Genomic DNA, 57671 nt, shown 5'->3' with positions numbered 1-57671 from the left:
CTACGCCGCGTCGCGCTTGGCGGCGCTGTCGGCGAGATGACGTCCGGCAATGTAGCCGAAGGTCAGCGCCGGCCCAAGCGTGATGCCGGCACCCGGATAATTGCCGCCCATGATGCTCGCCATGTCGTTGCCGGCGGCATAGAGACCGGGAATGACCCGTCCCTCCGCGTCGAGCGCGCGCGCGTTCGCGTCGGTGACGATGCCGGCATAGGTGCCGAGATCGCCGATCACCATCTTGATGGCATAAAACGGCCCGTTCTCGATCGGCGCGACGCAAGGGTTGGGGCCATGCAGTGCATCGCCCTGATAGCGATTGTAGGCCTTCGAGCCCTTGCCGAAAGCGGCGTCATGGCCCTGCGGCGCCGTGGCATTGAACTGCCTGACGGTCTCGACCAATGCTCCGGCATCGATGCCGGCCTTCGCCGCCAGCGCCTCCAGCGTATCGCCGCGCATGAGGTACCCGGTATCGAGGTGATGACCGAGCGGCATCGGGAAGGGCGGTACGCAGCCGAGGCCGTATTTGCGCAGCGTCTTGTGATCGCAGACGAGATAGGCGGCGATCTCCTCGCCGGGCTTGGCGGCCTTGATCATGGCCTGGACGAAGTCGTGGTAGGAATTGCCTTCATTGGCAAAGCGCTTGCCGTCGCGCATCACCGCGATCACGCCGGGTTTGGCACGGTCGATGAAATGCGGCATCACGCCCTTCGAGCCGTCCTTGCGCGTGGTCAGCGACACCGGCACCCAGGCCGCCGCGTTCGGCAGGCGATCCTCGATACGGCCGCCGGCGCCCTCCGCAAGCCGCAGGCCGTCGCCGGTGTTGCCCGTTGGGCCGGGCGAATAGTGCTCCTTGCCGGTCGGTGCGTGCGGGAACATCTTCCTGCGCCGCTCGACGTCATGCGGAAAGCCGCCGCAGGCGAGCACGACGCCCTGATGTGCTCGGACACGGACGGAGCGTCCCTCGCGCGAGACGATGGCGCCGGTCACGGTGCCGTTCTCGACCGTCAGCTCGCGCACCGGCGAGGACAGCCAGATCGGAATCTTGAGGTCGAGCGCGGACTTGGCGAGGCGCCCGGCGAGTGCATTGCCGTTCGTGAGCGTCATGCCGCGGCCGTAGCGCAGCACGTCCATGAAATGCCGTGACAGCCGCTTGGCGACATAGACCGCCGAGGTCAGCGACTTCGTCACCCGCATGAAGTGGATGATCTCCTTGCCGCTTCCCAGCATCATGCCGAACACGGTCAGCTCGGGCAGCGGCATGCCGAGTGACTTGATGAGATCGCCGAGCTCGCGGCCGTCGAACGGCCGCGTCACCATGGAGCGGCCGCCCTGCGCGCCGCCGGGGGCCTCGGCGTGATAGTCCGGAAACACCAGCGGCATGTCGAAGCGCAGCGCCGTCTTGGTGGTGAAGAAATCGACTGCCTCGGGGCCGGCCGACAAGAATGCATCGACGCGTGCCGCATCGTAATTGTTGCCGGCCTCGTGCCGCAGGTAGGTGCGGGCCTGGTCCGGCGTCTCCTCGATGCCATAGGCCTTCGCCAGCGAGGTGCCGGGAATCCAGAGCCAGCCGCCGGAGCGCGCGGTGGTGCCGCCGAAGCGCGGTTCCTTCTCGACGATCAGCACGTCGAGGCCGCGATAACGTGCGGTGATCGCGGCCGACATGCCGGAGCAACCCGATCCGGCGACGAGCACGTCGCACTCGTAAGTCTCAATTGCGCTATGCTCGCTGCCGGTCATCGTTCACCTCACTTCTTCAAGAGCGGACATTTGGATTCGGAGACCGGGCGGAAGGCGTCGTCGCCCTTCACGGTCTTGACGATATCCAGATAGTCCCACGGCTCCTTGGACTGCGCGGGCGTCTTCACCTTGGCGAGATACATGTCGCGGATGACGCGGCCGTCCTCGCGCAATTTGCCGCCATGGACGAAGATATCCTCGATCGGCAGCTCGCGCATCTTGGCAATCACCTTGGCGGCATCGTCGGTGCCGGCCGCCTTGATGGCCTTCAGGTAATGCAGCACGGAACCGTAGACGCCGGTCTGGATCATGGTCGGCATCACCTTGGTGCGCTCGTAGAATTTTTTCGACCAGGCGCGCGTCGCCTCGTCCATGTTCCAGTAGGAGGCCGTGGTCATGTAGGTGCCCTGCGCGGCCTTGAGGCCGATGGCGTGCACGTCGGTGTCGAACATCAACAGGCCGACCAGCTTCTGGCCGCCCTGGACCAGGCCGAACTCGCCCGACTGCTTGATGGCATTGTCGGTGTCCTGGCCGGCATTGGCGAAGGCGACGACGTCGGATTTCGAGCTCTGCGCCTGCAGCGCGAAGGAGGAAAAGTCCGCGGTGTTGGTCGGGTGCTTCACGCCGCCCAAGACCTTGCCGCCCATCTCGTTGATGAAGCGCGTGGCGTCCTTCTCGAGCTGCTGGCCGAAAGCGTAGTCGGCCGTGATGAAGTACCAGGACTTACCGCCTTCCTTGATGACGGCGGAGGCCGTCACCTTCGACAGCGCGTAGGTGTCGTAGGTGAAGTGCACGGTGTTGGGGCTGCAGAGCTCGTCGGTCAGCGAGCTTGCGCCGGGGCCGGAGAGCAGGGCGATCTTGTTGCGCTCGCGCACCATGTTGTGCACGGCGATCGCGATGCCGGAATTGGGGATGTCGACAACGGCGTCGACCTTGCCGTTGTCGAACCAGCCGCGCACGATCTGCACGCCGACATCGGTCTTCATCTGGTGGTCGGCGCTGATGATCTCGATCGGCTTGCCGAGCACCGTCGGCCCGAATTCCTCCACCGCCATCTTGGCCGCTTCAACGGAGCCCGGCCCGCTATTGTCCCGGCCCCAGCTCGACAGATCCGTCAGCACGCCGATCCGCACCGCGTCGTCGGAGATCTGTGCGGTGGCCGCCGTGATCATGGCAGACGAAATCATGCCGGCGAGCATGGCGCCGGCCAGAAGCCCTCTCATGGTTGTTTCCTCTCTGTTATTGGCCGCAAGGCGCGGCTGGTCGCTCGGGAGATAAATTAGATATAGGCAAATTGGTTTGTCAATAACGAATGGCGGTATTGCGGGATGACGGAGCTGGGAGCGATTGACGCCACGACGTGGCCTGTCCGCTGCCTATGGCTCCTCAAAATTTTTCCGGACCGGCCCCTTGAAAGCGTTTTCCGATTTTCTAAGTCGTTTCTCGCCGCGAGAGCGGTGTGCCGGATGCCAGATCGGGTTCGGTACGGGCGCCGGGCCGGTCTTCGGGCCCCGTCTGAGACCCAGTCCTGCGCTCCTTCGTATCCATCTTGCTCTCAGGAGGACTTGGTTATGAGGACCAGTTTCGACTTCGCGCCGCTGTGGCGCTCCACCATCGGCTTCGACCATCTGGCCGACCTCGTCGACAGCACGCTACGCCAGGCGACCGAGGACAATTACCCCCCCTACAACATCGAACGCTCCGGCGAGGACCATTACCGGATCAGCCTTGCGGTGGCGGGCTTCGGCGCCAGCGACATCACGGTGACGGCCGAACAGAACGCGCTCACGATCGAGGGCAGGAAACCCGAGACCGCCGCGCGGGAATATCTGTACCAGGGCATCGCCGCGCGACCGTTCCGCCGTGTGTTCAACCTTGCTGACTATGTCCAGGTGAAGCAGGCCTCCTTTCAGGACGGGCTCCTGATCATCGATCTCGTCCGCGAGGTTCCGGAAGCGATGAAGCCGCGCCGGATTCCGATCTCGGGCGCCGCGCCCGTGGCTTCCCAGATCGAGCAGAAGAAAGCGGCCTAAGCGCTCAAGCAAGCGAGATGGCGGAGCGCGGCGCGCCGATGCGGGCCGCGCTTCCCCGATGCATGGAGGAGAGAACCATGGGCTTTCGTGATCTCATTCCCTGGTCAGGGAAACAGGAGCTCGCGCCTACGCGCGCCGATTTCGATCCGTTCCTGACGCTTCATCGCGAGATGAACCGTCTGTTCGACGACGTCTTCCGCGGCTTCGGGCCGGCCAGCCTGTCGCCGCTGATGGAGGGCCGCTTCGGCTGGCCGAAGGTCGAGCTCAGCGAGACCGATAAGACGCTGACCGTCTCGGCCGAGCTTCCGGGCCTCACCGAGAAGGACGTCGAGCTCGAGATTGCCAACGGCGTGCTGACGCTCCGCGGCGAGAAGAAGGCGGAGCGCAACGGCGAAGGCAGGTATTTTACCGAGCGCTATTACGGCGCCTTCGAGCGGCAGATTCCGCTGGATGGCGTCGAGGAGGACAAGGTCGAGGCGTCGTTCAAGAACGGCGTTCTGACCGTGTCGCTGCCGAAATCCGAGAAGGCACGCGAAGGCGTCAAGCGCATCGCGATCAACACGCACTGACGTCAAGCGGGACGGCGGCGATCGCCGCCGCCCCGTTATCATCAAACCCGTCCCTTGGAAAGGAGCATGAGGGGAGGCACCACCAATGACCAACGTGAACACCAATGCCGGCACTCTCAACCCGCTGTTTCACCCCGCTGCCCATTACGATTCCCCCACCGATGTCCTGAATGCTGCGGAACTCTCGACACCGGAGAAGCGCATCATCCTGTCGTCCTGGGCGTCCGACATGTATGCGGTTGAATCCTGTCCTAGCTTACGCGAGATTCCCGGGATGAGCCGCACGGTCCGGCTCGCAGACATCCTGGCCGCGCTGCGCAAGCTCGACGGTGACAACGACAATGACGACCCGCCGCGTGGCGGCGGGGTGCCGATGCGGCTGCGGCGGCCCTGGGCCGCCGCCGAGGGGCGAAGCGCATGATGCTCACGCAGACCGTTCTGGGGCTGGTGCTGCTCGGCCAGGTTTCGGCAGTCTTCGCCGTTCCGGTTCTGGCCATGCAAGGCTGGATCGTCGCGCCGCGCGACGGTGCGTGAAACTACCCGGTTCTCCGATATCCATACGAGGCGGCAGGAAGAAAGATGAACGCTGTGCGTCTGCTCTTGCTGGCGATGCTGGTGCTGGCGCTCGCGGCGTCACGGCCCGCTGCCGGCCAAATCCCCGATCTGAAGACGGGCGGCTCGGTGCCGACCCTGGCGCCGCTGGTGCGCCGGGTAACACCCGCCGTGGTCAACATTTCCGTGCACGGTCGCGTGCGCGAGGACAACCCGCTCTACCGCGACCCGCTGTTCCGCGAGTTCTTCGACGTTCCCCGGCAGATCGAAAAGGAGGTCAACGCGACCGGCTCCGGCGTGATCGTCGATGCCGAGCGCGGTTACGTGCTGACCAACAACCATGTGGTCGAAGGCACCTCCACGGTTCAGATCACGACCAAGGACGGCCGGCAGTTTTCCGCCAAGGTGGTCGGGCGCGATCCGCCGACCGACGTAGCCGTGCTCCAGATCCAAAATCCCGCCGGCCTCAAGGCGCTCCCCTTCGGCGACAGCGATGCGCTCGACGTCGGCGATTTCGTGCTTGCGATCGGCAATCCCTTCGGCCTCGGCCAGACCGTGACCTCAGGCCTGGTCAGTGCGTTGGGGCGGACCGGGCTCGGCAAGCAGGGCTATGAGGATTTCATCCAGACCGATGCTGCGATCAATCCCGGCAATTCCGGCGGCGCGCTGGTGAGCCTGCGCGGCGAGCTGGTCGGCATCAACTCGGCCATCATCTCACCTGCCGGCGGCAATGTGGGCATCGGCTTCGCGATTCCGGTCAACATGGCGCGCAAGGTGATGGAGCAGATCATCGCGAGCGGCCGCGTCGAACGCGGTCGCATCGGCGTTTCGCTGAAGGAGTTGCATCCATCGATCAACAAGGGGCTGACTCAGGGCGCCGTCATCGCGGAGATCGCGGCGAATTCGCCGGCGGAACAGGCAGGGCTCCGCAAGGGCGATATCATCACGCAGGCCGACGACCGCCCGATCCGCACCGCGGCCCAGCTGCGCAACACGATCGGCCTCGCGCGCATCGGCGAGGCGGTGAAGCTCACCTTGCTGCGCAACGGCGCCCCGCTCACGACCGTGGTGAGAGTCGCGCCCGCGCCGGAAGCAAGCAGTGCCGTCGCCGGGGGCAATCGGTTTGTCCGCTAGCCGTTTCGCAGCACGAGGTCATCCCGCTCGTCGCGCTGATCCATGTTGCTGGCACACCGAATATCGATTATCAGCCGGATCGGCGCGCATGACGCTGCCCAAGCAAAGATAAAGGGAGCACCGGAGATGACCTCACCCACGCGACGTGATCTGCTCGCAGCCGCTGCGGCGGCCGGCGCCGTTTCAATGACCGAGGTCGCACCGGCCGCAGCGCAGGCTGGACCCAAACCGCTGTTTCCGGTGCCGATGGTCACGATTCCAATCGTCGGCGAGGCCCAGGTGTTCCAGGTCCGGCGCATCTACTGCATCGGGCGCAACTACGCGGCACACGCAATCGAGCGCGGCTCCGATCCGAACCGCGAGCCGCCGTTCTTTTTCCAGAAGCCGACCGACGCGATCCAGAACGTCGCGATCGGCGAGGTCGCCGAGCATCCCTATCCGTCACTGACCAAGAACTATCATCACGAGGTCGAGCTGGTCGCCGCGCTGAAGTCCGGCGGCACCAATATCCCGGTCGATAAGGCGCTCGACCACGTCTATGGCTACGCGCTCGGCCTCGACATGACGCGGCGCGATCTCCAGAACGGCATGGCCGCGGAGAAGAAGCCCTGGGAGATCGGCAAGAGTTTTGACCATGCCGCGGTGCTCGGCCCGATTCATCCGGCCAGCAAGACCGGCCATTTCGAGAAGGGGACGATCTCGCTGGCGGTCAACGGCACCGTCAAGCAGAACTCGGATCTCAGCAAGATGATCTGGAGCGTGGCCGAGCAGATCGCAAAACTATCGGAGGCGTTCGAGTTGAAGGCCGGCGACATCATTTATTCCGGCACGCCGGAGAATGTCGGTCCGGTGGTGAAGGGCGACGTGTTGCTGTGCAAGCTCGAGGGCCTGCCGGACATGTCGATCAAGATCGTGTAGCTGGCACGCCGCCGCAACCGCCGGTAGGCGTCGGAAGGCTTGCGACAGGAGAGTTCCACCTGCCGATTGCCATTTGTTGGCCGGCAAGCGAACCTCGTGCGGCCATATTTGAGAACGAGTGATTTCCCGTGAGGGAGGCGCTCTGATGACCAAGGCTCTGATAACGGCTGTCGCAATGCTGGCTTGTGTGCCCGTGAGCGCGGTTGCGCAGGAGCGCGCGGGCGATGCAGCGCTCGGCGCGGTATCTGGCGCGGTCGTGCTCGGTCCGGTGGGTGCGGTGGCCGGAGCCTTGATCGGTTACACCGCCGGACCTTCGATCGCCCGCTCGTGGGGCATGAGAGGTTCGCAGTCGGCAACGCACCGGCCGCCGCCGCGCCGCGCGGCCGCGACCAGGAGCCCGACGCGCACGCGCCAGGCCATGTATGCCAACGGCCAGATGAGAGCTGCCGGCAATCCGAGCCCACCGGTTCAAGCCGCGCCTGCCGTGCCGGCGCAGAGCGCGCCGCCGCCTGTTCAGGGCTTTGACTAGAGCATTTTCGGTTCTGATTGAATCAGAACCGAAGCTCTAGATTCTTGTTTTGACGCGTTTTCTTCACGCAAACCGGTGTCCACTTCGCTCGAAAACGCTGTAAGGTCGCGGCGTCACGCCGACGCCTTCGGTCGCAGCCGCTCGACCGTTCGCGCAATCAGCGCCGCGACGTCCGCGACCTTCGGGCCGATGCGGAACTCGGGGCCGGCAACGACGACCGAGAGGCGGCGGTCGCCGATCGGCAAGGGGATCGCAGCGCCGGCAAGGTCGCGGCTGTAGTCGCCAAAGCTCTGGCAATAGCCGCGCGCGATCGAGTTGCGCAGCTCGGTCTCCACCGCCTCGATGCTGATCGGTGTCGACGGGCCGTATTGCTTGAACTCGATCTTGCGATAGACGGAGTCGCGCTCCTCTTGAGAATATTGCAGCAGCAGCGCGCGGCCGCTGGCGGTCGCGTGGATCGGCACGCGGTGGCCGACGGTCGCGAAATAGCGGATCGCGGCCGCGGATTCGACGACGTCGATGAACACGGCCATCACGCCGGCCGGCGCCACGATCGAGGCCGTCTCGCCGGTCTCGGCGGAGAGATCGCTGATCAGCTGATGCGTCCACGACGGCAGCGGCTCGACTTCCGAGATCATCCGCGCCATGGCGAGCCAGCGCGGCGTCGGATAGAAGCCGGCGCGCGGCCGTGGCTCATAGAGATAACCCTTCTCCGACAGCGTCGCGAGCAGGTTGAACGTTGAGGAGCGCGGCCAGCCGAAATGATCGGCGATCTCCGCAAGCGTCGCGGGCTTCCTCGCTTGCGCGAAGAACTCCATGATCTCCAGGACGTTTGCGGCTTGGCGAACGATCATGGCGGGCCTTGCGTCCTGTTTCCTAAAGCTTGATCCGGAAAAGTGCGAAGCGGTTTTCCTGAAAGATCATGCGCAAACAACAAACTAAAGCGCGATGACGATTCATCTAGATCTCATCGCGCTTTAGGGCTGGCCGAGGATCTTCTTCGCGGCGCGAAGGTGCGGCTTTTCGATCATCTGGCCGTCGAGCCGCAGTGTGCCGGAATTGGGATTGCTCGCGAACGCCGCGATCACCTTCTCCGCCCAGCTCCGTTCGGCGTCCGTCGGCTCGAACGCGGCGTTGACGATGTCGACATGCTTGGGATGGATCAGCGCCTTGGCGGAAAAGCCGTCGCGGCGCGCGGCGCGCGTCTCCTGCTCGAGGCCGGCGAGATTGTCGATGTCGGTGTAGACCGTGTCGATCGGGGCGACCTCGGCCGCGGCCGCCGCCATCAGGCAGAGATCGCGCGCGAGGCGGTAGGGGCTGTGGAATACGCCGCCGGACGCCTTTTCGGTGGCGCCGAGCGAGGCGGAGAGATCTTCAGCGCCCCACATCAGGCCGGCAAGGCGAGGGGAGCAGCCTTTGTAGCTGCCGAGGCCGAAGATCGAGTCCGCGGTTTCCGTCGCCACGCAGACGATGCGGGTCGTGCCGATCGCGATGCCGGCCGCGGCTTCCAAGGCTTCGAGCCAGGTCGCGACCTGACGCACGTCGTCGCCACCTCCGGATTTTGGCAGCACGATGCCGTCGGGCTTGCCGGGCAGCACGGCAGCGAGATCGGCCAGCGTCATGCCGGTGTCGAGCGCGTTGACGCGAACATAGAGCTGATGCGGGCCGGGGCGGCTCTTCAGCATCGAGAGCGTGAGCCCGCGCGCCTCCGCCTTCTTCTCGGTGACGACGGAATCCTCGAGGTCGATGATCAGCGCGTCGGCCTTGCCTTCGCTCGCCTTCTCGAATTTGCGCGGGGAATCGCCCGGCACGAACAGCATCGAACGCATCAGACCGGCCTCTTGTGCATCATCGCCATGCGGCGGCATTTGCCGACGATCTCGTCGTTCTGATTCAAGGCATGGTGCTCGAACTCGACGATGCCCGCCCTCGGGCGCGATTTGGATTCCCTCAACGAAAGCACCTTCGTCGTCGCCCGCAAGGTATCGCCATGGAAGACCGGCTTTGGAAATGTGACGTCGGTCATGCCGAGATTGGCGACGGTTGTGCCCAAGGTCGTATCATAGACCGTCATGCCGATCATGATGCCGAGGGTGTAAAGGCTGTTGAAAATGCGCTGGCCGAACTCGGTCTTTTCGGAGAAATGCGCGTCGATGTGCAGCGGCTGCGGATTGAGGGTCAGCAGGCTGAACATGGTGTTGTCCATCTCCGTGACCGTCCGGGTCAGCGGATGCCTGAACTCTTGGCCCACGGAAAAGTCTTCGAAATAAAGTCCGGCCATCGCGGTTTCCTCCCTTTGTCTCGTGCGATTTGACCAGCGCCCGCGCTCAAGGCGGCGCTGCCAGGTGAACTGCCTTCTGCTCTGCGAGCTGGTCGATTTCTTCGGTCGAGAAACCGGCCTCGCGCAGGATGTCGCGGCCATGCTGGCCGAGCGTCGGTGCCGGGCCCGCGGCTTCCGGCTGCGTCACGCTCCAGGTGGAGGGCGCGCGCATCTGGCGGATGCGGCCTTCCACGGGGTGATCCACCATCCTGAAGAAACCGGTCGCATTGAGATGCGGATCGTCCAGGATGGTTTCCAGCGTATGCATCGGCATCACCGGAATGTCGGCGCGCTCGAGGAGCTCGCGCCATTCTGCGCTGGTGCGTGTTGCGAAGATGTGGCCGATCTCCTGGTAGATCTCGTCGATATGCTTGGTGCGCGCGGCGTGGTTGGCGAAACGCGGCTGATCGAGGAATTCCGGCTGCCCGATCGCCTCGAAGAAGCTGCGCCAGTGCTTGTCGTTGTAGATGAGCACGCAGAGATGGCCATCGCTGGTCTTGTAGGGGCGGCGATAGCGCGACAGCAGGCGGGCATAGCCGCCATGGTCGAGCGGCGGGTCATAGGTCAGCCCGCCCAGATGATCGACCAGCACGAACTCCGTCATCGATTCGAACATCGGCACGTCGATGCGCTGGCCGGTGCCGGTGCGCTGCTGGTGCATCAGCCCGCCCAGAATCGCGTTGACCATCATCAACCCGACGATGCGGTCGGCGATGGTGACCGGAACGTAGCGCGGCGTGCCGTCACCGGCGGCGGCGAGCAACGTCGGAATGGTCGCCGCGCCCTGGATCAAATCGTCATAGGCGGGCTTTGCGGCGTAGGGACCGGACTGACCGTAGCCGAACGCGCCGACATAGACGAGCGCGGGATTGATCGCGGCCAGTGTCTCATAGTCGAGGCCGAGCCGCGCCATCGCCTGCGGGCGCACATTGTAGACCAGCGCATTGGCGCGCTTCGCCAGCCGCAGCAGCGCCTCGCGGCCTTCCGTCTTCTTGAGATCGAGCACGATGCTGCGTTTGCCGCGATTGGCATTGAGGAACATCCCGCCCATGCCGGGCGTGCGGCCGGGACCGATCTGCCGGACGATGTCGCCCTCGGGGCTTTCGACCTTGATGACGTTGGCCCCCATGTCCGCCAGCACCTGCGTGCCGTAGGGGCCCATCAGCACGGAGGTCAGGTCGAGAATGGTGAAGCCGGCGAGCGGTCCCATGGGGCCTCTGTGAGGGTTCATATATGTGGAGTTAGAGTTCAGAAATCGGCGGTGTCAATTCGCGGGCACTACCAAACGCGGCATAGGCTCATGCGCAGTTCATATACTTGACATATAAATTCACATATATGTACATCTTCCTCAAGCAAGAAGTGAAGCCGGGCCGGCTGGCAGCAATCGGCTGCGGCCTCGGCGTGAGGGCGCGTCAGGGAGAAGGCGAATGAAGAGAAATTGGGTCCGGGCGGCCGCGGCGTTGGCACTCTCGCTGCCGGTCTCGACGCTGTCGGCGCAGGCGCTGGAGCTGAAGGTTGCCGATAGCTTCCCCGCAGATCACTATCTCGTCCGCCTGATGCTGAAGCCGTGGATGGACGACGTCACCAAGCGCACCAATGGCGGCGTGACCTTCACCCATTATCCGAACCAGCAGATCGGCAAGGCCAGCGACATGCTGCGGCTGACCCAGTCCGGCGTGGTCGACATCGGCTACATCGGGCCGTCCTACGTCTCGGACAAGATGCCGTTGTCCGAGGTCGCACAATTGCCGGGCGCATTCCAGACCAGTTGCCAGGGCACGCTCGCTTACTGGAAGGCGGCGCGGGAAGGCGTCCTCGCCAGCCGCGAATATGCGTCCAACAAGATCAAGCTGCTGATGGCTGTGGTGCTGCCGCCCTACCAGGTGTGGACCGCTAAGCAGAAGGTCGAGACGATCAAGGACATGCAGGGCCTGAAGCTGCGCACCACCGGCGGCGCGCAGGATCTGACGGTGCGCACGCTCGGCGCGGTGCCGGTGCGCATGGCGGCGCCCGACGCCTATGAGTCGCTGTCGCGCGGCACCATGGACGGGCTGCTCTTCCCCATGGACAGCGTCGCCGCCTACGGCCTGGACAAGCTCGTCAAATACGCGACCGAAGGCGTCAGCTTCGGCAGCTTCATCGTTGCCTACTCGATCAATCAATCGGTCTGGGACAAGCTGCCCGACGACGTGAAGAAGGCGATGGACGCGGCGTCGGAAGCGATCACGCCGAAGGCCTGCGCCGACGTCGACAAGGAGCAGGAGGTCACGCAGCAGAAGATGAAGGAGCAGGGCATCAGCTTCACCGCGCTGCCCGAGGCCACGCGCGCCGAAATGAAGGAGAAGCTCAAGGGCGTCGCGCAGGAATGGGCGACGGCGTTGGACGGCCGCGGCAAGCAGGCTTCTGCAGCACTGAAAGAGTTCGAAGGTCTGCTCGCAGCCGCCGGGGCGAAATAGCGGCACGATTGCAGCGAAAGGGGAGGGCCAGGCATGATCAAACGGGCAACGGATGTGCTCGGCGTGCTGGAGCGCGCACTGACGGTGATCGCTGCGGTCGCTCTCTTTGCGATCATGGCGCTGGTGGTGGCCGACGTCTTCATGCGCTACGTCATGAACAGCCCGTTCTCCTTCACCTACGACCTGATCGGCCTCTATCTTCTGGCCGCCGTCTTCTTCCTGACCTTGTCCGATACCTTGCGGGTTCACGCGCATGTCGGCGTGGACATCCTGCTCTCGCGCTTTCCGCCGGCGGGCCGGCGCCTGTCGGAGATCGTCACCGCACTCACCGGCTTGTTCGTCTTCGTCCTGATCTGCAAGGTCGGGTTCGAGCGCGCGCTGGAGAATTACGAGCAGCACGACGTGCTGGCCGGCGCCATTGCGTGGCCGACCTGGATTTCGGCCGCGCTGGTGCCGTTCGGCTGCGGCGTGCTCGTGCTGCGGCTGGCGCTGCAGCTGGTTGGAAACGTGCTCAGCCTCGTCTCCGGACGTGACCTGTTTCCCTTGCCGCCTGTCAATGAGACCGGCGAAGCCCACTCCTTCGAATAACGGCGGCAGCGATGACAGTCATTCTCGTGCTTGGACTGCTTTTTGTCCTGCTGGCGATCGGCACGCCGGTCGGTTTCGCCATGGGATTTGCCGGCTCGGTCGGCCTGCTGATGGTTGGCGGCACCGGCACGCTGTTCGGCATTCTGCAGACGGCGCCGCTCTCCACGGTCTCGTCCTATGAATTGATCACGATCCCGATGTTCCTGCTGATGGCAGATCTCGTGCTGCTGTCCGGCGTCGCCGACGACATGTTCAAGGCAGCATCGGCCTGGGTCGGCCGCATCCCCGGTGGGCTCGGCATGGCGACCGCGCTCGCCGGCGCCGGGTTTGGCGCGATCTGCGGCACCTCGACGGCATCAGCCGCGACGCTGTCGTCGACGAGCCTGCCGGCGATGATCCGCCAGGGCTATGAGCCGAAGATGGCGGCCGGCGTCGTCGCGATCTCGGGGACGCTGGCGATGTTGATCCCGCCCAGCGTGGCGCTGGTGATCTTCGGCCTGCTCGCGGAGGTCAATATCGGGCAGCTCCTGATCGGCGGCATCATTCCAGCCGCGCTGGTGACCGCCACCATCATGGCGACGATCTATTTCCTGGTCTGGCAGGATCCGTCCCGGGCGCCGCGGGTCGAGCCGGTCTCCTGGCGGGAGCGGTTCTCGTTGCTGTGGCAGGGCGGCCCGATGGCACTGCTGTTCTCGCTCGTCACCGGTACCATCTATCTCGGCGTGGCGACGCCGACCGAGGCCTCGGCCCTTGGCGCGGCGGGGGCGCTGGCCCTTGCCATCGCCAAGGGCAGGGTCACGCCCGGCTCGCTCTACAAGGCGCTGCTCAGCGCCTGCCATGGCACCTGCATGATCGTGACGATCCTCGTCGGCGCCTCGATCTTCGGCTACTTCTTCACGCTCACCCATGTCACGCAGGATCTCGTCGCCTGGATCGGCGGCTTGCAGACCTCGCGCTGGGTGATCATCACGCTGATCCTGTTCGGCTATATCGTGCTCGGTTCCTTCATGGACCAGATCGCGATCCTGGTGCTGACCGTGCCGATCGTGCTGCCGCTGATCAAGACGCTTGGCTTCGATCCGATCTGGTTCGGCGTCATCAAGATCGTCACCGCCGAGGTCGGCATGATCACGCCGCCCGTCGGGCTGAATTGCTTCATCGTAGCCCGTTACGCCAAGCGGCCGGTGGCGGAAGTGTTTCACGGCACCTTCCCGCATTTCATTGCGCATCTGATCGCGATCGCGATTTTGGTGGCGTTTCCGTCTATCATTCTCTGGCTGCCCTCGCAGATGGGGCGCTAGGATCGGAGCAGGCGGCTCCCAAGAAGGAGATCAAGAACATGGATTTCGCGCTCACCGATCAACAGGAAGCCATTCGCGACGCCATCGCCAAGATCTGCGAAGGTTTTCCGGATGCCTATTGGCTGAAGAAGGACCACGACGGCGGCTTCCCGCACGACTTTCACAAGGCGCTCGCCGATGCCGGCTGGCTCGGCATCTGTGTGCCGGAGGAATACGGTGGCTCCGGCCTCGGCATCACCGAAGCTGCGATCATGATGCGCACCATCGCGGAATCGGGCGCCGGCATGTCCGGCGCGTCTGCGGTGCACATCAACGTGTTCGGCCTCAACCCAGTCGTCGTGTTCGGCACCGAGGAGCAGCGCAAGCGCATGCTGCCGCCAATGGTCGAGGGCCGCGAGAAGGCCTGCTTCGCCGTCACCGAGCCGAACACCGGCCTCAACACCACGCAGCTCAAGACCCGTGCGGTCGCCAAGAACGACCGTTACATCGTCAATGGGCAGAAAGTGTGGATCTCGACCGCGCAGGTCGCGCACAAGATCCTGCTGTTGGCGCGCACCACGCCGCTGGAGGAGGTGCGCTCGCCGACCCACGGCCTCAGCCTGTTCTACACCGATTTCGACCGCAACAAGATCAAGGTCCACGAGATCGAGAAGATGGGCCGCAAGATCGTCGATTCCAACGAGCTGTTCTTCGAGGATTTCGAAATTCCGATGGAGGATCGGATCGGCGAGGAAGGCAAGGGCTTCCAGTACATTCTCGAAGGCATGAATCCGGAGCGCATTCTGATCGCGGCCGAGGCGGTCGGCCTTGGAAAGCTCGCGCTGTCGCGCGCGACCGAATACGCCAAGACGCGCACCGTGTTCAATCGTCCGATCGGCAAGAACCAGGGCATCCAGCACCCGCTCGCGGTGAACTGGGTCGAGCTCGAGGCGGCCTGGCTGATGGTGATGTCGGCGGCCTGGCAATATGACAGGGGCATGCCGTGCGGCGCCGCGGCCAATGCCGCAAAATACCTCGCGGGCGAGGCCGGCTTCTCGGCCTGCGAGCAGGCTGTGATGACCCATGGCGGCTTCGGCTATGCCAAGGAGTTTCACGTCGAGCGCTACTTGCGCGAGGTGCTGATCCCGCGCATCGCGCCGGTCAGCCCGCAGCTCGCGCTCAGCTTCATTGCCGAAAAGGTGCTTGGCCTCGCCAAATCGTACTAGTCTTCCTGTGCACAGCTCGGCAGGAACGCCATGAATCTCGCTCACCACCTCCTGCGCGCCGCCAAGGCCAATTCATCGGCACCGGCTCTGTTGAAGGGATTGACGCCGGTCGCCGACTACGGCCGGCTCGCCGCGAGCGTGGCCTCGCTGGCTGCGTCGCTGCGGCAGCGCTTGGGTCTCGCCAAAGGTGACCGCGTCGCGCTGCTGATGAAGAACGTGCCCGACTACGTCGCTTGCCTCTACGCCTGCTGGCATGCCGGGCTGGTCGCCGTGCCCATCAACGCAAAGCTGCATCCGCGCGAGGTCGCTTTCATCCTCGACAATTCGAGCGCCGCGCTCGTCTTCGTGACGGAGGACATGGCCAATGTCGCGTCGGAGGCGCTGGCGCTCGGCACCGCCAAGCCACGGATCATCGAAATTGGATCGGCCGACCACCGCGGGCTCGGGAAGGCCGACGGCATCGCCATCGCCGATGTTGCGATCACCGATCCGGCCTGGATCTTCTACACCAGCGGCACCACCGGCAGGCCCAAGGGCGCCGTGCTCAGCCATCGCAATTTGCTGGCGATGTCGCTGAACTACCTCGCCGAAATCAATCCGATCGTGCCCGGCGAAGCGCTGCTGCACGCCGCGCCGATGTCGCACGGCTCCGGCCTCTACATGGTGCCGCATGTGCTCGGCATGGGCGCGCAGATCATTCCGGAGAGCGGACGCTTCGAGCCGGATGAGATTCTTGAGCTGACGGCGAGGCGCGACGGCATCTCCTTCTTCGCCGCGCCGACCATGGTGCGCCGCCTGACCGTCGTCGCCGAAGCCGCGGGCGCCAGGGCGCCGGGGTTGAAGACCATCATCTATGGCGGCGGCCCCATGTATGTCGCCGATTGCAAGGCGGCGCTCGACGCGTTCGGGCCGAAGCTGGTCCAGATCTACGGTCAGGGCGAGACGCCGATGACCATCACCTATCTGCCGAGGTCGATGCATGTCGAGGCCGGGCATCCGCGCTATGAGGAGCGCCTCGCCTCGGTTGGCATCGCCCAAGGCGTCGTGCAGGTGCGCACCGTGGACGAGATGGGATGCGACGTTGCGGCGGGGCAGATCGGCGAGATCGTCGTGCGCGGCGATACCGTGATGTCCGGTTACTGGCAGAACCCGGACGCCACCGCGAACACCTTGCGTGACGGCTGGCTCTATACCGGCGACATGGGCGCCTTTGACGGCGATGGTTTCCTCACGCTGAAGGACCGCTCCAAGGACGTCATCATCTCCGGCGGCACCAACATCTATCCGCGCGAGGTCGAGGAGGTGTTGCTGCGGCATGAGTCCGTCGCCGAAGTCTCGGTGATCGGCCGGCCGCACCCGGAATGGGGCGAGGAGGTCGTGGCCGTCGTGGTTCTCGCTGCCGGCAGGGCAGTCACCCGAAATGAGCTCGATCAGGTCTGCAATGCGTGGATCGCGCGGTTCAAGCGGCCGAAGCACTATTATCTCATGACCGAGCTGCCCAAGAACAGCTACGGCAAGATCGTGAAGACCGAGCTGCGCGCGTTGCTTGGCGAATCCTCCACGCGCCTTTCGCCGATGGATTGACGCGGTCATGTCGGAGGATGCGGCGCCGATCGATTTCTCCGGCCTGATCCGGGAAGCCGATCTCGTGGTGTGCGGGCAGGCGACGGCGGAGCCGGTCACGCTGACGGAAGCGCTGATGGCGCAGGCCGGGCATTTGCCATCGTTCCGCATGATGGTCGGGCCGATCTTCTCGGACACGTTCCCCGCCGCCAGCGCTCCCAACGTGACGATCCAGAGTTATGGCGTGATCGGCAATGCGCGACGGCTCGCCAGGGCCGGGCGGCTGGACGTGATTCCAAGCAATTACAGCGCCTTCTGCGCCGACTTCGCAGCGCGCCGCCACAGGGCCGATGTCGTTCTGGTGCAGCTTGCGCAAGCCGGCGACGGCCGCTTGAGCGAAAGCCTCTCCAATGACTACGTCATCGACGCGGCGCGCGGCGCGCGTCTCGTCATCGCCGAGATCAATCCGGATGCGCCGTTCACGTTTGGCGCGGAATGGCCGGACGAGGTGCCGATCCATGTGCGCGTGACCGCGCGCCGGCCTCCCGTCGAGCTGGCCGCGACGCCGCCCGATGACGTCTCCCGGCGCATTGCTGCACACGCGGCGAGCCTGATCGCCGACGGCAGCACGCTTCAATTCGGTGTCGGGCGGATTCCTGATGCGATTCTCTCATCGCTGTCGCACCTGCGCGATCTCGGCGTCCATTCCGGCCTGATCAACGATGCGGTCGTCGATCTGATCGAGCGCGGCGCGGTGACGAACGCGAAGAAAGGCATCGATGCCGGGATCACCGTCACCAACCAGGTGATCGGGACCCGGCGCCTCTACCGCTTTGTCCACGAGAACAGGACCGTTTCGGTGCGGCCGACCTCCTACACGCACGGCCAGAACGTGCTGGCGCGGATCAATCGTCTGGTCGCGATCAACGCGGCGCTTCAGGCCGGGCTCGACGGCAGCGTCAATTCCGAGACGTTGAATGGCGTTGCGATCGGCGCAATCGGCGGGCAGCTCGATTTCGTGCGTGGGGCCAATGCCTCTCCCGGAGGGCGAGCGATCATCGCCCTGCCGGCGACGGCGTCCGACGGGACCAGCCGGATCGTCGCCCATGTCGAGACGGTGACGACGCCGCGCGCCGATGTCGATGCGATTGTCACCGAATGGGGCATCGCGGAGTTGCGCGGCTGCGGCCTCTCCGAGCGCGCGCGCCGCATGATCGCGATCGCCGCGCCCGAGCATCGTGATGCTCTGTCGGGCCGGCTTCGCGCGATGTAGATTCAGCGCTGAACGAGGTCCGGCTATTCGGAAGCAATCCGCTCCATCGCCATGGCGCGTAGCTTGGCGCGCTGGATCTTCACGCCGTTGGCGCTGTCGGTGACGGGGAACGACTCCACGACATAGATTCGGGCTGGCACCTTGTAACCGGCCAGCCGGTCGCGCAGGCGCGCGATCACCGTCTCCTGTGGTAGCGGCTCCCCGGCCGGAATCACGAAGGCGACGCAGCGTGCCTGGCCCTTCAGATCGACTGCGACCACCTGGGCGTCGGCCACGCCGGGATAGGATTTGAGCTCGTCCTCGATCTCGCCGGGCGCGACCAGGAAACCGCCGAGCCGCATGGCGTCGCCGGCGCGCGTTTCGTAGACGAAGGAGCCGTCGCCGCGCAGCCGGCCGATGTCGCCGGTGCGGAAGAACCCGTCCGCGGTGATCGCGTCGCGCGTCGCCTCCGGATTGTTGAAATAGCCGAGGAAGCGTGACGGCGCGCTGATCTCGATCTCGCCGGAAGCGCCTTCGGCCGCAAGCTCGCCGGCCTCGGTGTCGCGCACGCGCACCTGCGCATCGGGCGACATCGGCCAGCCGCCGCCCTCGATGCGGTCGGAAAAGGCGTCACTGGTGCGGGCGATCGAGAACAGGGCTTGCACCTCGCTCGAGCCGTAGAGGCCGTAGAGCGGCAGGCCACGCGTCTCGGCCTCCGCGGCAAGCTCGCGCCAGCCGGGCTGGAACGCGGCGAAGCCGCAGACCTCCAGATGCGGGAATGGGCGTGGCGCATCCGTGAGGGCGAGGACGCGGCGGAACATCTCGTCGGAGCCGAAGGCGTGCGTGATCCCATGCTCGCCGAGCGTCCTCAGCGCCGGCGCCGCCTCGAAGGCGTCGAGCACGTGGACGGTCGCGCCCGCCGCGACGAAGCCGAGCAGACTCGTCATGCCAAAGGTGCCGCAGAACGGCAGCATGGCCAGCAGAGAATGACGCCGCGGGTCAAGCTGAAGCGCTTGGGCGACGGAGGTGGCGTGCGTGGCCAGAGTCCGCTGCGAATGCGCCACGAGCTTTGCCCCCTTGGTGGTGCCGGATGTCGTGTAGAGCAGGACCGGAAGGTCGACATCATTCTCAGGTGGCGGCGCTGGCGGATAGGGCTTGTCGAAGGCATCGAAGCGCACGCAAGGCCAATGCGCTGGGATCGCGTCGGCTCCGACCACCGCGAGTGTCTGCAACGCGGGGACGTCATCCCTGGCAAGATCGGCGAGGATCGCGGCAAAATCGATCGAGCGGAAGGTGGCCTCGACCACCATCAGCCTGGCGCCGGACAAACGAAGCAGATGCGCCACTTCCGCGCTGCGGTAGCGCGTATTGACGGCGGCGACGATCGCACCACGCCGGGCGGCGGCGAACAGCAGCGCGACCCATTCGATCCGGTTGACCAGCCAGACCGCGATCACGTCGCCCTTGCCGATGCCTTGCGCCGCCAGCCAGGCCGCGGTCTGCTCGATCTTTCCTTCGAATTCAGCGCGCGAGACCGCGGTGCCGTCGCATACGAAGGCGGGATCGGCGGCGGCCTCAGTCCGGATCAGCGATTGCAGCGAAAACGCATTGGCACTCATGGCAAGCGGAGTAACCCGATCGTGCAAACCTGTCTACTTGGTGCCGAACATCCGGTCGCCGGCATCGCCGAGGCCCGGCACGATGTAGCCGTGATCGTTCAGCCGCTCGTCGATCGCGGCGGTCCAGATCGGCACGTCGGGATGCTCGCTCCGGAACTGGGCGATGCCCTCGGGCGCGGCCAGAAGGCACACGAAGCGGATGTCGCGGGCGCCGCGGGCCTTGAGCAAGGAGGCGCCAGCGCAGGCCGAGTTGCCGGTCGCCAGCATCGGGTCCATCAGGATCACGGTGCGATCGGACAGGTCCTGCGGCGCCTTGAAGTAATATTCGACGGCCTGCAGCGTCTCGGGGTCGCGGTAGAGCCCGATATGGGCGATGCGCGCCGAGGGCATCAGCGCCAGCATGCCGTCGAGGAAGCCGACGCCGGCGCGCAGGATCGGCGCCAGCGTGAGCTTCTTGCCGGCGATCTTCGGCGCCTGCATCGTCGCAATCGGCGTCTCGATCTCGACCAGCTCCAGCGGCAGGTCGCGCGTCACCTCGTAGCCGAGCAGCATCCCGATCTCGTTCAGGATCTCGCGAAAGCTCTTGGTCGAGCGATCCTTCTCCCGCATCAGCGAGAGCTTGTGCTGGACCAGGGGGTGGGCGACGACGTTGACATTGCCAGTGCTCATGAAACCGATCTACACGGTTCCCTGGAATTGCGCCAGATCGGCCGGGTCTTTTCCGCGGGACCGTGTCCTTAACCGGGCATCGTCACCGCGCTGCGGGCCCGGCTGCTCGCCGTGTCGGATGCCGGCCGCAAAGCCTATGCGGCGCGATTGGCCATCCTGCATGTCGCCGCTCCAGGGCGCGGTGATTTAGGCTCACGTCGAGCGCAGCGGCCGGCCGATCGAGGTCACCGCGGCGGAATTGGCCCGGCTGATCGAGAGGGAAGCGGGGAGCTAGACCCCGACCCCGCGCGCTACGAGCGTGATCACGATCGTCAGGATGGCGCCCCAGACCATGCTCAGCGTCATGGTCAGGACGGTGGTGGTGACCGCGTGCTCGAGATTTGCCTTGAGTTGCATGCTACTTGTCCGCAGGTGTTGCGCCGAAGCGCATGCCGAGCAGCAATGCACCCATCAACGCAGCCAGGATGGCGATCTTGAGCTCGATCATGTCAGCGGCCTCATGGTCACGCGCGCAAGCCGCCGCCGCGCTGCCTCCGCCAGCCTGATCAGCGGATTGCCGCGGTTCTCGATGTCGAGCTCGAAGGTCTCGGTGGGAAACACCAGCGCGCAACGGTCCGGCGCGCTGTGACGATTGGCGAAGTCGATGGCCGAGCTCTTGAGCAGGAACAGGCCGCCAACGCGGCCGTTTGCCTCGCGTGCGACCCAGAGGCCGGCGCGATTGCGTCCGATGAAGAAGGCTGGAATGGCGGCGCTGAGGACGTCGGGATCGAGCGGTTTGGGTGCCGCCGCCGGCAGCCTCGGCTCGGACCGGCGATGCGCCGCTTGAAGAGCGATTGCGACCATGGCGGCTTCCTCACACATCTGCAAGGTCATGATGGTCTTCCTACCGGTCAGGTGTGGAGGCGCCAGACATAGATCGCGGTCCTGAGCGCAATCAGTGCGGTGAGCACGCTGCCCATCGAGAGCAGGGCAAACGCCTGGAGCGCGATGCGCTTGAGTTGGGCCTTGCGCGCCTCGGAGATGTGCGCCGGACGTTCGGCCTGGAAGGGCTGGTCAAGACCATGTGTCAGGATCGACATTGCGGAAGTCCTTGTCCTCGGCGCGGCAAGACGGCCGCTCCAATCTGCCGTTCATGATGTCCATCGTTGCGTAGGATTGCGAGATGGGCGCCGGGGCGACCGCATAGGAAAGTCATAAGGACGCCGATCCTCGCGCGGGCAGTCCTCTGAACAGATTGGGGTTCCGCTTCGGCCGTCCGGCCTGAGCGGGCGCAGGCTTTGAGCGCGTGAGCCCGACGGCCACGGCAAAGCGCAGCAGCGCCAGCTGCCAGGCCCGGAGCAGCTTGTGAGAATCATCGGTCGACATCGGCATGCGGTATCCGGCTGGCCTCGACGCGTCAGGCCCCGACACCGTCGATCAATTCCTCGTCGGCGATCGCGGCGAAGGCACGTACCACCTCTCTCTGCGCAGCCGGCCTCAGCGGCACGATCGGAAGCCGCGTCGTGGCAGACGTCAGGCCTAGGACGCTCAATGCGAATTTGAGCGCCGCCGGGCTTTCCCTGGACAGGCAGCCGATGAGCGGCATCAGGCGCCTGTGGAGGTAGCGCGCCGATTGCAGGCGGCCCTGCCTGACCTGCGAAAAGATCGTGCGACAGAGATCCGGCGCGATGTTGGCGACCTCAGAAATCGCGCCATCGCCGCCGTCCGCGATGTAGGCGAAGCCCGTGGCGTCGTCGCCGGACAGAAAGCGGAAACCGGCCGGCAGGTGGCGGGCGAGGCGCATAGGACGGGTGACGTCGGCGCTGCCGTCGCGCAGACCCACGAACGAGCGGGACTCCACTAGACGCAAGAGCGTCTCGTCGGCGAGCGGGCGCAGCGTGCGGGACGGGACGTCGTGCAGGATCACGGGCAGTCCGGTCGCCCCTGCGATGGCGCGGAAATGCGCGAGCATCCCCTCCTGCATCGGCTTGTTATAGGCCGGGACCACCGCCATGACGGCGTCGGCGCCGGCGTCCTCCGCGCGCCGCGCCAGTTCGATGGCGTGGCTGGTTGCATTGGACACAGCGCCTGCAATGACCCGCACGCGGCCGCGCACGACATCGACTGCGGTACGGATGACCAGCTCCTGCTCGGCTGGCGAGAGTGTCGACGCCTCGCCGGCCGTCTCGCAAACCACGATGGCGGGAAGGCCTGCCGCGATCTGCCGCTCGCACAGTGCGGCAAATGCCGTGAGGTCGACCGCATCCGCCGCATCGAACGGCGTCGGCAGGTCCGGAATGAAGCCGGTGAACCAGGCGGAAGGAGGGGTGAACATTGTGCTTCACCGTAAGGCGTCGGCTCAGGCGGCGCGTTGCGAGATGTTGGTGCTGGGGCGCTTGGCCATGTCGAGCTCAATTTCGCGCGGTGTTTCGACGATGGTCTCGGGATGCTGCCCGTTCTCGAACAGCGCATATTTGATCGCCTGGGCGCGGCTGACGAACAGGCCGCCATAGAGGCCATTCTGTTCCTGAGCGACCCATTGTCCCCGGCGATTGCGACCGATGAAGACAATGGCGGAAGGCGAGCTGCACGAGGGAGGTTCGACGAGTTTCACGGCTTTATTCCTTCTGAACGGCGCCGGCCTGAGACGCATTCGTTCCTGCCGGCGCGCTCAATATCCGCAGTCGCGAATATGATTTCGAGGGCGGGTGCGCGCCGATCTCATAGGAAGCTCATAAAGCCGGCTGCTCGGAGGTCAGGTCGTTGGCGATGTGGACCAGCGCGAACAGCGCGCCGAAGGCGGCGGCTTCGTCCCAATGATTGAGCGAGGTGCGAAACAGCGGCTCGCGCCTGACGAGGCCGGCGAGGGCGCACAGGATGATCGACATCCAAAGCAGCACCGCAAGGCTTCGGCCGAAACCGACGCTGCCGAACGCGGCGAAGCCGACCAGCAACGCGACGCGGACGGTGAACCGTGCAATCACGCGCGACGCCTTCAGCGTGCGCGGCATGTCCGGAGCTTGCGACACGGCTTCGATCCGTCGGGCCGCTCTAGCCGAAATTGTCGCAGGCAATCGGCTCGTAGAGCGGATCGCGCACGGGCCCTACGGAAGGAACGCTCGGCCGCGGCGCCTCGGCAGTCACAGCCCTGACCTCGACGAGGGCCGACAGAAGGGCGAGTGCGAGGTCGGCGTGGTGGGCCTCGACCGCTTCATCCAGCCAGTCCGGCAGCTCGCGCTCGCGCGACAGGGCGCAATGCCATTCGCCCTCGTCATACGCGATGCGGCGGACCTGCCATAGCGGCAGCTCGAGCTCCAGCAGGCCCAGCGCCGCGTCGGCCCAGGCCTCGGCGTCGATCAGGCGCATGATGCGCGCGGTGCGCTCGCTCTGGCCGAGCGAGGGATAGCGCCGGCAGGCCTGCGCGATGATGTCGAGCATCAACGGCCGCGTCATCGCAGCCGTGTCGCGAAGCTGCTGACTGAGGGAAGGCGGGGCGAGGCGTCGGAGAACGGCGGTCATGTCAGGCCTCCTGGAGTTGGCGTCGGTCAGTCGGCCGGCGTTGCCAAGATGGCCCTCAAAAGCATTTGAAAACGAGAGGGGGATTGGGCGAGAGATATAGGGATTTCATAAGTGTGAGTGGGGGTGGTGGTGCGTCATTCGCCGCTGTCGTCCCTGCGAACGCAGGGACCCATAACTCCAGGAAGAAGTTGCCGTCAAAAGCTCGTCACCACGAGTCTTCGTCAAACCATCCCCTGTGGCTATGGATCCCGGATCGGCGCGCGCTTGAGGCGCGCTTGTCCGGGACGACGGCGGAGGCTTGAGCGAGCATCGCCGCTCGCCTTTATGAGATTCCTATAACATCGCCATAGGCCTCATCTCGAAAACCTATGTCTGCGCTGGCACTTCAGCGCAGTGAGAGATCCCGTCAGAAATGCGGAACGTCTCGCATTTGATTTACCGCAACCGCCTCGGCGGGAAGCGGAACATGATTGCGCCAGGAGATGGTTGCAACAAGGAGGATCCATGATGGACATTCTGATGCTGGCGCTGGGCTTCGGCTTCTTTGCCCTTGCCATCGGCTACACCTATGCCTGCGAACGGCTGTGAGGGGCGCGGACCATGATCTTCGATTATGCACTCGCCGGCGCCGTCTCGTTCGGCCTGCTGTTCTATCTCACCTACGCGCTGCTGCGGCCCGAGCGGTTCTGACCCGTGCTGCTGCTTCTTGAATTGCTGCTGGCCGACGCGGTGCTCGTCGCCGGCCTGCCTGCGCTGCTCCTGCCGCTTTTGCGCCGGACACACTGCCTGAAGGGTTAATGCCATGACTGTGATCGGTTGGCTCCAAATCATACTCTACTGCGCGATCATCGTCGCGCTGACAAAGCCGGTCGGCGGCTACATGACGCGTGTCTTCAACGGCGAGCGCACGTTCCTTTCGCCGGTTCTGCGGCCCATCGAGGCCGGCATCTACTGGATTTCCGGCGTCGACGAGAAGCGCGAGCAGCATTGGCTGACCTATACGGTTGCCATGCTGCTGTTCCATGTCGGCGGCTTTCTCATCATTTACGGGCTGATGCGCCTGCAGTCAGTGCTGCCTTTCAACCCGGCCGGTCAGTCCGCGGTCGCGGAGGATCTGTCCTTCAACACCGCGATCTCCTTCATCACCAACACCAACTGGCAGAACTACGGCGGCGAAAGCACGCTGTCCTACCTGACCCAGATGGTCGGCCTGACGCACCAGAACTTCCTGTCGGCAGCAACCGGCATCGTGCTCGCGGTTGCCCTGATCCGCGGCTTTGCCCGCGCGTCCATGCGCACGGTCGGTAACTTCTGGGTCGATGTGACCCGTTGCACGCTCTATATCCTGCTGCCGATCTGCGTCGTGTTCACGCTGTTCCTGGTCTGGCAGGGGATGCCGCAGACGCTTGGGCCGTATATCGAGGCGACCACGCTCGAGGGCGCCAAGCAGACCATCGCGGTCGGCCCGGTGGCATCCCAGGTCGCGATCAAGATGCTCGGCACCAATGGCGGCGGCTTCTTCAACGCCAATGCGGCGCATCCGTTCGAGAACCCGACCGCGCTCTCGAACTTCGTGCAGATGCTGTCGATCTTCGTGCTCGGCGCGGCGCTGACCAACGTGTTCGGGCGCATGGTCGGTAACCAGCGCCAGGGCTGGGCGATCCTCGCCGTGATGGGCGTGCTGTTCGTCGCCGGCGTGGCCGTCGCCTACTGGGCGGAAGCCCAGGGCACCTCGACGCTGCAGGCGCTGGGGCTGACCGGCGGCAACATGGAAGGCAAGGAAGTCCGCTTCGGCATTGTAGCTTCCTCGCTGTTCGCCGTGATCACCACCGCTGCCTCATGTGGCGCCGTGAACGCCATGCATGACAGCTTCACCGCGCTCGGCGGCATGATCCCGCTGATCAACATGGAGTTGGGAGAGATCATCGTCGGCGGCGTCGGCGCCGGCATGTACGGCATGCTGCTGTTCGTCATCCTCGCGATCTTCGTCGCGGGGCTGATGGTCGGCCGCACGCCGGAATATGTCGGCAAGAAGATCGAGGCACGGGAAGTCAAGATGGCGATGCTCGCAATCCTGATCTTGCCGCTGATGATCCTGGGCTGGGCGGCCATGGCGGTCGTGTTGCCCACGGGCGTTGCCTCGATGGCGAACGCCGGTCCGCATGGCTTCTCGGAGGTGCTCTATGCCTATTCCTCGCAGACGGGAAACAACGGCTCGGCCTTCGCAGGTCTGACCGGGAACACCCTGTTCTATAACCTGACGGGCGCATCCGCGATGTTCGTCGGCCGTTTCCTGATGATCGTCCCGGCGATGGCGATCGCGGGCTCGCTCGCCGCCAAGAAATCGATCCCGCCGTCGATGGGCACGTTCCCGACCACCGGGGGCCTGTTCGTCGGTCTCGTCGTCGGTGTGATCCTGATCATGGGCGGCCTGACATTCTTCCCGGCGCTCGCGCTCGGTCCCATCGTCGAGCAGCTCGCGATGAACGCCGGCCAAGTGTTCTGACTTCTGATTGTTTGGAGTGACCTCCATGGATGCGATGAAACTGCAAAAACGTGCCCCGATGTCGGCGATGCTCGATCCCAAGATCGTGGTCCCCGCAATCCGCGCCTCCTTCTCCAAGCTCGATCCGCGGCTGATGGTGAAGAACCCCGTGATGTTCGTGGTCGAGGTCGTGGCGGCCCTCACCACCGTGATCTTCCTGCGTGACCTCGCCACCGGCGGCGCCAATCTCGGCTTCACCTTCCAGATCATCCTGTGGCTCTGGTTCACGGTGCTGTTTGCCAATTTCGCTGAGGCCGTGGCCGAAGGCCGCGGCAAGGCGCAGGCCGACTCGCTGCGCAAGACTCGCACTGAGAGCCAGGCCAAGCTCCTGACCGGCTCAGACCACACGTTCAAGCTGGTGCCGGGCACGGCTCTGAAAGTCGGCGACATCGTGCTGGTCGAAGCCGGCGACACCATTCCGTCCGACGGCGAAGTGATCGAGGGCGTCGCCTCCGTCAACGAAGCCGCCATCACCGGCGAATCCGCCCCCGTCATCCGCGAATCCGGCGGCGATCGCTCCGCGGTGACCGGCGGCACGCAGGTGCTGTCGGACTGGATCCGCGTGCGCATCACCGCGGCGCAAGGCTCGACCTTCATCGACCGCATGATCAAGCTGGTCGAGGGCGCCGAGCGGCAGAAGACGCCGAACGAGATCGCGCTCAACATCCTGCTTGCCGGCCTTACCATCATCTTCGTGTTCGCGACCGTCACGATTCCGAGCTATGCGGCCTATGCCGGCGGCTCGATCTCGGTGATCGTGCTGGTCGCGCTGTTCGTGACACTGATCCCGACCACCATCGGTGCGCTGCTGTCGGCCATCGGCATCGCCGGCATGGACCGCCTCGTGCGCTTCAACGTGCTGGCGATGTCCGGCCGCGCGGTCGAGGCGGCCGGCGACGTCGACACGCTGCTGCTGGACAAGACCGGCACCATCACGCTCGGCAACCGGCAGGCGACCGCGTTCCGTCCCGTCCGCGGCGTGACCGAGCAGGAACTGGCGGACGCGGCCCAGCTTGCCTCGCTCGCCGACGAGACCCCGGAAGGCCGTTCCATCGTCGTGCTGGCCAAGGAGAAATACGGCCTCCGCGGCCGCGACATGGCCGAGCTCGGCGCCACCTTCATCCCGTTCACGGCGCAGACGCGCATGAGCGGCGTCGACGCCGGCGGCTCGTCGGTGCGCAAGGGTGCAGTCGATGCCATGCTGAACTATATCGGCGGAGGCGCTCCCACCGCCGTCGCGTCCGGCAACACGGTGCGGGCGATGCAGCCTGCCGCATTGTCCGAACTCGGCCGCGAGATCCAGGCCATTGCCGACGAGATATCGAAGGCCGGCGGTACGCCGCTGGCAGTCGCCCGGGACGGCAAGCTGCTCGGCGTCGTCCAGCTCAAGGACATCGTCAAGGGCGGCATCCGCGAGCGCTTCGCGGAGCTGCGCCGCATGGGCATCCGCACCATCATGATCACCGGCGACAACCCGATGACAGCCGCCGCAATTGCGGCCGAAGCCGGCGTCGACGATTTCCTGGCTCAGGCAACGCCCGAGGACAAGCTGAAGCTGATCCGCGACGAGCAGGCCAAGGGCAAGCTGGTGGCTATGTGCGGCGACGGCACCAACGACGCACCGGCGCTCGCGCAGGCCGATGTCGGCGTCGCCATGAACACCGGCACGCAGGCTGCTCGCGAGGCCGGCAACATGGTCGACCTTGATTCCAACCCGACCAAGCTGATCGAGGTGGTCGAGATCGGCAAGCAGCTCTTGATGACGCGCGGCGCGCTGACGACGTTCTCGATCGCCAACGACGTCGCCAAGTATTTCGCGATCATCCCGGCGATGTTCCTGGCGTTCTACCCGCAGCTCAACGTGCTCAACGTCATGAACCTGTCGAGCCCGCAGAGCGCCATCCTGTCGGCGATCATCTTCAACGCGCTGATCATCATCGCGTTGATTCCGCTGGCGCTGAAGGGCGTCGCCTATCGCGCAGTCGGCGCCGGCGCGCTGCTCCGCCGCAACCTCCTGGTCTACGGGCTCGGCGGCATCGTCGTTCCCTTCATTGGCATCAAGGCGATCGACCTCGCCGTCACCGCCTTACACTTGGCCTAATCCCGTCATCGAGAGGAGCGATTTTCACCGTCATTCCGGGGCGCCTCGAAGAGGCGAACCCGGAATCTAGAGGTTCCGGGTTCGATGCTTTGCATCGCCCCGGAACGACAGGAGAGATGCTCCACTCGCAACGACGAAATATCTGGAGACGTAACATGCTCAGAGAAATCCGCCCCGCCATCGTCCTCCTGCTGGCGCTCACCGCCATCACCGGCCTTGCCTATCCGCTGGCGATGACCGCCATCGCCGGCGCGCTGTTTCCCGCGCGCGCCGAAGGCAGCCTGATCGAGAAGGACGGCAAGGTCGTCGGCTCCGCCCTGATTGGACAGGAATTCAAGGACGACAAATACTTCCACGGCCGTCCCTCGGCGACGGTTGCGCCTGACCCGAACGATTCGAGCAAGACGGTGTCGGCGCCCTACAATGCCGCCAATTCGGGCGGCTCCAATCTGGGGCCGACCAGCAAGGCGCTGGCCGACCGGCTGAAGGAAGATGTGGACAAGCTGAAGGCGGAGAACCCGAACGCGGCGGTGCCGGTCGATCTGGTCACCACCTCGGCGAGCGGGCTCGATCCAGATATCTCGCCGGAAGCCGCGCAATTCCAGGTGCCGCGCGTCGCGAAGGCGCGGAATATGCAGGAAGAGCAGGTCAAGCAGCTTGTGACCGCCAACACCGAAGGCCGCCTTCTCGGCGTGCTCGGCGAACCCCGGGTTAACGTTCTGGCGCTGAACCTCGCGCTCGACCGCGCCGCCGCCAGGTAGCGGTCTAGGCTCGCGGCGTGCGGATGATTATATTGGAAACATGGTCCGAGAGCGCCGCGATTCCGAACAACGTCCCTCTCCCGAGGCACTGCTGGAAGCAGCGCGCCGGGAGGAGAGCGCAAGCGGTAGGCTGAAGATCTTCGTCGGCGCCGCTCCCGGCGTCGGCAAGACCTACGAGATGCTGCAAAGCGCCCACGCCAAGCGCAAGGCCGGCGTCGACGTCGTGGTCGGCTTCGTCGAGACCCATGGCCGGGCCGAGACCGAGGCCCTGGTGCGGGGGCTGGAAGTGGTGCCGCGCAAGCGGCTCGATTACCGCGGCCAGATCGTCGAAGAGCTGGATCTCGACGCCGTGATCGCACGCCGGCCGCAGATCGCGCTGGTCGACGAGCTCGCCCATACCAATGCGGTCGGCAGTCGCCATCCCAAGCGCTATCTCGACGTCGAGGAGCTGCTGTCGCACGGCATCGACGTCTACACCGCCGTCAACATCCAGCACATCGAGAGCCTGAACGACGTCGTCGCGCAGATCACCCATGTTCGCGTGCGCGAGACGGTCCCCGACTCCGTGTTCGACCGCGCCGACGCGATCGAGCTGATCGACCTCACGCCCGACGATCTGATCCAGCGTTTGAAGGAGGGCAAGGTCTATGTCCCCAGGCAGGCCGAGCGTGCGCTGGAGCACTATTTCTCGCCGGGCAATCTGACCGCGCTGCGCGAGCTCGCGCTGCGGCGGACGGCCGAGCGGGTCGACGAGCAGCTGCTCAACCACATGCAGGCCAATGCCATTGCCGGCCCGTGGGCCGCGGGCGAGCGCATCCTGGTGTGCGTCAGCGAGGATCCGCGTGCTGCAGGCCTGGTGCGCTATACCAAGCGGCTGGCCGACCGGCTGCATGCGCCCTTCACCGCGATCTCGATCGAGACCCGGCGATCGCTGCAATTGTCCGACGAGGAGCGCGATCGGCTGGCCGATACGCTGCGGCTCGCGGAGTCGCTGGGTGGCGAGGCCCTGACCATTCCCGCCGTCGGCCGCCGCATCGCGGACGACGTCGTCAACTTCGCCCATGGTAACAACGTCACCCAGATCGTGATCGGCAAGTCGACCCGCTCGCGCTGGTTCGAGATGACGCGCGGCTCGGTGGTGCATGATCTGGTGCGCCGCGCGGGCAATATCAGCGTTCACGTCATCCCTGGCGACGAGCTGTCCGGAGGCGTGGCGCCCAAAGCGGCGGTGCAGACCGCGGCACGATCCGAGCCGTTCAATCCGCTGCCCTATCTCAAGGCGCTCGGCATCGTGCTGGTCGGTCTCGGCGCGGCGGAGCTGCTTCAGCCGAGGTTCGGCATCGAGAACGTCGACCTCGTGCTGCTCACGGCCGTGGTCGCGGTCGCGGTGCGGTACGGATTGTGGCCCTCCTTGCTCGCCACCGTCACGGCCTCGCTTTGCTACAATTTCTTCTTCCTGCCGCCGATCTACACCTTCACGATCACCGATCCGACCAACGTTGCCGCTTTCGTCCTGTTCATGGTGGTGGCGATGATCGTGTCCAATGTCGCGGCGCGCGTGCGCACACAGGCGGATGCGGCGATCGGCCGGATCCGGATGAACGAGCAGCTCTACGCCTTCAGCCGCAAGCTGGCCGGCACGGCCACGCTCGACGACGTGCTGTGGGCGACCGCCTATCAGATCGCACTGATGCTCAAGGTTCGCGTGGTGCTGCTGCTGCCGGAGGAAGGCCTGCTCATGGTCAAATCCGGCTATCCGCCGGAGGACGAGCTCGACCAGGCTGACCTCGCCGCGGCCAACTGGGCCTGGAGCAACGACCGCCCCGCAGGCCGCGGCTCCGACACGCTGCCGGGTGCGAAACGGCTGTTCCTGCCGATGCGGACCGGGCGGGGTTCGATCGGTGTGATCGGCATCGACAACGACCGCACCGGGCCGCTGCTGACGCCGGACCAGCGTCGCCTGCTCGACGCGCTGGTCGACCAGGGGGCGCTTGCGATCGAGCGCGTGCTGCTTGTCGAGGACATGGACCGCGTCAAGCGCACCGTCGAATCCGAGCGCTTGCGCGCGGCGCTCCTGACCTCGATCTCGCATGACCTCAAGACGCCGCTCGCCTCGGTGCTGGGCGCGGCCTCGACCATGCGCGATCTCGCCGGAGCCCTCTCCGACACCGAGAAGCGCGACCTGCTCGCCACCGTGATCGACGAATCCGAGCGGCTCAACCGCTTCATCGCCAACCTGCTCGACATGACCAAGCTCGAATCCGGCGCGATCGTGCCCAATACGGCATTGCACGATCTCGGCGAGATCGTCGGCAGCGCGCTCCGCCGCGCGAGCAAGATCCTGACCGCCCACAAGGTCGAGCTGGTGCTGGCGGCCGATCTGCCGATGCTCCAGCTCGATGCCGTCCTGTTCGAGCAGGTGCTGTTCAACCTGCTGGACAATGCGGCGAAATACTCGCCGCCGGACACCACGATTTCGATCAAGAGCAGGCGCGAGCGCGATCAGGTCGTGCTGGAGGTCGCCGACGAAGGCGGCGGCATTCCGCCCGACGAGCTCGAGAGCGTGTTCGACAAGTTCTATCGCGTGCAGAAGGGCGATCACGTCCGGCCCGGCACCGGGCTCGGGCTTGCCATCTCACGCGGCTTCGTCGAGGCGATGCGCGGCACGATCTCGGCCGCCAACCGCAGCGACCGCAGCGGCGCCGTCCTCACCATCCGTCTTCCCGTTCCGGCAGAGACCCACGCATTGGATACCGCCGCATGAGTGCTGCCCCGATCAAGGTGCTGGTCATCGACGACGAGCCGCCGATCCGCAAATTGCTGCGGATGGGGCTCACGACGCAAGGCTACGAAATCCTGGAAGCGTCGAGCGGCAAGACCGCGCTGGAGAAGCTTGAGGAGCATCCGGCGTTGATCATCCTCGATCTCGGTCTGCCCGACATACAGGGCCATGAGCTGCTGCGCACCATCCGTGCCCGCAACGAAGCCGTGCCGATCGTGGTGCTGTCGAGCCGCGGCGACGAGGCCGGCAAGGTCCAGGCACTGGATCTCGGCGCCGATGACTATCTGACGAAGCCGTTCGGCATGGACGAGTTGCTGGCCCGCCTGCGCGCCGCACTGCGCCACCAGCTCCAGGTCAAGGGCGAGCGTCCGGTGTTCCGCACCGGCGATCTCTCGGTCGATCTCGTCCGTCGCATCGTCAAGGTCGGCGAGCGGGACGTGAAGCTGTCGCCGAAGGAATACGATCTCTTGCGCGTGCTGGTGCAGCACGCCGGCAAGGTGCTGACCCACCGCTTCCTGCTCAAGGAGCTCTGGGACGAGCTGACCGATGCGCAATATTTGCGCGTCTATGTCCGCCAGCTCCGCCAGAAGATCGAAGCCGATCCGGAGCGGCCGCAATATGTGCTGACGGAGACCGGGATCGGGTACCGGCTGAAGGCGGGGGAATGATTCCAGCTGTCATTCCGGGGCCCGCGTCAGCGCGAGCCCGGAATCCATTTCTCCGCGCATCGCGCTCGACACGATAGATTCCGGGTTCGCCTCTTCGAGCGCCCGGAATGACGGTGCGGTTGCTAACCCGCCTTCCGATGCCTCGTCGCGGCCCGGTGCGTCTTCCGCGCGGCTTGCCGCCGCCCGGGCGCACGGCGCGCGTGCGACTTTGCCGCCGTCTTCTTGCCGCCGCGGCCCTTCAGGCTCTGCTTCAGCGCATCCATCAGGCTGACGACGTTGCTCGGCCGTTCCTCGCGCTCGGGCAGCTCGATCTTCTTGCCGCTGGCCTTGCGCTTCACCAGCGCCTTCAGCGCATCCTCGTACTCGTCCTTGAACTTGCCCGGATCGAAATGCGAGGCCTTGCTGTGGAGGATGTGGCCGGCGAGCTCGACCATGTCCTTGGTGATCTTCGGGCTCTTGATGTCGCCGAAAAACTGGTCCTCGTCGCGCAGCTCGTAGGGGAAGCGCAGCGTGGTGCCGAGCAGACCCTTGCCGAGCGGCTCGATCGCCATGACGTGCTCGCGGTTCGTGAGCACGATCTTGGCGAGCGCCACGCGCTCCTGGTCCTTCATGGCGTCGCGGATCACCGCGAAGGCGTCGACCGCGGCCTTGCCGTCGGGCGCGATGTAATAGGGATGGCTGAGGTAGCGCTGGTCGATCTCCTCGCTTGGCACGAAGCTTTCGATGTCGATGGTGTGGTTGCTTTCGATCTGGACCGCCTCGAGCTCTTCCGGCTCGATCTCGACATATTTGCCCTTCCGTAACTCGTAGCCGCGGCCCTTCTGGTCGCTCTCGACAACGTCGCCGGTCTCCGAATCGATCATCTGCTGCTTGAGCCGGTTGCCGGTCTCGCGGTTGATCAGGTGAAACCGCGTCTTCTCGGCCGCCGTGGTCGCCGGATACAGCACGACCGGACAGCTGACCAACGACAGCTTCAACGTTCCCTTCCAGTAGGCGCGCGGGGCCATTCCATTCTCCAGCGTTTTCAAGACGTTTTGGAACCCCAACCATCCCACAGGGTTTTGGTTCCGGACGGGACTTTGGCCGTGATAGGCTCAATGCTGAAAGAGAAGCGGGACCGGTCGTGCTGCAGAAACTCTCCACTTACCGACAGAAACGCGACTTCGAGAAGACGCCGGAGCCATCGGGCAAGACAGCAGTCGCGCCATCGAAGCAGCGGCGCTTCGTGATCCAGAAGCACGATGCGAGCCGGTTGCACTACGACCTCCGGCTCGAGTTCGACGGCGTGTTCAAGTCCTGGGCCGTGACGAAAGGGCCTTCGCTCGATCCGCACGACAAGCGCCTGGCGGTCGAGGTGGAGGACCACCCGCTCGACTATGGCGATTTCGAAGGCACGATTCCGGAAGGCCAGTATGGCGGCGGCACGGTGATGCTGTGGGACCGCGGCACCTGGGAGTCGGACGATCCAGAAGCCGGCTTCAAGAAGGGCGATCTGAAGTTCACCCTGCATGGCGACAAGCTGCAGGGGAGCTGGGTGCTGGTGCGCATGCGCAACCGCGGCGGCGAAAAGCGAACCAACTGGCTGCTGATCAAGCATCGCGACGAATATGTCCGCGAGGGCAAGGACAACGACATCCTCGACCAGGACAGGTCGGTCGCCTCCGGCCGCGCCATGGAGCAGATCGCCGAAGGCAAGGGCCGCGCGCCCAAGCCGTTCATGCTGGCGAAGGGTGCCAAGGGCAAGGCCGATGCTGTCTGGCAATCGAACCGCGTGGAGGAAGCGAAAGGGCGCACCGTCAAGCCGGCGCCGCGAACGGCCTTGAAGGCCGTCAAGTCGGCGAGGAAGAAGGCGACGACCGCGACGAATGCCAGGAAGGTGTCGGAGATGCCGGACTTCGTGGCACCGCAGCTCTGTACGCTGGTCGAGCGGCCGCCGGCCGGCGAGGGTTGGTGCCACGAGATCAAGTTCGACGGCTACCGGGTGCAGCTCCGTGTCGAGAACGGCGAGGCGACGCTGAAGACGCGAAAGGGCCTCGACTGGACCGAGAAGTTCGCGGCGATCGCGAAGGAAGCGGCGTCGCTTTCGGACGTCATGATCGACGGCGAGATCGTGGCGCTCGACCATAATGGTGCGCCGAACTTCTCCTCGCTTCAGGCCGCGCTGTCGGACGGCAAGACCAGCGAGCTGATCTTCTTCGCCTTCGACCTGCTGTTCGCCGAAGGACAGGACTACCGCCGGCTGCCGCTTGGCGAACGCAAGGCGCGCCTGAAGAAGCTGCTGGAGGCCCGCAAGCGGAAATCGAGCCAGATCCGCTATGTCGAGCATTTCGAGAGCGGCGGCGATGCCGTACTGCAATCGGCCTGCAAGCTCGAGCTGGAAGGCGTGGTGTCGAAGAAGCTGGATGCGCCGTATCGCTCCGGTCGCACCGAGAGCTGGGTCAAGTCGAAATGCCGCGCTGGCCACGAAGTGGTGATCGGCGGCTACAAGACCACCAATGGAAAATTCCGCTCCCTGATGGCCGGCGTGCAGCGCGGCGATCATCTCGTCTTCGTCGGCATGGTCGGTACCGGCTTCGGCGCTGACAAGGTCAAGCGCATCATGCCGTCGCTGAAGGCGATGGCCGCCAAGGAAAGTCCCTTCGGCGGCAAGAACGCGCCAAAGAAGACCCGCGAGGTGCACTGGCTGAAGCCGGAGCTCGTCGCCGAGATCGAGTTCGCCGGCTTCACCGCCGACGGCAATATCCGCCAGGCCGCGTTCAAGGGCCTGCGGCAGGACAAGCCTGCCGAGGAGGTCCAGGCGGAGACACCCGCCGACACCGAGCTCGCCGAGCCCACGGCTGGCAAGCGCGCCGTGAAGACGGCCAGGCGATCGAAGGACGCCGGCACCGCTGAAGTGATGGGTGTCGTCATCTCCAAGCCGGACAAGGAGCTGTGGCCCGACGACGGCGATGGTGGCGTCATCACCAAGCTGGACCTGGCCCGCTATCTCGAAGCCGTTGGCGAATGGATGATCGTGCACCTCAAGGGCCGGCCATGCTCGCTGATCCGCGCGCCTGACGGCATCAAGGGCGAATGCTTCTTCCAGCGCCATGCCATGCAGGGGACGTCGAACCTTCTGGAGCTCGCGAGGGTCTCCGGCGATCGCAAGCCGTACTTGCAGATCGACCGGATCGAAGGGCTCGCGGCTGTTGCGCAGATCGGCGGCGTCGAGCTGCATCCCTGGAATTGCGCACCCTATGCCTATGACACGCCGGGTCGGCTGGTGTTCGATCTCGATCCCGCGCCCGACGTCGAATTCGCCGACGTGGTCGAAGCCGCCAAGGAGATGCGGCAGCGGCTCCCCGACATCGGCATGGACAGCTTCTGCAAGACCACGGGCGGCAAGGGGCTGCACGTCGTGGTGCCGCTGCGCCACGGCGCGCGCGACAAGGTGAGCTGGAAGGAGGCCAAGGCATTTGCGCAAGGCGTTTGTCAGTGGATGGCCGATGACGATCCGGAACGCTACCTGCTCAACATGTCGAAGAAGCTGCGCAACGGAAAAATCTTCCTCGACTATCTCCGCAACGACCGCATGTCGACGGCGGTGGCGCCGTTGTCGCCGCGGGCGCGCGCCGGTGCCACGGTGTCGATGCCGCTGACCTGGGCGCAGGTGAAGAACGATCTCGATCCGAAGAAATACACGCTGCGGACGGTGCCGGGCCTGTTAGCGCGGTCCAAGGCCTGGGAGGGCTATGACGATGCGGCTACATCGATCAAGGCCGCGATGAAGAAGCTGGCGGGGAAGGTGAAGTAGGTCTCTGCTACAGGGAGAATTGCCGTAGGGTGGGCAAAGCGGAGCGTGCCCACGCTCCTTTTCGTAACGGTGAGCAAGGTGGGCATGGCGCAAGAGCGCCTTTGCCCACCCTGCGAAATCCCTGCTGTGTCGCTAGATCCTACCCATCAACAACAGGATCAGTAGGATGACGATGACAAGCCCGAGGCCGCCGCCGCCGTAATAGCCGGTGCCATAGAACGGGCCGCCGCCAATGCCGCTGAAGCCGCCTAGCAGGGCGATGACCAGAATGATCAGAATGATCGTACCGATTGACATGCGAATCTCCTCCAGCCCTTCGTCGGAAGGGTCGTTTGCACCTGTCCCGTGGTGCGAGGGCAACTTGCCGCAGGTTTTAAAGTTCCGGCGAAGGAAACAGCGGTTGCAGATGAGCTTGCATGGAACATTTGCCGTTTCCGCCGGCATGATTATGTGAGGATCAATCACCACGGGGCAGGGCCATGTCAGCACCGCTTGTCGTTTCAATTCCGCACCGTCTCGGCCGCGAGGAGGCGGTGCGCCGGCTCAAGACAGGACTTGGCCGCGCGGCGGCCAGCATTCCCGTGATGCAGGTCGAGGAGGAGCGCTGGACCGGCGACAGCATGGCCTTTCGCATTCGCGCGCTCGGACAGATCGCGAGCGGCCAGGTCGACGTCGGCGATGATCAAGTCCGGGTCGAGGTGGTGCTGCCCTGGCTGTTGCAGCGCTTTGCCGAGATGGCGCAGGCCACGATCAGGAAGCGCGGGCAGTTGCTGCTGACCAAGGACGCGGGGAAATGAACCATTTCATGCGCGTACGCGCGGCCGCGGGGGTCTGATCGCGCTTGCCATGCGGGCTTCGATGACAAAAGCGGGAAAATCCCGCAACGCCTGCGCGAGCGGCAATTCACCACCGGCAAGGCCGGGCGCGATGTAACCGGTCAGATCGATGGCCGCGTCAAAGCGCTCCGGCGCGGGCCATTCCCGGCCCGCTTGCGTGAACGGCGCGAAGTGACGCCCGACCACGACGATGGCCGCGTTGCGGCCATGGCGACGGGCGAAGGCGATGACATGGTCGGCATGTGGGCCGTGCACCGGAAGCGGCTGGTAGTCGCCTTGCGCGAAGACGTCGGCGAGCTGATTGCGAAGCTTGAGAAGACGCCGGGTCCATGCCAGCTTGATCTGTCCGTCAGGCCAGCTCCTGATCAGGCCGGTCCAATCCGGATCCTCCAGCGCGCTCAGCGCGGTATGACGTGCGGCAAAATCGACCGGGCGGCGGTTGTCGGGGTCGACCAGCGACAGGTCCCAGAACTCGGTGCCCTGGTAGAAGTCCGGCACGCCGGGCAGCGTCGCCTTGAGGGTGAGCTGGCTCAGCGAGTTCAACATGCCGAGCAGTGCGACGCGGTGCGCCAGCGTTTGCAGCGCCTCCCGGAATTCGCCTGACAGTGCGGGGTCGAGGATCTTGTCGACGAAACCCCTGATGCCGTCTTCATACGCCTCGTGCGGATTGAGCCAGCTGGTCTCCTCCTTGCCTTCGCGCGCGGCCTTCAGCGCGTAGGCCTGGATGCGCTCGACGAAGCCGGCATCGATCGTGTCCCCCAGCGGCCAGGCACCGAGCAGCGTCTGGTAGAGCATGTATTCGAATGTCGCCGACGGTGCGCGGAAATTGCCCTGCAGCGCGAGGTGCGGCGCGTTCAACACCTTCCAGCGCGAAACCGCGCTGGTCCATTCGCCGGGAATTTCGCTGAGCGCCGCGATGCGCGCCCGGGCATCCTCGCCGCGTTTGGTGTCATGCGTGGCGGTCGCCGTCATTCCCAGCGGCCATTCCCTGGCGCGGGCCTGCATGGTCTCGTGGAAGGCGGAGATCGCGAGGCCGGCGCTGGCGGGATCGCCGCCGACCTCGTTCAGGGCGAGCAGCCGGTGGAATTGATAGAACGCAGTATCCTCCAGCGACTTCGCCATCATCGGCCCGGTGAATTGCTGCACCTTCAGCGCGAAGCGGCGCACGCGCGGGGCGCTGTGCGGAGGGCGGCCGGGCTTGAGCAGGTCCATGGTCAGGGCGTCGCGCAGGAAATCGAAGATGCCTTCGTCGGCAGCGAACCATTCCGCGCGCGCGCGCGCGATGGTGTCGTCGATCAGCTTGCGGTCGGCGGCCGTCGGTCCGCTGTTGGTCAGATAGGTGCGGTAGACCGGGAAATGCAGCACGTAGAGTTCCAGCGCCTGCCGCAGGCTGTCGGCGGAGAAGTCCCGGGTCGAGTAGTGGCCGTTGGCGATGCGCGCGAGCAGTTGCGTCAGCACGGTGAATTCGCTGGTGAGCAGCGTCTCCAGCACGCGCCTCTTGGCGTCCTTGACGTAAGGTGCAAGCCGCGGCGGCCGGTTGCTGATCTGCCGCCAGGTCTCGTCCAGCGCCTCCAGCCCCTTGGTGTCGACCAGCACCTGCGTCATCACGTTCATCCATTCATAGCCGGTGGTGCCCTGAACGCCGGCGAAGTGCGGCAGGCGCTCGTGCTCGCACAGGATCTTCTCGATCACGGTGTAGAACGGCTTCGTGTTGCCTTGCGCGTCGCGCACCAGGCGGCGCAGCCGCTGGCAATATTGTGCGGGGTCGCGCAGGCCGTCGATGTGATCGAGACGGATGCCTTGCAGCTTGCCGGCGGCGATGAGCTGCTTCACCAGCCGGTGCGTGGCAGCAAAGGTGCTCGCGTCCTCGACGCGCAGGCCCGCGAGGCCGTTGACGTCGAAGAAGCGGCGGTAGTTGATATCACTGGAGGCGAGCCGCCAATGGCCGAGCTTGTAATGCTGCCGCTCGAGCAGATGATGCAGCGCCAGCGTCTGCGCAGGGCGATCCTTGCCAGCGCGATAGGCAGCAAGACCTCGCGCGATGAGGTCGGCTGCGCCGGCGATCTCCCTAAGCTCGGATTTGAAGGCGGGAGCTTCCTTGCGGTTGGGCCGGCGCAATCCGGTGTAGCGCGCCGCAAGTGCGAGCAGGCGTTGGCCGGGCTCCGTTTCCGCCGCGTCCGCCTCCTTGACGATCATCCGCAGCATCTCGCCATAGCGCTCCGGCGCGATCGGAAGCCGATGCTCGAAATACCAGGCGGAAAAACTTCCCTGATCCGGGTCGTAGCGCAGCTCGATCTCGCCGCGCTCGAGCGCCTCGCCATAGGATGCGCCCAGGATCGGCAGCAGCACGCCGCCGCGGGCGCGGTAGGGCAGCAGGTCCCAGTCGATGTCGAAGGAGACCGCGTGCGGCGAGGCCTGGCCCCATTCCAGCACGTCCAGCCACCAGGGATTGTCGGCAAAATGCACGCCGACATGGTTGGGCACGAAATCGATGATCAGGCCGAGGTCGTGCTGCCTGAGAGCCTCGCTCAGGCGGGCGAAGCCGGCTTCGCCGCCGAGCTCGGGATTGAACTGGCCGTGATCGACGGTGTCGTAGCCGTGGGTCGAGCCCTTGCGCGCCTTCATCACCGGCGAGGCGTAGAGATGCGTGATCCCCAGCGCCTTGAGGTAAGGCACGACCGCGGTGGCCTTGTCGAAGTCGAAATCCGCGGTGAGCTGGAGCCGGTAGGTCGCAAGTGGAATGGTGGGAGGCATCCTAACCTCCGAGGCGCCAGACCACCGACCAGGGCGGAAGCCGGTCGCCGGTCTCGCCGCCCCAGATTGGCGTGCCCGCGCTGATATTGGATGTGATCTCGTGGTCCGAGAGATTGGCAACGAGGCGCAGCGCCGTGCCGTCGCCCATCAGCCAATGCGCGGTGAGCAGGCCATCGTCCGCCGCCTCGGCCTCGCCGAAGCGCGCACCTTTCAGCCGCGGCATGATCTCCTTAGCTCGGATCGCCAGCAGCTCCCGGACCAGCGCGAGCCGCGCCTCCTGCTGCGGCGCGCGGCCGGTCCAGTCGAGCACGGCCGATTGCAGCGTGGCCGGATCGAGCGGGTCGGGCACCTCGTCGCCGTATTTCTCGTAGGCCCAGGCATATTCCTGCCTGCGTCCCTTGCGGACGGCGTCGGCGAGTCCGCCCTGGAAATCGCAGAAGAATGGGAAGGGCACCGTCGAGCCCCACTCCTCGCCCTGAAACAGCATCGGCACCATCGGCGCCAGCAGGGTCACCGCGAGCGCCGCCTCGATCTGCTGCGGCGACGCCAGGCTTTCGAGCCGGTCGCCGAGCGGACGGTTGCCGATCTGGTCGTGATTTTGCAGGAAATTGACGAAGGTCGAAGGCGGCAGCTCGCCGCTCGGCTCGCCGCGCGGTTTCTTGCCCCAGAACTCCGAAACCTCGCCCTGATAGACGAAGCCGGAGGCCAGCGCCCGCGCCAGATCGAGGCGCGGCGTTTGATAATCCGCGTAGTAACCGGCGAGCTCGCCGGTCAGCATCACGTGCCAGACGTGGTGATAATCGTCGTTCCACTGTGCACGATATCTGCCGTTCGGCGGCTCCTGCGCGGCGTCGAGCAGGCTGGCGCGATTGTCGCCATTCTCCAGCACGAGATGGATGTGCCGCCCCGTGGCCTTGGCGAGCTCTCCGGCGGCGACGCTGAGGTCCTGGAGCATCGACTGATCGCCGGGGACCGCCATGATGTGATTGGCGGCATCCAGCCGCAGGCCGTCGAAACGGTAGTCGCTGAGCCATGACAGCGCGTTCTCGACCGCGAACGCCCGCACCTGCGGCACGCGATAATCGATCGTGCTGCCCCAGGGCGTATGTGCGTCGGTGAAGAAGCTCGGCGCATAGCGGCCGAGGTAATTTCCCTCCGGCCCGAAATGATTATAGACGACGTCGAGGAACACCATCAGCCCGCGCAGATGGGCCTCGTCGATCAGCGCCTTGAGGTCTTCGGGGCGGCCATAGACGCTGTCGGGCGCATACCAGAGTACGCCGTCATAGCCCCAGCCGCGGTGTCCTGCGAAATCGGCCAGCGGCATCAGCTCCAGCGCGGTGATGCCGGTTGCGGCAAGATGATCGAGCTTGTCGATCATGGCGCGGTAGGTGCCGTTCGAGGTGAAGGTGCCGACATGGGTTTCGATCAGCACCGTCTCTTCCCACGGGCGGCCGCGCCAATCGCGCGCGCGCCACACGAAGGCGTCGTGATCGATCACCTCGCTCGGGCCGAACACGTCGTCGGGCTGGAAAGCCGAGGCCGGATCGGGCACGTCGATCTCGTCGTCGATCCTGAATTTGTAGGGGCTGCCGGCGGTGAGGCCGGCAATCTCGGCCACGTACCAGCCATCCTGCCGGCGCTGCATCGCGTGCCTTCGATCGAGCAGGAGGTCGACACGGCGCGCGGCCGGTGCCCACAGGCGGAACGATACGCCGTCCTTCGTCGGCTTGGCCCCGAAGGATGGCCTCATAGCGCCCCCGCGAAGGCGAGCACGGAGCGCGGCGGCGCCTTGCTGTCGCTTCCGGGCGGGAAGTCGATCGTATTCAGCTTGGCATCGGTCGTGTTCAGGATCTGCTGCCAGCTCTTGTATTCGGTCATCTTGGGCAATTTGAATGCGATCTCTTCGGGGGCCGCGTTCAATACGATAAAGATCGCGGCGCTGCCCGGTTCCATCGGTCCCATCACATAGGACAGGAACCGCCCTTCGGGAAACTTCCAGTCGCTTTCCGTCATCTCGTCGCCGGCGGGCGTCAGCCACAGCGCGCCATAGGAGAGGCCGTCCGCAGGCCGTCCGTCGAGCCAGCGGTGGCTGCGAAGCTGCGAGAACCGGCGGCGGATGTCGGCGAGATGGCCGACGAAATCGACCATGTCGTCGCCGTCCTTGCCCAGCTTGCCCCAGCCGCCCCAGCCGATCTCGTTGTCCTGGCAATAGGCGTTGTTGTTGCCGGATTGCGAGTTGCCGACCTCGTCGCCGGCGAGGATCAGCGGAACGCCCTGCGCCAGCATCAGACAGGCCAGCACGTTCTTGCGAAGCTGGCGACGCAGGCCGATGATCTGGGGATCGTCGGTCGGCCCCTCGACACCGCAATTGTTGCTGTGATTGTCGTTGGAGCCGTCGCGGTTGTCCTCGCCGTTGGCCTCGTTGTGCTTCTCGTTGTAGCTGAAGAGGTCGGCGAGCGTGAAGCCGTCGTGGACGGTGATGTGGTTGATGCTGGCGCGCGGCCGCCGTCCGTCGTGGTTGAACAGGTCGGAGGACGCCGTCATGCGGCTGGAGATGTCGCCGATCAGGCTGCCTTCGCCGCTCCAGTAGCGGCGCATCGCGCTGCGATAGCGATCGTTCCATTCCGACCATTGCGAGGGGAACGCGCCGACCTGATAGCCGCCGAGGCCGAGATCCCAGGGCTCCGCGACGAGCTTGACGGTCGCCAGCACCGGATCCTGCCGGATCGCGGTCAGGAACGAGATGCCGCGATCAAAGCCGTTCGGCCCACGCGCCAGCGTGGTGGCGAGGTCGAAGCGGAAGCCGTCGACGTGGCAGACCTCGACCCAGTAGCGCAGTGAATCCATCACCATCTGCAGCACGCGTGGATGGGTGAGGTTGACGGAGGAGCCGCAGCCGGTGAAGTCGTCGTAATAGCGCGGGTTCTCGCGGTTCAGCCAGTAATAGGAGGCGTTGTCGATGCCGCGATAGCATAGGGTCGGACCGAGATGGTTGCCCTCCGCTGTGTGATTGTAGACGACGTCGAGCATCACCTCGATGCCGGCATCGTGCAGGCGCGCCACCGTGGTGCGGAAGGAGTCGAGCGCATTGTCCTGGGCGTAGCGCGGCTCGGGGGCGAAGAAGGACAGCGTGTTGTAGCCCCAATAATTGACAAGCCTTTTCTCCACCAGGATGCGGTCGTCGACGAAGCTGTGCACCGGCAGCAGCTCGATCGTGGTGACGCCGAGCGTCTTAAGATGCTCGATCATCGCCGGCGAGGAGAGGCCGCCATAGGTGCCGCGCAAGTTCGGCGACACGTCGTCGCGCTTCTGCGTCAGGCCCTTGACGTGGGCTTCGTAGATGATCGTGTCTTCCCAGGGGATGTTGGGACGGATCTCGCGGCGGCCCCAGTTGAAGGTCTCGTCGACCACGACGGCCTTGGGCATGCCGCGCGCATTGTCGCGACGGTCGAAGGACAGATCCTCGCGGGCCGAGCCGGTGCGGTAGGCAAAGTGCGCATCACTCCAGACCAGACGCCCGGCGAGCCGCTTGGCGTAGGGATCGAGCAGCAGCTTGTTGGCATTGAAGCGGTGACCATGCTCGGGCTCGTAAGGGCCGTGGACGCGATAGCCGTACAGCTGGCCGGGCGAGACGTCGTTGAGATAGCCGTGCCAGACGTCCTCGGTCCGCTCGGGCAGCTCGATGCGTTCGAGCTCGCGGCGGCCCTGAGCGTCGAACAGGCAGAGCTCGACCTTCTGTGCGTTGGCGGAGAACAGCGCGAAATTGGTGCCGCGTCCGTCCCAGCTTGCGCCGAGGCGTGCGGGCGATCCAGCAGTCAGGCGCATGTGTCAGCTTTCCGGAACGAGGAAGATCGCGGCGAGCGGCGGAATGGTGAGGCGGAGCTCGGGCGCCTTGCCTTCAACGGCTTGGCCCTCGCCGATGTTCCCGACATTGCTGCCGCCATAATGGCCGGAGTCCGAATTGAACACTTCCTTCCATTTGCCGGCAAAGGGAACGCGGACGCCGTAGTTGCGATAGACGTTGGGAGAGAAGTTGACGATGACGAGACAGCGCGCGTGCTCGTCGAAGCCCTTGCGCAGCCAGGCGAACAGGTTGCGGTTGGCGTCGTCCGTGATCAGCCATTCGAAACCGGCCTGGTCGCAGTCCATCTGGTGCAGCGCCGGCACCGCGCGATAGAGCCGGTTGAGGTCCCGGATCAGCGCCTGGATGCCGGAATGGTGCTTGTATTCGAGCAGGTGCCAGTCGAGCGACTGGTCGTGATTCCACTCGCTGCTCTGCGCGATCTCGGCGCCCATGAACAAGAGCTTCTTGCCGGGGTGACCGAACATGAAGCTGTAATAGGCGCGCAGGTTCGCAAAGCGCTGCCACTCGTCGCCAGGCATGCGGCCGAGGATCGAGCGCTTGCCGTGGACGACTTCGTCGTGAGACAGCGGCAGGATGAAGTTCTCCGAGAACGCGTAGTGCAGGCCGAACAGGATCTCGCCGTGATGGTACTTGCGGTGGATCGGATCCTTGCTGATGTAGTTCAGCGTGTCGTGCATCCAGCCCATGTTCCACTTGTAGCCGAAGCCGAGCCCGCCGAATTCGACCGGCCGCGAGACCTGCGGCCAGGCGGTGGACTCCTCGGCCGCCGTGGTCGCCTGCGGGAAGCGCGCGAAGACCTCGGTGTTGAAGCGGCGCAGGAAGTTGATCGCCTCGATGTTTTCGCGGCCGCCATACTGGTTCGGTATCCACGCGCCGGGTGGCCGGCTGTAGTCGAGATAGAGCATGGACGCGACGGCATCGACGCGCAGCCCGTCGATGGCATAGCGGTCCATCCAGAACAGCGCGTTCGACACCAGGAAGTTCGTCACTTCGGTACGGCCGTAATTGTAGATCAACGTGCCCCAGTCGAGGTGGCGGCCCTGGAGCGGGTTGGCATGTTCATAAAGCGCTGTGCCGTCGAAACTGCCGAGCCCGTGCGGATCGTCGGGGAAGTGACCCGGCACCCAGTCGAGCAGCACGCCGATGCCTTCGCGGTGACAGGCATCGACCAGCGCGGCGAAATCCTCCGGGGTCCCGAAGCGGCTCGTCGGCGCGTAGAGCCCAGTTGGCTGATAGCCCCAGGAGCCGTCGAACGGGTGCTCGCTGACGGGCAGGAATTCGAGATGGGTGAAGCCCATGTCGCGGGCATAGGCCGGCAGCTGCTCGGCGAGCTCGCGATAGGTCAGCCATTCATTGTTGTCCTTGCGCCGCCACGAGCCCAGATGGACCTCGTAGATCGACATCGGCGCCGACAGGGCGTTGATGCCGTCGGGCGCCGGGCGCGGACGCGGCAGCTGCGCTTCGTCGAACACGATGGAGGCCGTCTTCGGTCGGACCTCGCTCGCAAACGCCAGCGGATCGGATTTCAGCGGCAGCAGATGGCCGTGGGGGCCGATGATCTCGAACTTGTAGTGATCGCCGGACTTTGCATGCGGAATGAACAATTCCCAATACCCGGCGCCGCGCACCCGCATCGGATGGCGCCGTCCGTCCCAGAAATTGAAATCGCCGACCACCGAAACGCGGCGTGCATTCGGCGCCAGCACCACGAAGCCGATGCCGTCGATGCCCTCGAGCCGCATCGGATGGGCGCCGAGCTTGTCGTAGAGGCGCTGGTGGGTGCCCTCGCCGAGCAGATACAGGTCGAAATCCGTCAGGATCGGCGGAAAGCGGTAGGCGTCCTCGAACTCGACGACGCTGTTGCCGAATTTTGCGCGTAGCTGGTAGTGCCTGGAGCCGTTGGGCAGCGCGCCGATGAACAGTCCGGCGTCGTGCACCCGGTCGAGCGATGCGACCTCGCCATGTTCGCCGACCGCCTCGACATTGGAGGCCTCGGGCAGGAACGCGCGCACCACGCTTCTGCCGCCCTCGGCATGGAGTCCGAGATAGTGGAAGGGGTCCGAATGGCGGCCTTCGATGATCGCATAGGCCTCGGCAGGCAGTTTAGGCATGGGCTTCGCTCTCGGTACTGGACAGAATGCGAAGCAGTCCGGTCAGCGGCGCATGGAGCCCCTCAGGCCGGTGGGACAGCTCGTACTCCAACTCATCGAAGGCCTGATCAAGCATGAAAAACCTTAACAGGCCTTCCGCGGATTGCCGGTGCTCCGGCCACAGCCGCCGATCGGTCATGGCTTCGCGATAGGTGGACAGGAAGACGGTGGTGGCTCGCTCGCGCCATTCGTCGAGCGCGGCCGCGATCCGGCCCTGCTCGTCGGAAGCGCCCGTGACCGCGCGGCTCAGTGCCGCGGTGACCGAAGCATCGATCGAGCGGATCAGGCCGGCGACGTCGCGCGCGGCGGGCGCCTTGCGCCGCCTGTCGGCCAGGGGCCGGCGCGGGTCGCCGTCGAAATCGATGATGAAGATGTCGTCCTTCACGATCAGAGTTTGCCCAAGGCGGAAGTCGCCATGATGACGGATGTTCACCCCCCCGATCCCGGAAGGCAATAGCGCATTCAGGCAGTCGAACAGGCTCGCACGCACCGCAATGAGCCGGTCGATCAGGGGCCGGTCCGCCTCCCGCAGCCCGTCGCGGCTGTCGGCCAGCCGGCCGAGGACCCGCTCGGCACGCGCTTTGAGGTCGGACGCCAAGGCCTTGATCTGGGCAGAATCGATCGGCACCGGGGCGAGATCGTCGGACTTGGCCGCGGCGAGAGCAACGTGCAGCTCGGCGAGCCTGCGGCCGATCTGCGCGATGAAATGCAGATAGGGCGCCTGCTCCTGAGTCTCGCGCGGCATCTCCTTGGCCGGCAACACGCGCTGCTCGTCGATGTAACGATCGAGATACCCCGTGGTTACCGTCCAGCCGTCGCCCTGGTTCTCGACGAAGGCATGCAGCACGCCGAGCGTGCTGCGCTGCTCGCCCTCGACCAGCTCGACGCTGCCGAGCAGCGCGGGGGTGTTGGCGAAGCGCGCGACCTCGGTGAGATAATGGCCGATCTCGATCTCGGGGCTGACGCCGCTTTCGAGCTGGCGATAGAGCTTGGCGACGTACTGGTTGTCGACCAGCGCGGTGCTGTTCGTCTGCTCGATCGCGCGGATGCGCTCGGGCTCCTTGATGGTGTAATCGGCGAACCGGCTGGGCGCCTTGAATTCAAGCCGAAGGGCGTTCTCTGCCACCACCAGGTTCTGCGACAGATTGCGCAGGAACAGGCCGATGAAGATCTGCTCGGTCGCGACGTCGAGCAGCGTGCCTTCGCGTGCGCCCTGGCGCACGGCGGCGAGCGCTTTCGGATTGAAGCGCTCGCGGTCGAAGCGTACCCACTCGATCTGCAGCGGCAGCACGTAACGTGTCGCGGCCTCTCCTTGCTTGTTCTCGAAGAACGCGATCCAGGGCCGGTTGTCGCCGATGTCGCAGAACGGCACCGCCGAGGTCAGCGCGGTCTTGATATGCTTGGGATTGTGCTCGGGATACCATCGCGTCCGCGACAGGAATCCCGGCAGCACGTCGCGCTCGAACACGCCCCGCTCGCGAGCGAGCGACACCCAGTTCGAATTCACCGGCACGACCAGGGTTTCGAACTCCGGCACCGCGCGCGGCGCCACCGGCTCGGACTTGTCGCGCTCCTGAAGCTGGAACCAGTAGAAGCCGTAAGGCCCCAGCGTGATCATGTAGGGCAATTCGCCGATCGCCGGGAAGCGGGTGCGGCCAAGCATCTCCTGCGGGATGCGGTCCTTCCAGGGCGACAGGTCGAGCTCGGTGGCTTGCGCGGCGCGCGACAAATTGGCGACGCAGAGGATCACCTCGTCGCGATACTGTCGGACATAGGCCAGCACGGCGCGATTGGCCGGGCGGATGAAGGTCATGGTGCCGCGGCCAAAGGCGAGTGTCGACTTGCGGACCGAGATCAGCCGCTTGGTGGCGCTGAGCAACGACGACAGGCTGCGCGACTGCGCCTCCACGTTGACCGACTCATAGCCATAGACCGGATCCATGATCAGCGGCGCGTAGAGCCGCGCCGGATCGCAGCGCGAGAAGCCGCCGTTACGGTCCGGGCTCCACTGCATCGGCGTGCGCACGCCGTTGCGGTCGCCGAGATAGATGTTGTCGCCCATCCCGATCTCGTCGCCGTAATAGATGATCGGCGTGCCGGGGAAGGACAGCAGCAGTGAGTTCATCAATTCGATCTTGCGCCGGTCGTTGTCCATCAGCGGCGCAAGGCGCCTGCGGATGCCGACATTGATGCGGGCGCGCGGGTCGTTGGCGTAGGTGGTCCAGAGATAGTCGCGCTCGACGTCGGTGACCATTTCCAGCGTCAGCTCATCGTGGTTGCGCAGGAACAGCGCCCACTGGCAGCTCGCCGGAATGTCCGGCGTCTGGCGCAGGATGTCGGTGATCGGGAAGCGGTCCTCCTGCGCGATCGCCATGTAGATGCGCGGCATCAGCGGGAAGTGATAGGCCATGTGGCACTCGTCGCCCCGGCCGAAATATTCCTGCACGTCCTCCGGCCATTGATTGGCCTCGGCGAGCAACAGCTTGCCCTTGGAGTAGGCGTCGAGCTCCTGCCGCAGCCGCTTGATGATCGCATGCGTCTCGGGAAGGTTCTCGTTCGAGGTGCCCTCGCGCTCGCACAGATAGGGAATCGCATCCAGCCGGAAACCGTCGACACCGGCGTCCAGCCAGCGCTTCATCACCTGGATGATGGCGCTCACCACGCGCGGATTGTCGAAGTTGAGATCAGGCTGATGCGAGAAGAAGCGGTGCCAGTAGAACGCACCGGCCTCCGGGTCCCAGGTCCAGTTCGACTTCTCCGTGTCGGTGAAGATGATGCGCGTGCCCTGGTATTTCTGGTCGGTGTCGCTCCAGACATACCAGTTGCGCGCGCTGGAGCCGGGATGGCTGCGGCGCGCGCGCTTGAACCATTTGTGCTGGTCCGAGGTATGGTTGACGACGAGCTCGGTGATGACGCGCAAGCCGCGGCGCTGTGCTTCCTGGATGAAGCGCTTGAAGTCCTTCATCGTCCCGAAATCGGGATTGACCGAGCCGTAGTCGGCGATGTCGTAGCCGTCGTCGCGGCCGGGCGAGGGATAGAACGGCAGCAGCCACAGCGCGGTGACGCCGAGCTCCTGCAGATAAGGCAGCTTCTCGGTCAGTCCGGCGAAGTCGCCGATGCCGTCATGGTTGCTGTCGGCGAAGGCCTTGACGTGGAGCTGGTAGATGATGGCGTCCTTGTACCAGAGCTCATCCACGATCTCGGCAGCCTCGGCCTTCTTGGTGTCGACGGAAGACAAAACGTTCATGGCGTGGACCCTTACGCCAGGCAGCGGAACAGAAGTGCCGGATCGCGGTCGGGATCGATACGCAACCTGATCCCGCCCCATTCGATGCGGGACTGTTCGCCGGTGAGAAGATTTTCGAGTGTCGTCACATGGTGCCGCTGCCCGCCGGCGTCAACCGTGACGTCGCCGAGCGGCAGCCAGGATTCGCGCACGTGACCGGAGAGCGCGATCACGATGACGACGGTGTTGGCGGGCTCGGCCGCCTCCTTGACGAAGGCGATCGTCTCGCCGTCTTCGATATTGAGGAAACGCAAATTCGCGGTCTGCTGGAGCGCGGCGTTCTCGTTGCGGATGCGGTTGAGGTCGGCAATGTAGGATTTGACGTTGCCGGGCCGGTCCCAGTCGCGCTGCCGGATCTGATATTTCTCGGAATCGAGATATTCCTCCCGACCGGGGATCGCCGCGTGTTCCAGCAGCTCGAAGCCGCTGTACATGCCGTAGCTGCCCGACATCGTCGCGGCCAGTGCAACGCGCGACTTGAACATCCAGGCCTCTCCGCTCTGGAGATGATAGGGCAGCAGATCGGGCGTGTTGACGAACAGGTTCGGACGATAGAAGTCGCGCTCGGGATAGCGCGCCAGCTCGTCGAGATATTGCTCCAGCTCCGATCGCGACGTGCGCCAGGGGAAATAGGTGAAGGACTGCGCAAAACCGAGCTTGGCGAGTCCCTTCATCAGCTTCGGTCGCGCAAAGGTCTTGGAGAACAGGATCACCTCGGGATGCCGGCGGCGGATGTCGCCGATCAACCACTCCCAGAAGGCAAGCGGCGCGGTGTCGTGATTGTCGATGGCGAAGATGGTGACGCCTTGGTCGATCCAGAACAGCATGACATCGCGAAAGGCGTTCCAAAGGCCGATGCGGTCGACCGAGGCGAAGTCGAGAATCACGATGTCCGAATAGGGGCCGTCCGCCGCCCGCACCGAGCGGTCCGGCCGCCATTTGAACCATTCCGGATGCTGCGTCAGCCAGGGATGGTCCGGCGAGCATTGCACGGCGAAGTCGAGCGCGAGCTCGACGCCATATTCGAGGCAGGTCGCAACCAGGGCGCGGAAATCCTCGATGGTGCCGAGCTCGGGGTGCAGCGCATCGTGGCCACCCTCGGCGGCGCCGATCGCGTAGGGTGAGCCGGGTTCGCCTGCGGTCGCCACCGGCGCATTGTTGCGCCCCTTGCGGCGGCTGCGGCCGATGGGATGGATCGGCGTGAAATAGAGCACGTCAAAACCCATCGCGGCGATGTCCGCCACACGCGTGATGCAGTCGCGCAGCGTGCCGTGGTGGCCGGGGATCCGGCTCTGGCTGCGCGGCATCATCTGATACCAGGCGCCAAACCGCGCTCTGCCGCGGTCGATGGTCAGCGGGAAGGGCGGTGAAAGGGTCAGGTCGGGCCGGGACTGGCTCTCGGCCATGGCTTCGCCAAGCTCGGCCGCAAGCAGCGAGGTGACATCGCCGGTTTGAAGATAATCCTCGCATTGCCTCACGATGACCGCAGCTGCGTCCTGCCGCGCACCATACGCCTTGGTCAGCAGGCCGGCACCTTCGAGGGCATCGAGGCTGACATCGGTGCCGGTACGTTGCTTGCGCATGACAGCGTGGGACCAGGTGGCGAACTCGTCGGTCCAGGCTTCGATCGCATAGACGTATTGGCCCGGCTCCAGCGGAGTGAACGCGCCGGACCAGCGGTCATTGCCGTGATGGACCATCGGCTCCCGCCGCCAGTCCCGCTCCTGCTCAGGGCGCCAGAGCAGCGCGGCCCCGACCACGGCGTCGCCATCGCGGTAGACATCGGCCCACACCTCGACACGGTCGCCAGCGATCCGCTTCACGGCGAAGCGACCGCCGTCGATCAAGGGATAGATGTCTTCGATGAGGAAAGCGCTGCCGGCTGCGGCACTTTCGACAGTTTGAATTGTCTTGTTCACGGTGATGCCATTGACAAGAAAGCAGGAGCCCGTTTCCCTTGTCGGGAACCTACGCTTGGTACCATTATAGAAAGCCGCTTGTGTGTCATTGGTTCCCTGGGGAACGGCAAGCGCAGTTTGCGAGTTACCCCTGACTAACCTCTTCCGCGACCTCGTTAAAATCGATGCCACCGGCCAAACAATGGCCTGCAAGCTGCGTGCCGAATGGATCTTTTAGCTCAAGCCCAGATCAAGGGCGTTCAATCCGAATTCGTTGACGCCCTCGGCAAGCTGCGGGTCACCGCGCCCGAGGCGCTCAAATCCATCCTCGATGCCCTGCCGGAGAAGCGGGTCTACCGCTTCGTCAGCGGGCCGGTCGTAGTCCGTGCCCTGGGACATCCGCGCACCGAACTGGCGGCAACCGGGACGCCGCCGCTCAAATGGAATTTGACCGCAAGCGGCAAATCGATTGCCCAAGGCGAGACGCGCGAGCCCGTGATCGCCTGGCCCGCCGGCCTACCGCTCGGTTATCACCGGTTGACACTGACCGATGCCGAAGGTGTGACGGAAGACGTGCCGATGATCGTGGCGCCCGAGCGGGCCTTCGGCGGCGATTTCGACCGCGGCTGGCTGCTCGCCGTGCAGCTCTACAGCGTCCGTTCGGAGCGCAATTGGGGCATCGGCGATTTCACTGATCTCGCAGACCTGGTCCGGCTCGCCAAGCAGCTCGGAGCCGACGGCGTCGGGCTCAATCCGCTGCACGTCCTGTTTGACGATCACCCGGCCGATTGCAGCCCGTATTCGCCGAACAGCCGGCTGTTCCTCAATCCGCTCTATATCGACGTCGAGGCCATTCCCGAATTCTCGGCGGACCTCGTGCCCGATGCGGCCGCGACCGCCGTCCGTCTGCGCCAAGGCGATCGCGTGCCCTACGCTGACATGGCGGCGTTGAAATGGCTGGGCCTGCGTGCCGCCTATAACAGCTTCGTGACGAGCGCGAGCGCCTCGCGCCGCAAGGCATTCGATGCCTTCCGCGCCGCCCGCGCGCCTCTGTTGTCCCGCTTTGCCTGCTTCGAGGTGCTGCGCCATCGCTTCAACCGGCCGTGGTGGGAATGGCCGTCCGAATGGCAACAGCCGGACGAAGCCAAATGCGCCGAGTTGCACAAGGGTCCTGACAGGCGCGAGGTCGAGTTCGTCGAGTTCGTGCAATGGACCGCGGACAGCCAGCTGCACGCCGCCAAGGAGCTTGCCAGCCAGCTCGGCATGCGGGTCGGGCTCTATCTCGACGTCGCCGTCGGCGTGCAGTCGAACGGCTTCGATGCCTGGAACGAGCAGACGGCGATCTCCCGCCATCTCGCCGTCGGCGCGCCGCCCGACGTGCTCAACACCATCGGCCAGGACTGGGGCCTTGCCGGCTTCAACGCCGGTGGGCTCGAGGCGCAATCCTTCGTGCCGTTTGCCGACATGCTGGCCGCGTCGATGCGCCATGCCGGCGCCATCCGGCTCGATCACGTGCTCGGCCTGAAGCGGCTCTATCTCGTGCCGCGCGGCTTCAAGCCGGATAACGGCGCCTATGTGCAGATGCCGTTCGAGGCGCTGCTTGCAGCCGTGGTGCGCGAGAGCGCAGCCCACAAATGCATCGTGATCGGCGAGGACCTCGGCACCGTGCCGGAAGGCTTTCGCGAGACCATGCAGGATTTCGGCATCTGGTCCTATCTCGTCATGATGTTCGAGCGCGACGATGCCGGCCATTTCCGTAATGTCGACCACTACCGGCCCAACGCGCTGGTGACGCTGAACACGCATGACCTGTGCACCTATGCCGGCTGGCGCTCCTTCAGCGATCTCAAGATGAAGCGCTCGCTCGGGCTCGATCCCGGCGAGAACGACCAGGCGCGCTGGGATGCGCTCGGCAGGCTCGACGAGATCCTGCGCCAGAACGGCATCGGCAACAACGATCTCTATTCGGTGCTCGCCTTCCTGTCGCGCACGCCCTCGCGCTTGCTCGCGGTGTCGATGGAGGATTTGCTCGGCGTGATCGACCAGCCCAACATTCCCGGCACGATCGACGAACATCCGAACTGGCGCCAGCGCCTTCCGGTCACGCTCGACAAGATCGCCGCCAAGCTCGACCTCACGGCCTTGCGAGCGGCGACACGGGAACGGTCGTTGACCGGCGGGAGTTGAAACGCCGGGGGCCTTCCCAGGCTTGCACGACATTGTCCCAGAGGATCGAAGACTATGCGCTGATCGGTGATTGCGAGACCGCAGCGCTGGTCGGGCGGAGCGGTTCGATCGACTGGCTGTGCTGGCCGGCCTTCGATTCCGACGCCTGCTTTGCTGCCATCCTCGGTACCCGCAAGAACGGCCGCTGGCTGATCGCGCCCAGCGAGGACGTCACGAAGACATCGCGGCGTTATCTCGGCGATACCCTCATCCTCGAAACGCGCTTCGAGACGCAGACCGGTACCGTTGCGCTGATCGACTTCATGCCGCCGCGCGGCAAGGCGTCCGACATCGTGCGGCTGGTGCGTGGCCTCAAGGGCACGGTGAAGATGCAAATGGAGCTCGTGATCCGCTTCGGCTTCGGCACCGACATCCCCTGGGTGCGGCGGATCGACCATTCCCTGATGGCAATCGCCGGCCAGGACATGACGGTGCTGCGCACGCCGGTGGAGACCCGCGGCGAGGATCTGACCACGGTTGCCGACTTCGAAGTGAGCGCAGGCGAGACCGTGCCGTTCGTTCTGACCTACGGCCCCTCGCATCTCGAGCCGCCCAAGCCGATCGACCCGGAAGTTGCGCTCGAGGAGACCGAGACGTTCTGGCGGGATTGGTGCGGTCATTGCACCCGCGACGGGGATTATCGCGATCTTGTCATGCGCTCACTGATCACGCTGAAGGCGCTGACTTTTGGCCCGACCGGCGGCATCGTCGCGGCGCCGACCACTTCCTTGCCGGAAAAGCTCGGCGGCACCAGGAACTGGGATTACCGCTTCTGCTGGCTGCGCGATGCCACCTTCACGCTGCTGGCGCTGATGAACTCGGGCTACACCGAGGAGGCATCGGCCTGGCACAATTGGCTGCTGCGCGCCGCCGCCGGCTCGCCCGCGAACATGCAGATCATGTACGGCATCTGGGGCCAGCGGCGGCTCCTGGAATGGGAGGCGGGCTGGCTCGACGGCTATGAGGGCGCGCGGCCGGTGCGCGTCGGCAATGCCGCCCATGCGCAGCTCCAGCTCGACGTCTACGGCGAGTTGATCGACGCGTTCCACCAATCGCGCATGGCCAAGCTGAAGCTCGACGAGGAAAGCTGGGCCCTCGAATGCGCCGTGCTCAATCATCTGGCCGAAGTCTGGGACCGGCCTGATCACGGCGTCTGGGAGCGGCGCGGAGAGCCGAAGCACTACGTGTTCTCGAAGGTCATGACCTGGGTCGCTTTCGACCGCGGCATCAAGAGCGCCGAGATATTTGGCTTCAAGGCGCCGCTGCTGCACTGGCGCACCTTGCGCGAGGCCATTCATCGCGACGTCTGCAACAAAGGTTTCGATGCGGAGGAGAACGCCTTCGTGGAGTCTTACGGCTTGAAGCTGCTCGATGCCAGCGTGCTGCTGCTGCCGGCGGTCGGCTTCCTGCCGGCGTCGGACCCGCGCATTTGCGGCACCATCGCCGCCGTCGAGAGATGCCTGATGCGCGACGGCTTCGTGCTGCGCCATGATCCGCGCGAGCTGCCCGCGGGGCAGCCGCCGCTGGAAGGCGCGTTCCTTGCCTGCACATTGTGGCTGGCTGATGCCCATGTGCTGTCGGGCGATCTCGACAAGGCGCAAACCTTGCTCGATCGTGTGGCCGGGATCGCCAACGACGTCGGTCTGTTGGCCGAGGAATATGATTCAGTCGCCCGGCGCCAGACCGGCAATTTTCCACAGGCGCTGACCCACATCGCGCTGATCAACACCGCGCACAATCTGTCTGCGGCGCGGCAGGAGAGCGAGAAGCCGGCGCAGCAGCGGTCGAAGTAGCTCGTAGGTTCGATTGTTTCCGCGAGAACGCCATATTAGACCCGTCATCCTGAGGCGCGAGCCGTGCGACGCGAAGCGGAGCTTGGCGAGCCTCGAAGGATGAGCGGACGGGATGCAGCCGGCCCGTCGCCCTTCGAGGCTCGTCCTGCGTTGCAGGACGAGCACCTCAGGATGACGGTGAGAGATTTGAGCAGGCCGCTTCAACCCGACCTTGCGGATGCTCAACCCAACCCATTCCGCTTCAAGATCATCTCCATCGCTTCGGCAAAGCCGTCCTGCTCGTTGCTCGCGGTGACGTGGGTGGCCTGGTCCTTGACGTTGTCGGCGGCATTGCCCATGGCGATCGAGATGCCGCTGACGGCGAACATCGCGAGGTCGTTCTGCATGTCGCCGATGGTGGCGACGGCCCCGGTCGCAATGCCCAAGTGCCTGGCCATCGCCTCGACGAACGTGCCCTTGTTGAAGCCGGGCGGCGTGATGTCGAGATAATAGGTCTGCGAGCGGACGGCGGTGGCTTCACGGCCGAGCGCCTCCTGCATCGCCTTCTCGCAGGCCGCGAGCCGCGCGGCATCGGCGCTGGCACCGACGATCTTGCAGGCGCTCGAAAGGTACGGCGCGAAATCGGGCGCGATGGTGGGGTCGGCGCGGATCGTGTGCTGCTCGTGGCCGACGTAGCTGCCGCTGGGATTGTCGATCAGCCATTTGTCGGCGGTGAAGAGCCAGACGTCGGCGCCGTACTCGCGGAGAATCTGCAAGGACCGCTCGGCCGCGCCGGCAGGGATCAGGTGCTGCTCGACCGGCCGCATCTCGGGATCGACGATCGAGGAGCCGTTGAACGGGCCGACCGGTAGCCACAGCGCCAGCGGCTCGATCAGGAAACGCATGCCGATGGCCGGACGGCTGGACGTGATGGTGAAGCCGATGCCGGCCTTGTGCAGCCGCTGTACCGCATGTCTCGCGCGGTCGGTCAGGGTCTTGTCCTTGGTCAGCAGCGTGCCGTCGACGTCGGACACCACGAGTGAGATTTGCGTCATGACAGGACCTTAGGTTCGGTTCTCAGCGTTTCGCCCCGCCCAGCTTCAATTGCCGCACGATGCCGTCCACGATCGCTTCGACCGTCTCGTCGATCGAGACGGTGATGACCAGCTCGCCCGCTTCCGGTGGCTCCAGCGTGTCGAACTGGCTGGTCAGCAGCCCGGGCGGCATGAAATGGCCCTTACGCTGCGGGAGCCGCTCGGCGATCAGTTCCTTGGTGCCCTTCAGGAAGACGAAACGGACATCGTCGCGCCCGCGCAGCAGCACGTCGCGATAGCTGTGCTTGAGCGCCGAGCAGGCGATGATGATTTGCTCGCCGCGTCCGCAGACTCGCGCCATCTCGTCGGCAATGGCGTTGAGCCAGGGCCAGCGATCCTCGTCGGTGAGCGGGTGGCCGGTTCGCATTTTCTCGACATTGCTGGCGGGATGAAAGCTGTCGCCGTCCTCGAAGCGCCAGCGGAGCCGCTGGCCCAGCGCCGCCGCGATCGTGCTCTTGCCCGAACCCGACACGCCCATCACGATCAATGCACAAGGTACTTCAACGCGGCCCACGAATGCCCTCCGGAAGCGCGGCCCTGTCGACCAGCCAGACGGTTTCCCCGTTCGAGCGCGCGCGTAACGCCGGCAGAGTCTCGCCATTGAGGAGGCGCGTCAAGATCGCCTGCTTGTCGTGCCCGGCAATCTCGAACAGCATTTGATGGCACGACGCGAGGACAGGCAGGGTGAGCGAGACCCGCGGCACGAACGGCGCGACATTGGCCTTGGGCACGCCAGCGACCCAGCGCTCGGTCTCCTCGATTTCGGGAAAGCCGGGAAACAACGAGGCGGTGTGGCCGTCCGGTCCAACGCCCATCAGGACCAGGTCGAACAGCGGGCGCGACGGATCGAGCTGGTCTGCGCCGTAGAAAGCCTGCAGCTCGCGCGCATAGGCTTCGGCACCGGCATCGGGATTTCCAGTCGTGGTCGGGATCGGATGGATGTGGCCGGCAGGCGCATTGCCATCGAGAAACGTCGCGCGCGCGACCGCCATGTTGTTGAGAGGATCGCTCTCGGGGACGAAGCGCTCGTCACCGATGAACCAGTGCACCCGCTCCCATGGGATCTTGCCGCGCCAGGCATCGCTGCCGAGCAATTGATAGAGCTTCTTCGGGCTGGAGCCGCCGGTCAGGCAGATGGCGATGCGGCCGGGATTGGCTGCAATCCGTGCCATCACCCGTTCGGCCGCGGCGTGG

The 57671-nt window shown here is 65.1% G+C and carries 47 protein-coding genes and 1 pseudogene (1 of these 48 cut by a window edge); 22 read left to right on the top strand and 26 right to left on the bottom strand.

Going from position 1 to position 57671, the window contains the following annotated elements:
* Positions 1-1734 carry an FAD-dependent oxidoreductase gene (locus tag X268_RS25550; RefSeq protein WP_128927490.1) on the bottom strand — a complete coding sequence of 578 codons (1734 nt, stop codon included), beginning with the start codon at positions 1732-1734 and terminating at the stop codon, positions 1-3.
* Positions 1735-1742: 8 nt separating this feature from the next.
* On the bottom strand, positions 1743-2957 hold the full coding sequence (locus X268_RS25545; protein ID WP_128927489.1) for an ABC transporter substrate-binding protein: 1215 nt from the start codon (positions 2955-2957) through the stop codon (positions 1743-1745).
* 348 nt (positions 2958-3305) lie between these two features.
* Here X268_RS25545 and X268_RS25540 point away from each other — a divergent pair, with 348 nt between their 5' ends.
* The 6 genes from X268_RS25540 to X268_RS25515 all read left to right on the top strand — a co-directional run bounded on the left by X268_RS25540 (position 3306) and on the right by X268_RS25515 (position 7469).
* On the top strand, positions 3306-3767 hold the full coding sequence (locus X268_RS25540; RefSeq protein WP_128927488.1) for an Hsp20 family protein: 462 nt from the start codon (positions 3306-3308) through the stop codon (positions 3765-3767).
* A 77-nt stretch (positions 3768-3844) separates the two neighbouring features.
* Positions 3845-4336, top strand: a complete 492-nt coding sequence (locus tag X268_RS25535; protein ID WP_128927487.1) for an Hsp20/alpha crystallin family protein — start codon at positions 3845-3847, stop codon at positions 4334-4336.
* An 85-nt stretch (positions 4337-4421) separates the two neighbouring features.
* Positions 4422-4757: a hypothetical protein gene (locus X268_RS25530; protein ID WP_128927486.1), complete on the top strand. Its 336-nt coding sequence runs from the start codon at positions 4422-4424 to the stop codon at positions 4755-4757.
* A 158-nt stretch (positions 4758-4915) separates the two neighbouring features.
* Positions 4916-6022, top strand: coding sequence for a trypsin-like peptidase domain-containing protein (locus X268_RS25525; protein ID WP_128927485.1), 1107 nt, complete (start codon positions 4916-4918; stop codon positions 6020-6022).
* A 126-nt stretch (positions 6023-6148) separates the two neighbouring features.
* Positions 6149-6940 (top strand): fumarylacetoacetate hydrolase family protein, encoded by a 792-nt coding sequence (locus tag X268_RS25520; RefSeq protein ID WP_128927484.1) that lies wholly within the window; start codon positions 6149-6151, stop codon positions 6938-6940.
* Positions 6941-7085: 145 nt separating this feature from the next.
* Positions 7086-7469 carry a hypothetical protein gene (locus X268_RS25515; RefSeq protein ID WP_128927483.1) on the top strand — a complete coding sequence of 128 codons (384 nt, stop codon included), beginning with the start codon at positions 7086-7088 and terminating at the stop codon, positions 7467-7469.
* A 113-nt stretch (positions 7470-7582) separates the two neighbouring features.
* On the opposite strand, the gene X268_RS25510 is transcribed toward X268_RS25515, so the two are convergent.
* The 4 genes and pseudogenes from X268_RS25510 to X268_RS25495 form a co-directional block, all read right to left on the bottom strand.
* Positions 7583-8323, bottom strand: coding sequence for an IclR family transcriptional regulator (locus X268_RS25510; protein ID WP_128927482.1), 741 nt, complete (start codon positions 8321-8323; stop codon positions 7583-7585).
* Between the two features lie 123 nt (positions 8324-8446).
* Positions 8447-9298 carry an HpcH/HpaI aldolase/citrate lyase family protein gene (locus X268_RS25505; RefSeq protein WP_164937934.1) on the bottom strand — a complete coding sequence of 284 codons (852 nt, stop codon included), beginning with the start codon at positions 9296-9298 and terminating at the stop codon, positions 8447-8449.
* Positions 9298-9768, bottom strand: a pseudogene (locus X268_RS25500) (MaoC family dehydratase); the annotation flags it as partial. The pseudogene X268_RS25500 and the gene X268_RS25505, both read right to left, overlap by 1 nt.
* Before the next feature lie 28 nt (positions 9769-9796).
* Positions 9797-10999 carry a CaiB/BaiF CoA transferase family protein gene (locus X268_RS25495; RefSeq protein WP_164937933.1) on the bottom strand — a complete coding sequence of 401 codons (1203 nt, stop codon included), beginning with the start codon at positions 10997-10999 and terminating at the stop codon, positions 9797-9799.
* A 220-nt stretch (positions 11000-11219) separates the two neighbouring features.
* Between X268_RS25495 and X268_RS25490 the strand changes: the two genes are divergently transcribed.
* The 6 genes from X268_RS25490 to X268_RS25465 are packed head-to-tail and all read left to right on the top strand — an operon-like array spanning position 11220 to position 18178.
* Complete coding sequence (locus X268_RS25490; RefSeq protein WP_128927479.1) at positions 11220-12248, top strand: TRAP transporter substrate-binding protein; 1029 nt, start codon at positions 11220-11222, stop codon at positions 12246-12248.
* Positions 12249-12281: 33 nt separating this feature from the next.
* Entirely contained in the window at positions 12282-12836 is a 555-nt protein-coding gene (locus X268_RS25485) for a TRAP transporter small permease subunit (RefSeq protein ID WP_128927478.1), read from the top strand.
* Positions 12837-12847: 11 nt separating this feature from the next.
* Complete coding sequence (locus tag X268_RS25480; protein ID WP_128927477.1) at positions 12848-14137, top strand: TRAP transporter large permease; 1290 nt, start codon at positions 12848-12850, stop codon at positions 14135-14137.
* Between the two features lie 38 nt (positions 14138-14175).
* Positions 14176-15342, top strand: coding sequence for an acyl-CoA dehydrogenase family protein (locus X268_RS25475; protein ID WP_128927476.1), 1167 nt, complete (start codon positions 14176-14178; stop codon positions 15340-15342).
* A 30-nt stretch (positions 15343-15372) separates the two neighbouring features.
* On the top strand, positions 15373-16926 hold the full coding sequence (locus X268_RS25470) for a class I adenylate-forming enzyme family protein (protein ID WP_128927475.1): 1554 nt from the start codon (positions 15373-15375) through the stop codon (positions 16924-16926).
* Between the two features lie 7 nt (positions 16927-16933).
* Positions 16934-18178: an acetyl-CoA hydrolase/transferase family protein gene (locus X268_RS25465; protein ID WP_128927474.1), complete on the top strand. Its 1245-nt coding sequence runs from the start codon at positions 16934-16936 to the stop codon at positions 18176-18178.
* Positions 18179-18201: 23 nt separating this feature from the next.
* On the opposite strand, the gene X268_RS25460 is transcribed toward X268_RS25465, so the two are convergent.
* The 9 genes from X268_RS25460 to X268_RS25415 all read right to left on the bottom strand — a co-directional run bounded on the left by X268_RS25460 (position 18202) and on the right by X268_RS25415 (position 23943).
* Positions 18202-19776, bottom strand: a complete 1575-nt coding sequence (locus tag X268_RS25460) for an AMP-binding protein (RefSeq protein WP_128927473.1) — start codon at positions 19774-19776, stop codon at positions 18202-18204.
* Between the two features lie 33 nt (positions 19777-19809).
* Positions 19810-20445 carry a uracil phosphoribosyltransferase gene (gene upp, locus X268_RS25455; RefSeq protein WP_128927472.1) on the bottom strand — a complete coding sequence of 212 codons (636 nt, stop codon included), beginning with the start codon at positions 20443-20445 and terminating at the stop codon, positions 19810-19812.
* A gap of 270 nt (positions 20446-20715) precedes the next feature.
* Positions 20716-20841: a hypothetical protein gene (locus X268_RS40580; protein WP_283818276.1), complete on the bottom strand. Its 126-nt coding sequence runs from the start codon at positions 20839-20841 to the stop codon at positions 20716-20718.
* Positions 20842-20928: 87 nt separating this feature from the next.
* Positions 20929-21318: a hypothetical protein gene (locus X268_RS25445; RefSeq protein WP_128927471.1), complete on the bottom strand. Its 390-nt coding sequence runs from the start codon at positions 21316-21318 to the stop codon at positions 20929-20931.
* Positions 21319-21335: 17 nt separating this feature from the next.
* Positions 21336-21524: a V-type proton ATPase subunit G gene (locus X268_RS25440; protein ID WP_128927470.1), complete on the bottom strand. Its 189-nt coding sequence runs from the start codon at positions 21522-21524 to the stop codon at positions 21336-21338.
* 317 nt (positions 21525-21841) lie between these two features.
* Positions 21842-22759, bottom strand: coding sequence for a 4-hydroxy-tetrahydrodipicolinate synthase (dapA, locus tag X268_RS25430; RefSeq protein WP_128927468.1), 918 nt, complete (start codon positions 22757-22759; stop codon positions 21842-21844).
* Positions 22760-22783: 24 nt separating this feature from the next.
* Complete coding sequence (locus X268_RS25425; RefSeq protein WP_164937932.1) at positions 22784-23038, bottom strand: hypothetical protein; 255 nt, start codon at positions 23036-23038, stop codon at positions 22784-22786.
* Between the two features lie 118 nt (positions 23039-23156).
* Entirely contained in the window at positions 23157-23453 is a 297-nt protein-coding gene (locus X268_RS25420; RefSeq protein ID WP_245477650.1) for a hypothetical protein, read from the bottom strand.
* Between the two features lie 22 nt (positions 23454-23475).
* Positions 23476-23943, bottom strand: coding sequence for a hypothetical protein (locus X268_RS25415; protein WP_128927466.1), 468 nt, complete (start codon positions 23941-23943; stop codon positions 23476-23478).
* Positions 23944-24543: 600 nt separating this feature from the next.
* Between X268_RS25415 and X268_RS25405 the strand changes: the two genes are divergently transcribed.
* From X268_RS25405 to X268_RS25380, 6 genes are all read left to right on the top strand, one after another.
* The gene (locus X268_RS25405) at positions 24544-24633 is read left to right on the top strand and encodes a K(+)-transporting ATPase subunit F (RefSeq protein WP_038965694.1); all 90 of its coding nucleotides are present in this window, start codon (positions 24544-24546) and stop codon (positions 24631-24633) included.
* 112 nt (positions 24634-24745) lie between these two features.
* Entirely contained in the window at positions 24746-26449 is a 1704-nt protein-coding gene (gene kdpA, locus X268_RS25400) for a potassium-transporting ATPase subunit KdpA (RefSeq protein WP_128927464.1), read from the top strand.
* Between the two features lie 25 nt (positions 26450-26474).
* Positions 26475-28589 carry a potassium-transporting ATPase subunit KdpB gene (gene kdpB, locus X268_RS25395; RefSeq protein WP_128927463.1) on the top strand — a complete coding sequence of 705 codons (2115 nt, stop codon included), beginning with the start codon at positions 26475-26477 and terminating at the stop codon, positions 28587-28589.
* 155 nt (positions 28590-28744) lie between these two features.
* Positions 28745-29350: a K(+)-transporting ATPase subunit C gene (locus X268_RS25390; RefSeq protein WP_128927462.1), complete on the top strand. Its 606-nt coding sequence runs from the start codon at positions 28745-28747 to the stop codon at positions 29348-29350.
* A 40-nt stretch (positions 29351-29390) separates the two neighbouring features.
* Positions 29391-32114 (top strand): sensor histidine kinase, encoded by a 2724-nt coding sequence (locus X268_RS25385; RefSeq protein ID WP_128927461.1) that lies wholly within the window; start codon positions 29391-29393, stop codon positions 32112-32114.
* A complete protein-coding gene (locus X268_RS25380; protein ID WP_128927460.1) occupies positions 32111-32800 on the top strand; it encodes a response regulator in 690 nt (229 codons plus the stop codon). Before X268_RS25385 ends, X268_RS25380 begins: the two co-directional genes overlap by 4 nt.
* A gap of 122 nt (positions 32801-32922) precedes the next feature.
* On the opposite strand, the gene ku is transcribed toward X268_RS25380, so the two are convergent.
* Entirely contained in the window at positions 32923-33807 is an 885-nt protein-coding gene (ku, locus tag X268_RS25375) for a non-homologous end joining protein Ku (RefSeq protein WP_128927459.1), read from the bottom strand.
* Between the two features lie 116 nt (positions 33808-33923).
* Between ku and ligD the strand changes: the two genes are divergently transcribed.
* Positions 33924-36593 (top strand): DNA ligase D, encoded by a 2670-nt coding sequence (ligD, locus tag X268_RS25370; protein ID WP_128927458.1) that lies wholly within the window; start codon positions 33924-33926, stop codon positions 36591-36593.
* A 132-nt stretch (positions 36594-36725) separates the two neighbouring features.
* On the opposite strand, the gene X268_RS25365 is transcribed toward ligD, so the two are convergent.
* Positions 36726-36890, bottom strand: a complete 165-nt coding sequence (locus X268_RS25365) for a DUF3309 family protein (RefSeq protein ID WP_018318514.1) — start codon at positions 36888-36890, stop codon at positions 36726-36728.
* Positions 36891-37072: 182 nt separating this feature from the next.
* Here X268_RS25365 and X268_RS25360 point away from each other — a divergent pair, with 182 nt between their 5' ends.
* A complete protein-coding gene (locus X268_RS25360) occupies positions 37073-37390 on the top strand; it encodes a polyhydroxyalkanoic acid system family protein (protein ID WP_128927457.1) in 318 nt (105 codons plus the stop codon).
* A 6-nt stretch (positions 37391-37396) separates the two neighbouring features.
* Here X268_RS25360 and treY read toward each other — a convergent pair whose 3' ends face one another.
* Genes treY through X268_RS25330 form a run of 6 tightly spaced genes read right to left on the bottom strand, consistent with a single transcriptional unit; the run spans position 37397 to position 51406 of the window.
* A complete protein-coding gene (treY, locus tag X268_RS25355; RefSeq protein ID WP_128927456.1) occupies positions 37397-40183 on the bottom strand; it encodes a malto-oligosyltrehalose synthase in 2787 nt (928 codons plus the stop codon).
* A gap of 1 nt (position 40184) precedes the next feature.
* Complete coding sequence (gene treZ, locus X268_RS25350) at positions 40185-41936, bottom strand: malto-oligosyltrehalose trehalohydrolase (RefSeq protein WP_128927455.1); 1752 nt, start codon at positions 41934-41936, stop codon at positions 40185-40187.
* Complete coding sequence (gene glgX, locus X268_RS25345) at positions 41933-44011, bottom strand: glycogen debranching protein GlgX (protein WP_128927454.1); 2079 nt, start codon at positions 44009-44011, stop codon at positions 41933-41935. The genes treZ and glgX overlap by 4 nt, the downstream gene beginning before the upstream one ends.
* Positions 44012-44014: 3 nt before the next feature.
* Positions 44015-46162, bottom strand: a complete 2148-nt coding sequence (gene glgB, locus X268_RS25340; RefSeq protein WP_128927453.1) for a 1,4-alpha-glucan branching protein GlgB — start codon at positions 46160-46162, stop codon at positions 44015-44017.
* A complete protein-coding gene (treS, locus tag X268_RS25335) occupies positions 46155-49448 on the bottom strand; it encodes a maltose alpha-D-glucosyltransferase (RefSeq protein WP_128927452.1) in 3294 nt (1097 codons plus the stop codon). Before treS ends, glgB begins: the two co-directional genes overlap by 8 nt.
* Positions 49449-49459: 11 nt before the next feature.
* Entirely contained in the window at positions 49460-51406 is a 1947-nt protein-coding gene (locus X268_RS25330) for a maltotransferase domain-containing protein (protein ID WP_128927451.1), read from the bottom strand.
* A 204-nt stretch (positions 51407-51610) separates the two neighbouring features.
* Between X268_RS25330 and malQ the strand changes: the two genes are divergently transcribed.
* Together malQ and X268_RS25320 are read left to right on the top strand one after the other, a co-directional pair.
* Complete coding sequence (malQ, locus tag X268_RS25325; protein ID WP_128927450.1) at positions 51611-53572, top strand: 4-alpha-glucanotransferase; 1962 nt, start codon at positions 51611-51613, stop codon at positions 53570-53572.
* 32 nt (positions 53573-53604) lie between these two features.
* Positions 53605-55404, top strand: coding sequence for a glycoside hydrolase family 15 protein (locus X268_RS25320; protein ID WP_128927449.1), 1800 nt, complete (start codon positions 53605-53607; stop codon positions 55402-55404).
* A 221-nt stretch (positions 55405-55625) separates the two neighbouring features.
* Here the strand turns inward: X268_RS25320 and X268_RS25315 are convergent, their stop codons facing one another.
* The 3 genes in view from X268_RS25315 to pgl are tightly spaced (at most 22 nt apart) and all read right to left on the bottom strand, a layout consistent with a single transcriptional unit that may run on beyond the window.
* Complete coding sequence (locus X268_RS25315; protein ID WP_128927448.1) at positions 55626-56438, bottom strand: HAD family hydrolase; 813 nt, start codon at positions 56436-56438, stop codon at positions 55626-55628.
* Positions 56439-56460: 22 nt separating this feature from the next.
* Complete coding sequence (locus X268_RS25310) at positions 56461-56991, bottom strand: gluconokinase (RefSeq protein ID WP_128927447.1); 531 nt, start codon at positions 56989-56991, stop codon at positions 56461-56463.
* Positions 56978-57671: the 3' portion of a 6-phosphogluconolactonase gene (pgl, locus tag X268_RS25305; protein ID WP_164938186.1), read on the bottom strand. It continues 56 nt past the right edge of the window; the window shows 694 of its 750 coding nt (coding positions 57-750); its start codon lies off the right edge, out of view; the stop codon is at positions 56978-56980. The genes X268_RS25310 and pgl overlap by 14 nt, the downstream gene beginning before the upstream one ends.

The organism is Bradyrhizobium guangxiense, assembly GCF_004114915.1.
Classification (GTDB): domain Bacteria; phylum Pseudomonadota; class Alphaproteobacteria; order Rhizobiales; family Xanthobacteraceae; genus Bradyrhizobium; species Bradyrhizobium guangxiense.
Note: the sequence above shows the minus strand (reverse complement) of the source record. Positions and strands in the feature narration are given on the sequence as shown.

What these genes read in the sequence shown, in the direction of transcription:
- ku (WP_128927459.1), bottom strand. Translation starts at nt 33,807, where the DNA reads ATGGCCCCGCGCGCCTACTGGAAGGGAACGTTGAAGCTGTCGTTGGTC.
- X268_RS25545 (WP_128927489.1), bottom strand. Translation starts at nt 2,957, where the DNA reads ATGAGAGGGCTTCTGGCCGGCGCCATGCTCGCCGGCATGATTTCGTCT.
- X268_RS25525 (WP_128927485.1), top strand. Translation starts at nt 4,916, where the DNA reads ATGAACGCTGTGCGTCTGCTCTTGCTGGCGATGCTGGTGCTGGCGCTC.
- X268_RS25360 (WP_128927457.1), top strand. Translation starts at nt 37,073, where the DNA reads ATGTCAGCACCGCTTGTCGTTTCAATTCCGCACCGTCTCGGCCGCGAG.
- X268_RS25470 (WP_128927475.1), top strand. Translation starts at nt 15,373, where the DNA reads ATGAATCTCGCTCACCACCTCCTGCGCGCCGCCAAGGCCAATTCATCG.
- X268_RS25460 (WP_128927473.1), bottom strand. Translation starts at nt 19,776, where the DNA reads ATGAGTGCCAATGCGTTTTCGCTGCAATCGCTGATCCGGACTGAGGCC.
- X268_RS25405 (WP_038965694.1), top strand. Translation starts at nt 24,544, where the DNA reads ATGATCTTCGATTATGCACTCGCCGGCGCCGTCTCGTTCGGCCTGCTG.
- X268_RS25415 (WP_128927466.1), bottom strand. Translation starts at nt 23,943, where the DNA reads ATGACCGCCGTTCTCCGACGCCTCGCCCCGCCTTCCCTCAGTCAGCAG.
- X268_RS40580 (WP_283818276.1), bottom strand. Translation starts at nt 20,841, where the DNA reads ATGCAACTCAAGGCAAATCTCGAGCACGCGGTCACCACCACCGTCCTG.
- X268_RS25445 (WP_128927471.1), bottom strand. Translation starts at nt 21,318, where the DNA reads ATGACCTTGCAGATGTGTGAGGAAGCCGCCATGGTCGCAATCGCTCTT.
- treS (WP_128927452.1), bottom strand. Translation starts at nt 49,448, where the DNA reads ATGAACGTTTTGTCTTCCGTCGACACCAAGAAGGCCGAGGCTGCCGAG.
- X268_RS25550 (WP_128927490.1), bottom strand. Translation starts at nt 1,734, where the DNA reads ATGACCGGCAGCGAGCATAGCGCAATTGAGACTTACGAGTGCGACGTG.
- glgX (WP_128927454.1), bottom strand. Translation starts at nt 44,011, where the DNA reads ATGCGCCTGACTGCTGGATCGCCCGCACGCCTCGGCGCAAGCTGGGAC.
- X268_RS25385 (WP_128927461.1), top strand. Translation starts at nt 29,391, where the DNA reads ATGGTCCGAGAGCGCCGCGATTCCGAACAACGTCCCTCTCCCGAGGCA.
- X268_RS25475 (WP_128927476.1), top strand. Translation starts at nt 14,176, where the DNA reads ATGGATTTCGCGCTCACCGATCAACAGGAAGCCATTCGCGACGCCATC.
- X268_RS25440 (WP_128927470.1), bottom strand. Translation starts at nt 21,524, where the DNA reads ATGTCGATCCTGACACATGGTCTTGACCAGCCCTTCCAGGCCGAACGT.
- treY (WP_128927456.1), bottom strand. Translation starts at nt 40,183, where the DNA reads ATGCCTCCCACCATTCCACTTGCGACCTACCGGCTCCAGCTCACCGCG.
- X268_RS25485 (WP_128927478.1), top strand. Translation starts at nt 12,282, where the DNA reads ATGATCAAACGGGCAACGGATGTGCTCGGCGTGCTGGAGCGCGCACTG.
- kdpB (WP_128927463.1), top strand. Translation starts at nt 26,475, where the DNA reads ATGGATGCGATGAAACTGCAAAAACGTGCCCCGATGTCGGCGATGCTC.
- upp (WP_128927472.1), bottom strand. Translation starts at nt 20,445, where the DNA reads ATGAGCACTGGCAATGTCAACGTCGTCGCCCACCCCCTGGTCCAGCAC.
- X268_RS25510 (WP_128927482.1), bottom strand. Translation starts at nt 8,323, where the DNA reads ATGATCGTTCGCCAAGCCGCAAACGTCCTGGAGATCATGGAGTTCTTC.
- X268_RS25490 (WP_128927479.1), top strand. Translation starts at nt 11,220, where the DNA reads ATGAAGAGAAATTGGGTCCGGGCGGCCGCGGCGTTGGCACTCTCGCTG.
- X268_RS25520 (WP_128927484.1), top strand. Translation starts at nt 6,149, where the DNA reads ATGACCTCACCCACGCGACGTGATCTGCTCGCAGCCGCTGCGGCGGCC.
- X268_RS25495 (WP_164937933.1), bottom strand. Translation starts at nt 10,999, where the DNA reads ATGGGACCGCTCGCCGGCTTCACCATTCTCGACCTGACCTCCGTGCTG.
- malQ (WP_128927450.1), top strand. Translation starts at nt 51,611, where the DNA reads ATGGATCTTTTAGCTCAAGCCCAGATCAAGGGCGTTCAATCCGAATTC.
- X268_RS25315 (WP_128927448.1), bottom strand. Translation starts at nt 56,438, where the DNA reads ATGACGCAAATCTCACTCGTGGTGTCCGACGTCGACGGCACGCTGCTG.
- X268_RS25515 (WP_128927483.1), top strand. Translation starts at nt 7,086, where the DNA reads ATGACCAAGGCTCTGATAACGGCTGTCGCAATGCTGGCTTGTGTGCCC.
- kdpA (WP_128927464.1), top strand. Translation starts at nt 24,746, where the DNA reads ATGACTGTGATCGGTTGGCTCCAAATCATACTCTACTGCGCGATCATC.
- dapA (WP_128927468.1), bottom strand. Translation starts at nt 22,759, where the DNA reads ATGTTCACCCCTCCTTCCGCCTGGTTCACCGGCTTCATTCCGGACCTG.
- treZ (WP_128927455.1), bottom strand. Translation starts at nt 41,936, where the DNA reads ATGAGGCCATCCTTCGGGGCCAAGCCGACGAAGGACGGCGTATCGTTC.
- X268_RS25505 (WP_164937934.1), bottom strand. Translation starts at nt 9,298, where the DNA reads ATGCGTTCGATGCTGTTCGTGCCGGGCGATTCCCCGCGCAAATTCGAG.
- X268_RS25530 (WP_128927486.1), top strand. Translation starts at nt 4,422, where the DNA reads ATGACCAACGTGAACACCAATGCCGGCACTCTCAACCCGCTGTTTCAC.
- X268_RS25535 (WP_128927487.1), top strand. Translation starts at nt 3,845, where the DNA reads ATGGGCTTTCGTGATCTCATTCCCTGGTCAGGGAAACAGGAGCTCGCG.
- X268_RS25465 (WP_128927474.1), top strand. Translation starts at nt 16,934, where the DNA reads ATGTCGGAGGATGCGGCGCCGATCGATTTCTCCGGCCTGATCCGGGAA.
- X268_RS25540 (WP_128927488.1), top strand. Translation starts at nt 3,306, where the DNA reads ATGAGGACCAGTTTCGACTTCGCGCCGCTGTGGCGCTCCACCATCGGC.
- X268_RS25380 (WP_128927460.1), top strand. Translation starts at nt 32,111, where the DNA reads ATGAGTGCTGCCCCGATCAAGGTGCTGGTCATCGACGACGAGCCGCCG.
- X268_RS25390 (WP_128927462.1), top strand. Translation starts at nt 28,745, where the DNA reads ATGCTCAGAGAAATCCGCCCCGCCATCGTCCTCCTGCTGGCGCTCACC.
- X268_RS25365 (WP_018318514.1), bottom strand. Translation starts at nt 36,890, where the DNA reads ATGTCAATCGGTACGATCATTCTGATCATTCTGGTCATCGCCCTGCTA.
- X268_RS25480 (WP_128927477.1), top strand. Translation starts at nt 12,848, where the DNA reads ATGACAGTCATTCTCGTGCTTGGACTGCTTTTTGTCCTGCTGGCGATC.
- glgB (WP_128927453.1), bottom strand. Translation starts at nt 46,162, where the DNA reads ATGCCTAAACTGCCTGCCGAGGCCTATGCGATCATCGAAGGCCGCCAT.